Source organism: Paenibacillus sp. YN15, assembly GCF_003285005.1.
In the GTDB taxonomy this organism is placed as follows: Bacteria; Bacillota; Bacilli; order Paenibacillales; family NBRC-103111; genus Paenibacillus_AR.
The window spans coordinates 1-56,021 of record NZ_QMFA01000045.1 but is presented as its reverse complement, the minus strand read 5'-3'; the positions used below and the strand labels follow the sequence as shown (position 1 = coordinate 56,021).

The following is a 56,021-nucleotide window of genomic DNA, read 5'->3' as shown; positions in this document are numbered from 1 at the left end:
CTTTGCCGACACAGCCGGACATTGGGCGGAGAAAGCGGTGCGCCTCCTGGCCTCCCGCGGCATTCTCACCGGTTACCCGGACGGAAGCTTCCGGCCGGACCAGCCGCTGACCCGGGCGGAAACGGTTGTGCTCCTTAACCGTATGCTGGGCCGCAGCGGTGTGCCCGGTGAGGCGGCGGCTATGCAGGAAGCGGCATACAAGGATTTGCCCGCCGGACATTGGGCGTATGCGGAGATTATGTCGGCGGCGGCAATCCAATAAAGGCTATAATCAGCAGTTTTCCCAAAATCAAAAATTATTTTGTCGGATGGCTTGGAAAATCGGTAACATCAGTTACCGATTTTTTTATTTGAATTGATTATAATCTGCTTACCAATAGATATTGATCCAAAGAAGCTTGCCGGCAGGTATGTGAACAAATTCACGTTTTCTGAGCGCCGGTCTCATAATGCTTCGAGGAATGGAGAGGAGCCTGTCCATGACTACAAATTGCAGCCTTTGCAGAGAAAAGCTGGTGCTTATCGGCAACGGAATGGCCGGCATGAATGTTATTGAACAAATTCTCAAGCTTCAGCCGCACCAATACGAGATCACCGTTATTGGGGAAGAGCCCCATCCCAATTACAACCGGATTCAATTGTCCTATGTGCTGGAGGGCAGCAAGGCGCTGCCGGATATTGTGCTGAACCCGCTGGAATGGTATGCGGAAAACGGCATCCGCCTTCTTATCGGCACCAAGGCTGAGCGTATAGATACGGAAGAAAAATTGGTGCAGCTGGATAACGGCGATGCTGTAGAGTATGACAAGCTGATCATCGCTACAGGTTCCAAGCCGTTCATCCTTCCCGTTCCCGGCGCAGATAAAGAAGGGGTTGTGGGCTTCCGCAGCATTCAGGATTGTGAAACGATGATGGAGGCGGCTGCGGCATACCCCAAGGCGGCCGTAATCGGAGGCGGCTTGTTGGGGCTGGAGGCAGCCCGGGGACTGAAGGAGCTGGGCATGGAGGTAACCGTCATTCACCTGATGGACCGTTTAATGGAGCGCCAGCTTGACCCGGTTTCGGCGGGGATGCTGAAGGCGGAGATGGAGGCCCGGGGCCTGTCCTTCCTGATGCAGGCGCAAACGGCGGAGCTTCTGGGGGACAGCCGGGTGACAGGCATCCGGTTTGCCGACGGCCGTGTGCTGGAGACGGACTTCGTGGTGATGGCCGCAGGCATCAAGCCCAATGCGGAGCTGGCCCGGGCCAGCGGGATTCCCGTAAACCGCGGCATTCTTGTGGACGATTATATGCGCACCGAAATTGAAGGGATTTATGCAGTGGGCGAATGCAATGAGCACCGCGGCATGTGCTACGGACTGGTGGCCCCCCTCTATGAGCAGGGAGCCGTATTGGCCAAGCATCTCTGCGGCATTGATACAGCGCCCTATACCGGCTCCACTGTATCCACGAAGCTGAAGGTATCGGGCGTGGATGTCTTTTCCGCCGGAGAGTTCCTTGATGCTCCGGGTTTGACGGCATTGACGGTCCATGATCCGTGGAAAAAGATTTATAAGAAAATTCTGCTTCGGGGCAATGTCATTGTCGGCGGCGTACTCTTTGGCGATGTGGCGGAGTCTGTCCGTCTTGCCCGCTGGTCTGCGGAACAGGCGGAGATGACAGAGGACATCCACCAGGCGTTGATGGGCGGCGGAGGCTGCTGCGGAGGCGGCAAGTCCAATGCCGTGGAGGCCATGGCCGATGAGGATATTGTCTGCGGCTGCAACGGCGTTACCAAGGGCGCCATTCTGGCGGGTATTCGGAACGACGGATGGGCCAGCGTGGAGGAGATCAAGCAGCATACCGGCGCAACCCGTTCCTGCGGCGGCTGCAAGCCCATGGTGGAGGCATTGCTGGCTTCCGCCCTGGGGGCCGATTATGCGGCAGGCGCGCCTGCCAAAGCCGGTATCTGCGGCTGCACGGACAAGGGCCGGGATGAAATTGTAGCGGCTATCCGCGAAAAAGGTCTCCATTCCGTCCGCGAAGTGATGAATGTGCTGGAATGGCAGGAGCCGGAGGGCTGCTCCAAGTGCCGTCCTGCCCTGAACTATTACCTGGGCATGATCTGGCCGGAGGAATATGAGGATGAGCGGGAATCCCGTTTTGTCAACGAGCGGCTTCATGCCAATATCCAGAAGGACGGCACCTTCAGTGTGATCCCGCGGATGTACGGCGGCGTTACCAGCCCTTCCGAATTGAAGAAAATTGCCCAAGTAGCGGAGAAGTACGATGTGAAGATGGTCAAGGTGACCGGCGGCCAGCGCCTCGATCTTCTGGGCGTGAAGAAGGAGGATCTGCCCAAGGTATGGGAGGAGCTGGATATGCCTTCCGGCTATGGCTATGCCAAGTCCCTGCGCACGGTGAAAACCTGCGTGGGCAACCGCTTCTGCCGCTTCGGCACCCAGGATTCCATCGGCGTGGGCATTGAGCTGGAGAAGAAGTTTGAACGCCTGTGGATGCCGGCCAAGTTCAAAATGGCGGTAAACGGCTGCCCCCGCAACTGTGCGGAATCCGGCACCAAGGATTTCGGCGTGGTGGGCAATGACGGCGGCTGGGATATTTTTGTAGGCGGCAACGGGGGCATTAAATTGAGAGGGGCCGATCTTCTCTGCAAGGTCAAAACCGATGAAGAGCTGGTGGACATTTGCGGCGCATACATCCAGTTTTACCGGGAAACCGGCAGGTTCGGCGAGCGGACCAGCGAGTGGGTGGAACGGATGGGTCTGGAGGCCATCCGTGAGGCCGTTGTCGACAATCTGGAATCCCGCAAAGCTCTTGTGGAGCGGGTGGAGCTGGCCCTTGCCCAACTGGAGGACCCTTGGATGAAGGTGCGCAATGACAGCGGGCTGCAGCGTTCGCTTTATGAGAATGTGGCCGTGCGCCAGCTTTAAGACCGATTTGGAGCAAAGGGGAGAAGAGCAATGGCAGAGTTAACGTATGTGGAAATCGGCCCTGTGGAGCGGTTTCCCAGCCGGATCGGCGTCCGGGTGCAGCTGGGAGAAGAGGAAATTGTGGTGTTCCGTCTGACGGACGGGCGGATTGTCGCTTTGGAGAACCGCAATCCCCACCGCAAGGGCGGCATTATCAGTGAAGGTTTGGTCAGCGGGGAATATCTGTACGACCCGTTATATGACTGGAAAATCAGCCTGGTAACCGGGGAAGTCCAAGCCCCTGACAACGGCCAAGTGAAGGTGTATCCCGTACGGGTGGAAGCGGGGAAAGTCAGCATCGGCACGGACAGCCGGTAAGGGGGCAGGCGGATGTATCGTGAATCGATTGAAACCGTTGTGGATTCGGCCTTAAAGCGCAAAAAGCTGATGGATGAAAGCCTGCTCCGGTATCTGACCGCCGCGGGTTTGGCCGGGGCTTATGTAGGCCTGGGCATTGTGCTGATTTTTTCGGTAGGGGCTCCTTTGGCTGCCATCAAGTCTCCTGTTACCTCTTTGGTTATGGGCGCCAGCTTCGGCGTAGCCTTGACCCTGGTTATTTTCGCCGGAGCTGAGCTTTTTACCGGGAATAATATGATCTTTACCCTAAGCTCGCTGACAGGAGCCACCCGTTGGCGGGATGCCTGGAAGAATTGGTTCTGGTGCTTCCTGGGCAATTTGATCGGCGCCATGGTTTTGGTGCTGCTGGTAAAGGGCTCCGGCATCTTCAGCGGCATTAAAGCGGATCATCTGCTTATGGCATCGGCGGCCAAGAAGATGGCGATTCCCTTCTGGCAGGCCTTTTTCCGCGGCATTCTCTGCAACTGGTTTGTCTGTCTGGCCATCTGGACCTCCATGCGGGCCAAAAGCGATTCCGCCAAGCTGATCCTGATCTGGTGGATGCTCTTCGGCTTTATCGCCTCCGGCTACGAGCACAGCATCGCCAATATGACGGTGCTGGGGCTGGCTCTGGTGCTGCCTCACCCGGAAACCGTATCCCTGGCCGGCTGGTTTCATAACATGATTCCGGTGACATTGGGAAATATGGTGGGCGGCATCGTATTCCTGGCGATGATGTATTGGTTTATCACCCCCATCCGCTTGGGCGCCAAAAAGCTGGATACGTAAAACATGTGCTGCACAGCCTCATAAGCTCTTCCCATCGTTTGGTGGGAAGGGCTTATTTTTGGCTTTAAAGAAAACAGCGGTTTCCTTGACGGTGCATATTGGAAAGGATCATAATAGAGGAGAAAAAGAGGAGGGATAAAATGGAAGCGACTGTTGTAGCAAAGGATCAGTTGCAATTGGCGGTGCTTAGAGCCGAGGGGGCCCATGCGGATTTTCAGCTGGGCAAGGACGTGAGACGGGCGTGGCAGGAGCTTCAGGCCGCGCTGGCGGATAATAAATCCCTGATTGTAAACGATTCCATCGGCTATGTGATCTATCCCCAATGGGGGTTGGAAGGCCAGGGCAAGGGAGATAACCATACCCTTTGGGTGGGGATGCAGGTAAAAAGCTTCGACGGTCTGCCGGAGCAGGTGGAGCAGGTGGTCATTCCCTCCAGGCGTTACGTGGCAGCCCCGTGTGTTGGCGGCAAGGAGGAGATGTACCGGATGTACGGGGAGCTGCGGGAATGGGCGATCCGTCAGGGCTGTACCATCGATAATTCGGAGGGGGCATGGACTGTAGAAGCCAACCGCTTGAAGCCTGTAAATCCTTTTGAAATACCGGCGGAGGGGATCGAAGCCTTTGATTTTGATATTCTTTATGCCATTAAATAATATGGTTAATGGTGTTAAATGATTTTTGGAAGCGCTTGAATGTGAGCGGATTGTATGGTACGATAGCCTCACCAAAATAAATCGCATCGTGAAGCACACGTTGACTGTCCTTTCGGAAGAAAGGCGGTTGAGGTGTGCTTTTTTGTTGCGAAAGGAGAGTGAATAGCCATCGTTGATCATGACCGTTTATACAAGGAATTGCTGCAAACCTTTTTCCGTGAATTTATGGAGTTGTTTTTTGCCGAGGCGGCGGTGCAGCTGGACTTTTCCCGTGTGGAGTTTCTGTCGGAGGAATTGGTGACGGACATTACGGGAGGAAGCAAGCGGCGTCTGGATCTGCTGGTAAAAACGCGGCTTAGGGAGGAGGAGATTTTTCTGCTGGTCCATGTGGAGCCGCAGTCGTATTATGAGGAGCGATATCCCGAACGGATGTTTTTGTATGCTTCCCGGCTGTACGAGAAGTACCGTCTGCCGGTATTGCCCGTGGCCGTCATCAGCCACCGCAAAAAGCTGGACGAGCCGGATTTCTTCGGCTGGAGCCTGCCGTTTTTGCAGGTGATGCAATTCAAATATTTCCGGGTGCAGCTCCGCAAATACAATTGGCGGGATTTTATCCAGTCCGACAATCCGGTGGCTGCTGCATTGCTCAGCAGCATGGGTTATAATAAAAGTGAGAAAATCCAGATCAAATTGGAATTTGTGCGGATGATGACCCGGATGGAGCTGGACCCGGCAAGGATGGAATTATTAACGGTTTTCTTCGACAGCTATCTGATCTTGAAGAAGGAAGAGGAGCTTCTGGTCCAGGAAGAGCTGGAGCGTATTTTTGGAGATGAAGGAGGTCCTGCGATGAGATGGGAGACCAATAGGATGAGGCTGGCCCGGGAAGAGGGCGAGGAGGAAGGATTGAAGAAAGGAGTGGAAGGGGTTGCGGCAAAGCTCCTGGCAATGGGGCTGGACCCATCCGTAATCCTGAAGGCTACAGGCTTGTCGGAGACGGAGCTGGCTGCTCTGAAGGAGTCTGATTCGGTGCAAGTGCAGGAATAACCGGGCCTGCAACATAACGGCATAAAAGCCTGCCTGCCTTGACGGCAGAACAGGCTTTTTCCGCTTCCGCAGAGCTAAACAAACGCAAATATTTCCTAGCCAGCCAGCTATCCGGACTGACATTCCGCTATTGTTCAAAAATATGCGCTTTAGAGGATTTCGCGGACACACGATTCCTTATTTGCTCTTCTGACCGCCTAAATCGGCTGTTTGGGACATGTTAACGGATCATCTGTCCGCGTGGAAAGCAAAAGGCCGGTTTTTTCGCGAATAACGGAACCTGTGTCCATATTCCATATCTCCAAGGGGGGAAACAGGCCCCTCCCCTCGAAAAATCTTAGTTGGCCCCCAGTATGCCCTCGATTTTCTCCAGAACCTCCGGCGCCAGGGTGATGCCCGAGGCTGCCGCATTCTCCACCACCTGCTGCGGGCGGCTTGCGCCCACCAAGGCGCTGGCCACGTTGGGCTGCCGCAGAATCCAGGCCAGCGCCAGCTGCGCTACAGTGATGCCCAGCTCCTTGGCAACGGCATTCAGCTGAATAACCTTGGCGATTTTCTCCTCAGTCAGGCCCTTGCGCATGTTCTCCAGTTTGGCGGCCCGGCTGTCGGCGGGGATATCCGACAAGGAGGTGTATTTGCCGCTTAACAGGCCTTGCGCCAACGGCGAGAAGACCACTTGGCCGATTCCCTTTTCCTGGCCGAGGGGGATGATGTCCTTTTCAATATAACGGTTAAACATGTTGTACACCGGCTGGTTGACCACAATGCGGTCCAGCAGGTACTTGTCCGCCACGGACAGCGCCTCCGCCATTTGGACGGCGGTCCATTCGCTGACGCCTGCATACAGAATCTTGCCTTGGGTCACCAGGTCGTCGATGGTGCGCAGGGTTTCCTCCACCGGGGTTTCCGGATCGAAGCGGTGGCAGTAATAAATATCCACATAATCCGTGCCCAGCCGCCGGAGGCTGGCATGGAGCTGCTCAAAAACATGCTTGCGGGACAAGCCGCGGTCATTGGGGCCTTCCCCCATGGGCCAAAACACCTTGGTGGCCAGAACATAGCTATCCCGTTTATATTCGCGGAGCGCTTCGCCGACAACCTTTTCCGCTTCTCCCCGCTCATACACATTGGCCGTATCGAAAAAATTAATCCCCAGCTCGTACGCTTTATGGATGGACTGCACCGCATTTTCCTTTTCCACATAGCCGCCGTAGGTCAGCCAGCTGCCAAGGCTGATTTCACTCACCTTTAATCCGGTTTTGCCCAATTTGCGGTATTGCACGGAACATTCCTCCTTCAGGTTTATCGGAACACTATTTCATCCTAGCCCACTTGGCCGTTTTTTAAAAGTACTGAAATGATTATTACTAGGTTACGTTGAGGTAAGTGTCCCTCCATAGAGTGGAAGTGGGCTGGGGGATAGTGCTAAAATGGGCAAGAGGTGAAACTTGTCCAAATGGCACAGGATGAATATTTTGATATTTTTGATGAACATATGAACAGGCTTGGAACGGCAACCCGCCGGGAGGCCCATGCCCAAGGACTGTGGCACCGGACCTTCCACTGCTGGATTCTCCGCAAGGGAAGCCGCGGCTGGGAAATATTGCTGCAGCTGCGCCACCGGGACAAGGATACCTTTCCCGGTTTGCTGGATGTGTCCTGCGCCGGACATTTGCTGGCTGGAGAACAAGTGGAGAATGGCTTGCGGGAGCTGCAGGAGGAGTTGGGCATCACCGCCTCTTACCCGGAGCTGCTTTTCGCCGGCGTGTCCGCAGACGAATATATTTTTCCACACGGTCTAATCGACCGGGAGTTCTCCCACATCCATCTGTATGCTTGCGCCTTGCCTTTGGAGGAGTACAAGCTTCAGGCTGAGGAGGTATCCGGTCTTTTGGCCGTACCGGTTGGCGAATGGGAAGCGCTGGTCCGGGGGAGGGCGGAAGCCGCATCCGCCAGGGGCGTCATTTACGATGACTGGGGCAATTCTCCGCAGATAATAGAGCGGCGGATTACGCTGGAGGAGATCACCCCCAATTCAGAAAGCTATTACGATAAGCTGCTTACGGGGATCGGGCAGTTGACCAGCGGGAGGAACATATGAAGCTTATCTATGGAACGGGGAATCCCGCCAAGCTGAAAACCATGAAGGAAATGCTCCGGGATATGCCCGTGGAGCTGGCCGGATTGAGGGAAGCCGCAGCGGCCGCAGGCGCGGTGCTTCCGGAGGTGGACGAAAGCGGCAAGGAGCCGCTGGAGAATGCCCGGATCAAGGCGCTGGCGTATTACCATGCCTTGGGACAGCCTGTTTTTTCCTGCGACTCCGGTTTATATATCGATGGGTTGACCAAGGAAGAGCAGCCGGGTGTGCATGTCCGCCGGGTAAACGGCCGGGTGCTGACAGACGAGGAAATGATCCGGCATTATACGGAGTTGGCAAAAGCCCACGGCGGAGCCGTTAAGGCGCGCTACCGGAATGCCATTTGTCTGGTGCTGGATGAAGGGCATGTGGTCGAATACGACGGGGATGAGCTGGCCGGCTCCGCCTTTCTGCTGGTGGACACGCCCCATCCCGCCCGGGACGAGGGATTTCCGCTGGATTCCATCTCGGTGGAGATCGCCAGCGGAAACTATTACATGGACATGCAAGACGAGCACAACAGTGTATTTGAAGAGGAGATCAGCGCGGCTTTCCGGCAATTTTTCGCCAACAGTCTTTCCGGTCTGCAGAATATTCCAAGAAAACTTGAACAAGCCGGAAAATGAAGCCTTCTCCCGAATATAGTAAGAGTGTAAGGAGAAGGGGGAATCATCATGCAATTTTTTGCTGAGCGTTATCAATTATCCGAACCCTGGAGCAAAGCCGCCGACGGCTGGCTGGCTGCCGCCCGGGACCCGAAGCTGAACCGCGAGGTGCTTTTGTGGCGGACAGTTGTATTAAGCGATGTCGAGAAGGAGGAGCTGCTGCGCCGGTTGGGGGCGGCGGCCCGTTTTTCCCATAACCGGTTCATGCATATTCTTGATGTTTCGGTAACCGGAACCGAGGTCTATGCCGTCCTGGCCAAAAAAGAAGGCTTCCGGCTGTCCGACAGGATTCATACCCTGGGCTGGAGCGGCCGGGTCATTCTGGAGCAGCTGAAGGAGCTGATTCCCGCCATCCGCGAGGCCAAGCGGGAGCGGCTGCCGGATTTTGCGATTACGGCGGAGAATCTGTGGCTGGATCATGCCGGAAGGCTCCAGATCATTCAATATTGGCTGGCTGCACCGGAAAAAGAGCGGGATGTGTTTGGTTTTGCCACGCTTTTGTACCAGCTGTGCACGGACGGCACCGCCGGACCGGCATCCATGCGGGAATTTCAACAGGCCGTCGGCCGCCGTCTGGACGGGTTGCCCGGAGGCGGACCGCAGGAGGCAGCGGATTGGGCAAGCTCCGCTTTTTTGCCGTCCTGCACCCTGCGCCGGATGGAGGAGGGCATAGCGGGGCTGCTGAACCCCCGACCCCAAGTTCCGGAAGCCCCGGAGCAAGCTGAAGTTGGCGCGATGGCCAGAAGAAGCCGGAAAAAGCAGGAGGAAGCCTCCGCCAAACCCGCTAAAGAGCCAGTCCGGCAGTATGCCGACCCGGTTCCTCCCCCGGAGGAAGACGAAGAGGAGGAGACTGCCGCTTCATCCCGGCTGCGGCCGTGGCTCTGGTTCAGCGCCATTGTGATGCTCATCGGATTTCTTGGCGTTGTGGGCATTTGGTATGTGACCCGGCCGCCCTCTGCGGAGCCGCCTGCCGCCTCAGCGGTATCGGGGACGGCAAACTCCGCAGAAGCTTCAGCCGCCGCCGGCGGTTCTCCCGCCAAAGGAGCTGCCGCATCGGCAAAGCCGCAGGCAGGCACAGCCTCTCCCACACCGGCTTCTTCGCCGCGGGTTTCGCCTTCCCCCGGTGCGCCGTCTGCCAGCAAGCCGGCAGCAGAAGCGGGTCAAACCGAACAAACTACGGTCCCCGCCTTAACGGGGAAAACTCTGGAGGAAGCCTCCCAAGCTGCATTGAAGGCAGGCTTGAGATACGAATATGTGCTGGAGACCGGGGAGGCCGCGAAAAACACCGTGTTCCGGCAGGAACCGGCAGCCGGGACAGCGGCGGTAAAAGGGGATAAAGTAAAGTTTTGGGTAAGCAAGGGAAAATCGTGATATAAAGTAACATAATAAGTATTATGTTAACTAAATGAAGTGACACCACAGGAGGGAAGACCGTGAACGATACCATTCAAATCCTTTTGCAGCATCGCTCCATCCGCGAATTCAAAGAAAGGCCGCTTACGCGGGAGGAGCTGCAGACCATTATCCAAAGCGCCCAAGCGGCGCCCTCCTCCAGCTTTGTCCAGGCGTATTCCATTATCGGCATCCGCGATCCGCAGAAGAAGGAACAGCTTGCCGAGCTGGCCGGCAACCAGCCTTATGTAGCCCAAAACGGCCATTTGCTGGTGTTTTGCCTGGATCTGCACCGGTTGTCACTTGCAGCGGAGCTGGAAGGGGTCTCCGTGGAGAAGACACTAACCGCACTCCAATCCGTGGAAACCTTCATGGTCGGGGTAATCGATGCCGCTCTTGCTGCCCAAAATGCGGTGGTCGCCGCTGAATCCCAGGGGCTGGGGACCGTCTATATCGGGGGGCTGCGCAACCGGCTTCCCGAAGTTGTGGAGCTGCTCAAAACGCCGGAACGGGTGATCCCGCTGTTTGCCCTCTGCATCGGCGAACCGGCCCAGCCCTCCGCGGTGAAACCCAGGCTGCCCATGGCCGCGGTTTACCATGAGGAGGAGTATACGGAAGATCAGGCCCATACGGAGCTTCTTCAAGCCTATAACGCTCAAATGTCCCGTTATTATGCCGAGCGGACGGAGGGCAAACGGGCGGAAGGATGGACGGCGGGAATCGCCAAGCAGCTAAAAAACCCGAAGCGGCTTTACATGAAGGAATTTCTGGGGAGCCGGAAGCTGCCGTTGGAGTAATAACCCCAAGGGGTCTGTCCGATGAAAGAAAAACGCGAATAAATATTCATGATGGAATGACTGGGAGGGAAAGGAGTGACTTGAGGGCGAGTTTTTTTGGCGGCATTGACACCTTAAACATTCAATAAAATCAAGGCCGACAAAACTGTTTGAGCTTCCAAGGCACTCCTTTCCCGGTAAGGAATGAAATCGGATGAATATTGATTCGCTTAAGCAACTCCGTCGGACAGACCCCAAGGCACTCACCCTTGCCGCAGGCGGCTGGGTGAGCTTCCGTGGAATTGCCGGAACACCCGGTTGAAGGTGCGCACATTGCTGAAGCCGCATTCCAGGGCAATGTCCAGCATGGTCCGGTTGGTGCTGCGGATCAATTCCTCCGCCCGGCTGACGCGGATGGAATTGAGATAAGCGGGGAAGCTCATACCCGTCATCCCGCGGAAAAACCGGGAGAAGTAGAAGGGGCTCATCTGCGCCGCCTGGGCGGCCTGCTCCATAGTAATCTCTCCGGTATACGCCTCTTCCAGAAAATCCAGCACCCGCTGCATCACCTTCATATTGGCCAAACGCCGTTTGGCATTGCCCTCATCCGCCGGTTCCAGCTCCATATGCCGCTCCGCATAACCGCACATTTCGTGGAGGAGACCGGTAATGATTCGTTCGTAGCAAGGGCCAGCCTGCTGCCATTCCTCATGGGCGCGCTCCATTAGCCCGGCCATGAGGTTAGCCAGCACTCCGTATTCCTCCGCGGAGCGGGCGCCGGAGGTTTTCGTCAAAAACGGCGAGAGCAGCCGCACATCCTGGGGCCAGCCTCCCGGCAAGCCTGCCAGTCCGGGATGAAAAATCTGGATCAGCAGCGCAGAAGACTCTTCCTTGCTGTCATAAAAATGGATATCCCCGCTGGCGCAAAAGGCAAAGTCCCCTTGCACAAGCCTGCGCACCTCCCGATTCACCCCCATCCAGACAGCGCCTTCCTTCACATAAACCAATTCCACCTCCTGATGCCAATGGGCCAGGAAATGGATGTTGCGCGTCAAAAAGGATTGAAAGCGGAGGTTCGTCCGGTAACGTCTGTTCTCGTGAAAGGCCTTCATCCTCATACCCCCTTGCGAAGTGTTTCTGTTAACAATCTCAGTGGGATAAATATAGCAAAAAATGTCCATATCCTCAATGAAAATGGCGAGAAACCATCCCGGCTCAGGCGTACAATAAAGGCGAATCAACTGATCTGCGCAAAGCAGAAAGGATGGCGAAGCAAAATGGCAAACGCAAAGCGGCAGGCCCTGATTGTCAAAGGGGGCTGGGAGGGGCATGAGCCCACCCAGGTATCCCGCGTTTTCACGGATATTCTGGAGCAGGAAGGATTTCAGGTGGAGATTTCCGATACCTTGGACAGCTTCCTGGATCAGGACAAGCTAATGGCTTTACATCTGATCGTTCCCGTATGGACCATGGGAGAGATCAAGAAGGAGCAGCTGCATCCCGTGCTGAAGGCAGTGGAGTCCGGCGTTGGGCTGGCAGGCTGCCACGGGGGGATGTGCGACGCCTTCCGGAACAGTACGGAATGGCAATTTATGACCGGGTCCCAGTGGGTGGCCCATCCCTTGAACGACGGAGTGGAATACCGGGTGAACATGGTGGCCTCCTCGTCCAGCCCGATTGTGGAGGGCATCCGGGATTTTACGGTGGTATCCGAGCAGTATTACCTCCACGTGGACCCTGCTGTCCAGGTGCTGGCCACCACCACCTTTCCCGTATCTGACGGGCCTCACTCCGCCAATGGAAGCATCGTCATGCCCGTAGTGTATACCAAACGCTGGGGGCAAGGGCGGGTGTTCTACAACGCCTTGGGTCATCATGCGGATGTGTTTGATATTCCCGAAGCCAAGGAATTAATGCGCCGGGGATTTCTGTGGGCAGCCGGTCGCGGGGAGGGGGAATAGCCATGGACAAAATAAACATTGGCATTATCGGCTGCGGCAATATCAGCGGAATTTACCTGACGAATCTGACCAAAACCTTTGCCAACACCCGGGTGATGGCCTGCGCCGATCTGGATATGGACAGGGCTGCCGCCGCGGCGGAGCAGCACGGCATTCCCCATGCCCTCTCCACAGGCGAGCTGCTGGAGCGCGGCGATATCCAAATCGTGGTCAATCTGACCACGCCGAAGCATCACTATGAGGTATCCCGGCAAGCGCTTCTTGCGGGCAAGCATGTCTACGTGGAAAAGCCGCTTACCCTCTCCCTGGAGGAGGGAACGGCCCTGGTGCAGCTGGTCCGGGAAAAAGGGCTGATGCTGGGCTGCGCTCCCGACACCTTTCTTGGAGCCGGGCTGCAGCTATGCCGCAAGCTCATTGATGACGGCTATATCGGCAAGCCTGTGGCGGCAACCGCCTTTATGGCCTGCCATGGCCATGAAGGCTGGCATCCCGCTCCGGAGTTTTATTACCAGGCCGGGGGCGGGCCCATGTTCGATATGGGGCCGTATTATCTGACGGCGCTGGCCTCGCTTCTGGGACCGGCCGAGACGGTATGCGGCATGACCTCCGCCGCTTATGCGGAAAGAATCATCACCAGCGCCCCCAAGTTCGGGCAAAAGATTCCGGTGGAGGTTCCCACCCATGTGGCCGGAACGATCCGCTACCGCAATGGCGCCGTCGCCACCATGATCACCAGCTTTGACATCTGGAGCAGCAAGCTGCCCCGGATCGAGATATACGGAACAGGCGGAACTCTGTCCGTGCCCGACCCCAACACCTTCGGCGGTCCTGTTCTGCTGCAGCCTGCCGGGCGCAAGGAAGCGCTGGAAATCCCGCTGATCCACGCCTACGATGAGAACAGCAGAGGCATCGGGGTGGCAGATATGGCGCGCTCCCTTGTTGCCGGCGGAACCCACCGGGCCAACGGCGAAATGGCGCTGCATGTGCTGGAGATCATGCACGCCTTTCACACCAGCTCCGGCAGCGCACAATATGTGCAGTTGAAAACCTCCTGCGAACGCCCGGCGCCTCTTCCGCCGGGGCTGGTCAAGGGTTATCTGGACCCGGCATAAATGGTGATGAATGCCTCTTGACTTTTGGCTACGGGCGCTGGTAATATGAGTTCAATTCATACAGCACAGCGCTTGACCAAAGACATGACCGCCATTTACGGGCCGTTCAGAGAGAGAAGCCACCGGCTGAAAGCTTCTCCGGCAACGGATGCGCAGGTTACCCCTTTGGAGCAGTACCGGTGAACCCTGCGCCTCTGTGGCCGCGGCAGTATCCGGTACCGGCCGGTCTTCCGTTAACGGACTCCTTCAAGGACCTGAATCCTGCTCCGGCTTCCCTGTATGGAAGCGGACTTGGGCCAGGTTGAACCAGGGTGGAACCACGAGCCGAACGCACTCGTCCCTTTTTGGGGACGATGCGTTTTTTTGTTTTTTATTCACCTGAATGCAGAGAATGGAGGAGTCAAGTATGGAAAAGGAAAAACGCCTGCTGCAGGCCATTCGCCAAACTGCCGCCCATGTGCTGGCCCAGGCCGTCAAGCAGCTGTACGGGGCGGAACAGGTCAAACTGGGGGCAAGCGCCGTCACAGAGGATGGGTTTTATTATGATTTCGACGTAGCGAAGCCCTTCACTTCGGAGGATCTGGACGCCATAGAGAAAGAAATGGAGCAGATCATTCGCGAGGACCGGCCCATTGCAAGCCGGTTGGTGAGCCGGGAAGACGCGGCGCTGCTGCTCCGCCTGGAGCCGTATAAGCTGGAGCTGCTTTCCGGGCAGCCTGAGCAGGCAGACGGAAAAATAGCCTTGTATGCACAGGGGAATTTTCTGGATCTGCAGGAAGGAGCGCCGCTTTCGTCCACTGGAGCAATCAAGGCCATGAAGCTGCTTCATGCGGCCGGGGCCTATTGGCAGGCGGATGCGTCCAAGCGGATGCTGCAGCGGGTGTACGGCACAGCTTTTGCCAAAAAGGCGCAGCTCAAGGAGCATCTTCTCCTGCTGGAGGAGGCGCAAAAGCGGGATCACCGGAAGCTGGGCAGGGAGCTGGAGCTGTTTATGTTCTCCGAGGAAGCGCCGGGTATGCCCTTTTATCTGCCCAACGGCCTGGTGGTCCGTTCGGAGCTGGAGAGCTTTCTGCGGGAGGCGCAGAACCGCCAGGGCTACCGGGAGGGGCGCTCTCCCCTGATGATGAACAGGCGGTTATGGGAGCATTCCGGCCATTGGGATCACTACAAGGACAATATGTATTTCACTCAGGTGGATGAGGATGCGTATGCCCTGAAGCCGATGAACTGCCCCGGGCATATGCTGGTTTTCAAAAACAGCCTCCATTCCTACCGGGAGCTGCCCATCCGGCTGGCGGAGTTCGGTCAGGTGCACCGCCATGAATTTTCCGGGGCCTTAAACGGCATGATGCGGGTGCGCACTTTTTGCCAGGATGATGCCCATTTGTTTGTGCGGCCGGAGCAGATTGAGGAGGAAATCGCCCAAGTCATTTCCCTCATCAGTCAGGTATATGGCGTGTTCGGCTTCTCATACAGCGTCGAGCTGTCCACAAGGCCGGAGGATTCCATGGGTTCGGCGGAGCTGTGGGAAACTGCGGAGAAGGCGCTCTCTAACGTTCTGGAAAAAGAAGGGATTCCCTACCGAATTAATGAAGGGGACGGCGCCTTTTACGGGCCGAAAATCGACTTCCATATCCGGGATGCGCTGAAACGGAGCTGGCAATGCGGCACGATCCAGCTGGATTTCCAGATGCCTCAGAAGTTCGGGCTGACTTATGTGGGAGAGGACGGCGGCAAACATTGTCCGGTGGTGATTCACCGGGCAGTGTACGGCTCCATTGACCGGTTTATGGGGATGCTGACTGAGCATTATGCCGGAGCCTTCCCGGTTTGGCTGGCGCCGGTGCAGGTTAAGGTGCTGGCGGTTTCGGAAGCCCATGCGGACTACGCGCTGGCTGTGCGGGAAGCTCTGTGGCAGGAAGGAATCCGGGCGGAGGCGGATTTGCGCCGGGAGAAGCTGGGCTACAAAATCCGCCAGGCGCAAATGGAAAAAATCCCGTACATGCTGGTAGTGGGGGATGCCGAAGCGGCAGGAAGGTTTGTTTCGGCGCGCAAGCGGGAGGTCGGGGATTTGGGCAGCATGAGTCCCGATGAGATGATCCGGCTGGTCCGGCAGGATATCGCCGCCCGGAAATAAGCGGCAGCCGCATATTCAGCACAAAAGCAGTCCCTTTCCGTTGGATGGAGGGGGACTGCTTTTTTTCCGCTGTCCTATTTTATCGCCTTTTCCGTCAGGCTCTTATACTGCTCATCCGTCAGCGGCTTGCTGTGGTAGAACAGGGTATAGAAGCGGCTGACCTCCTGCTTCATGTCATACTGGAAGGAATCCGGGTACAACAGCTCGGAGAGCCAGATCATCCCCATATACCGGTTGATGGAAGGAGGCGAGCCCAGCCAGTTGAAGGGATTGGCCGGAACCTCGTAGTAGCTGTTGCCGGAAATAGCCTTCATGGTTTTCCAGGCAGGGTCGGCGGCAGCCTTGCCGTACATGCTGCCTGGGGCGAATAGGATGACATCGGGCTTCCATTGGACAATCTGCTCCAGAGAAACTTCATTTCCTGTGCCTTTGCTGGAGGGATTATCCACCACGGCCACATTGTCCGCCATCAGGTCCAGCACCTCGGCATGGAAGGAGCCCTTGGCGATCACATTGGTTCCCGTATCTCCAAGACTGTACAGCACCTTGGCTTTTTTGTCGCCGATTGTTTTCATGGTATCGGTGGTGGTGGTGTAGATCTCCTTGGTGTAATCGGAGAGGACCTTGGCTTCCTCCGGCATCCCCAGAATTTGCCCCAGGGTATCATAAGCGGCAGACATGGAGGACAGTGTGGCCTCCACGAAGACAGTGGGAATGCCCAACTGCTTTTGCACCCCGTCCATATCCTCCGCAATGCTGCTTTTCTTTTCGCCGATGTCGATAATCAGCTGGGGCTTGGCGGCAGCCAATGCTTCCTTGTTCAGATTGGCGGAGCCGTAGAACTGGCCGAATACCGGCAGCTTCAGATACTTCTCGTCCATGAAGGCGCCCGCTTCGCCGCTCCATTTGTTGGACAGGCCCACCAGCTTGTCCGGGGCTAGGGCAAACAGGACCATCTGGGCCAGCTGCCCTGAAGGGGCGATCCGGTCAATCCCGGCGGGAAGCTCCACCTTGCGTCCCGCCGAATCGGTGAAGGTTACCGAAGCCGGAGCGGATGGGAAGGGGGAAGGGGAGGAACTGGCGGCCGCCGAAACAGAGGCAGCAGGAGAAGCCGTTGAAGCGGCTCCCGGGGTTTCCTTGCCGGAGGAGCCGCAGGCGGAAAGCCAAGCAGTCAGTAATACGGCTGAAAGTCCACATTTTGCAAAGCGTAATCCCAATCGTTTCATCTGATTCACTCTCCATTTTATATTGTCAAATTAATGCCTCAGCCGGAACCGCAAACTTGGGGATGCAGACGGAAACCGCTCCGCCGTACAGCCTTTCCAATGAAATGTCCACGCCGTACAGCTCCTTCAGCAGGCTTTCATTCATAACCTCGCCGGGAGAGCCCCATGCAAACACCCGCCCCTCCTTCATAGCCAGCACCTGGTCGGCAAAAAGCAAGGCCTGATCCGGATTATGGGTGGATTGAATAACCGTATAGCCGGAATGGGTCAGCTCCTTCACACGCTGCAGCACCCTTAGCTGGTTGCCGTAGTCCAGGTTGGCCGTCGGTTCGTCCATGAGGAGAATCCGCGCCTGTTGGGCCAATGCCCGGGCGATGAGCACCAATTGGCGTTCGCCGCCGCTTAATTCCAGGAAGCTGCGCTCCCGCAAGAGAAGAATCCCCAGCCTGTCCATGGCTTCGTCAGCCAGTTGGCGCTCCTTTCTGCCGGGGGAGGACATCAGGGAAAAATGGGAGGCGGTGCCCATCAGCACCATATCCTGCACCGAAAAGCTGAAGGCCGGGGAGTGGGATTGGGGCACATACGCCACCAATTGGGCCAGTTGGGCGGGATTGAGCTTGCGGATATCCTGTCCCGCCGCCGTAATCTCCCCGGTATATCCGTTAAGCAAACCCAGCATACACCGGAACAAGGTGCTTTTTCCCACCCCGTTGGGACCCAGAAGGCACAGGAGCGACGGCTGGTCCAGACGGAAGGTAATGTCATGCAGCACCTGCTGCTTGCTGCGGTAAGAGAACCGAAGCCGGCTCACCTGAATGCTCATCCGCTGCTTCCTCCATTTTTCAGAATCAAGCCCAGAAAGAACGGAGCCCCGATAAACGCCGTTAAAATACCGATAGGAATCTCGCTCACCCATACATTCCGGGAGACATTGTCCACTGTGAGAAGAAAAATCGCTCCTGTCAGCATGGAGGCCGGAAGCAGACGGCTGTAATTGGGACCGGCCAGCTTCCGGGCCAGATGGGGGATCACCAGGCCCACCCAGCCGATCATGCCGCTGACGGCTACGCTTGAGGCGGTGATCAGGGTGGCCGAGAAGATCACCGCCATCCGGATGGCGCCCGTATGCACCCCCATGGCCCGCGCCTCCTCCTCGCCCAGGGTCAGCACATTGATCCGCCAACGGAGCAGATAAAGCGGGATCATCCCCAAGGCCATGGGAATCAGAATAAACCGCACATCCGCAGGCTGTGCGCCGGCCAGGCTGCCCATCAGCCAATAGGTAATGGCCGGCAGCTGGTCATTGGGGTCCGCCGCCAGCTTCACAAACGAGGTGCAGGCGGAGAAGAGGGAGCCGATCATAATGCCCGAGAGAATCAGGGTCAGGATTTGCCTGCCCTTGCCCCGCCGGCCGATGAACAGCACGAGCCCTACCGCCGCCAGACTGAACAGGAAGGCACTGGCGGTAATATCCCGCTTCGACCCTTCCAGGAGAATGGCCAGGGCTGCGCCAAAGGCCGCCCCCGCCGAAGCCCCCAGCACATCGGGAGCCGCCATTGGATTATGGAAGATCCCTTGGTAAGCCGCACCGGCGGCGGACAGGCAGCAGCCCACCAGACAGGCCAGAAAAATCCGGGGGAGGCGCACTTGAAAGAAAATGGCCTTCATTTGCTCATCCGTTCCGGGAAGCCCCCAGTCCTTGCCGATGCCCGGCGCAAGCATGTGAAGCACCTGACCGGGGGATATGGGATAACGGCCCATATTTAACGAAAGGACGACCATGGCGAGGAGAAGCAAGATAAGTGCGGACAAAAGCGGAATAGCCTTGCGACCGTACAACCGCATCCCTCCCTATTTTTTCGACAATTGTAGCAGGATGGGAAAAGCTCTGTCAATAACTATGTTATATTTAGACATAGATTAATATATTTAATTTGTGAAGAAGTAAAGTTTTTGTTGATTTTTTTGAGGAATATAGGTAGATTATGACTAATTAATATATTTGGTTATATTTAGTTTTGAAAAAGAGGTGGGAGCATGAAGCTTGTTACAGTAGCCGGCCCTCCGTCATCCGGCAAAACCTCGGTCATCCTGCAGCTGGCAGAATCCCTGAAGGAGAAAAACTGGAAGCTGGGGGTGGTCAAATTCGACTGCCTCACGTCCTTTGACCAGCACCGGTACCGGGAAGCGGGCATCGATGTGCAGGTGGGGTACTCGGGGAAGGTATGCCCCGATCATTTCTATGTCAGCAATATAGAGGATGCGGTGGATTGGGGCCGCAAAGCGGGACTGGATCTCCTGATTACCGAAAGCGCCGGGCTTTGCAACCGGTGCTCCCCCCATATCCGCGGTATTCTGGCCATTTGTGTCATCGACAGCTTGTCCGGCATCCACACTCCCCGGAAAATCGGGCCCATGCTCAAGCTGGCCGATTTGGCGGTGATCACCAAAGGGGATATTGTCTCCCAGGCGGAGCGGGAGGTGTTCCGGTTCAATGTCCGGCAGGTGAACAGCCGTGCCTCCATCCTTCACGTTAACGGCATAACCGGCCAAGGGGCATTTATGCTGGGCAAGCATGTGGCCGCGGCGCCGGATACCTTTACTCTGCGGGACATGCGGTTGCGCTTCACCACGCCTGCCTCCGTATGCTCCTACTGCACCGGGGAAACCCGGATCGGAGAGAGCTACCAGATGGGGATGCTGAAAAAAATGGATTTCGGGTATGCGCCATGACCTATGCCGAGCTGATCCACACCCGCACCATTGCCGAGCTGGAGCGGCAATATCCTGTTGTCCGGGATTTTTTCCTGAATCTGAACCTGGAATTGCTGCCCGTGCATCTTCCGCTGCCTGAGGCGCTGGCATATGCCAACGCGGAGCGGTTGGCCGAGTTCGGATGTACTCCCGGCGAGGTGCTGGCCCAGCTGGAGGAGTTCATGGACTCGGTTCTGGCCAATCCTTCGTTTCTGCAGGAGATTGGCTCCTTGACCATTCTCGGCGGCCGGGACAAAAGCGGTGAGCCGGAGGACGCGCAGCTTACCATCCGCAAAGGGGAGATTATCAGCATTGTCGGTCCTACCGGCTCCGGCAAAAGCAGGCTTCTTGGGGATATCGAGTGCATCGCCCAGGGAGATACGCCTACGGGGCGGCGGATTCTTATCAACGGCGACGCGGTGGATGACGACTTCCGTTTTTCTATGGAGGGCAAGCTGGTGGCCCAGCTGTCCCAGAACATGAATTTTGTGGTGGATCTGAGCGTGGCGGAGTTTCTGGAGATGCACGCGCAAAGCCGGCTTTGCGAGGATACGGAGAGCGTGATCCGGCGATGCTTTGCCTGCGCCAATGAACTGGCCGGGGAGAAGTTCACCATGAATACCAAGGTGACGCAGCTGTCCGGCGGCCAATCCCGGGCTCTGATGATCGCGGATACGGCCTATATGAGCGCATCGCCCATTGTGCTCATCGACGAGATTGAAAATGCGGGCATCGACCGCCGGGAGGCCGTCCGCCTGTTGGCCGGACAGGACAAGATGGTGCTGATGTCCACCCATGACCCGGTGTTGGCGCTAAGCGCAGGGAAGCGGATTGTCATCCGCAACGGCGGCATTGCCGGCATTCTGGAGGCTTCCGCGGAAGAACGGGAGAGCCTGGCCGTTATCCAAGCTTTGGACAGCCGGATGCTGGAGGTGCGCCACCGGCTGCGCCGGGGGGAGCGGATCGGCCCGGATGCGGTGAGAGGCGGAGAATGACAGGAAGCCTGTGCTGCGGGCCCGTTATGGGCGGGGTGAAAAAGCTTGACAGGGAGGGAGCGGGGAGAATGTGGGCCTTATATGACGCTATGATCGACGGTATTCCGGAGGATTGTCTGGTGAAGGATCTGGTCTGCGGCCATGGCCGGGTGCTGGTGGAAAGTGAGCTGGGGTTCGGCTTCAGCGGCATTGTAGCCGGGCGGACCAGACCGGTGGGGATGCTGTCCAAACCTCCGGGCATGAAGCTGAAGGACTTGGCCGCTTGTGTCAAATCATGGAATCTGGAGGAGGCCAGCGTAGGCCAGGCTGCTATCAACGCCTATTACAATGCGCTGCCGGTGGCGGTGAACAACGGGGTGCCGGTGTCCCATGTCCGGTTCGCGGAGGACCGGGTTCACGACCCCTTTATTTCCTATCAGAATGCCATCCGGGGTAAAAAGGTGGCGGTGGTGGGGCATTTCCATTACCTGGACCAGCTGTTCCGGCCGGTATGCGATTTGTCCGTGCTGGAATTTGCTCCCCAGGAGGGGGATTATCCGGAATGGGCGGCGGAAGCCTTGCTGCCGGAGGCTGAATTTGTGGTCATCACAGCGGTGGCGCTGATCAACAAGTCCCTGCCGCGGCTTTTGTCCCTGGCCAAGGGGGCAAAGGTGGTTGTGGTGGGGCCGTCCACCCCCATGGCGCCGATGCTTCGGGAATTCGGCGTTTCGGACTTATCCGGGATTGTCATCAAGGACGGGGAAAAGGCAAGGCGGATCTGCTCCGGCCAGGAGAATCTGAAGATTTACACCTCCGGCCAGAAGGTCAGTCTGCGGTTTGGATGAAGGAGGGAGGAGAAGCAGGATGCATTTCTCATGGAATGAGGAAACCATTGCCTGGTTCAAGGCGGCCAGCGCCTATACGGGTTTTCACCGGAAGCTGGCGGAGCGGCTGCTTGCGACAGTCGGCGGGGCGGAGGTGCTGTACGACATCGGCTGCGGATTGGGGCTCTTGTCCCAGGAGCTTGCCCCAAGGGTCGGCAAAATTGTCTGCGTGGATATTAATCAGGAGGCGCTGGCCTCCCTGGAGCGGGATGCCGCGGCCAAAGGAATCGGCAACATCTCTACTCTGCTGGGGGATTGCTACCGGACGGAGCCCGCCTGCGACGTAGTGCTCATGTCTTACTTCGGCAGCAGCTCGCTGGATTATTTCCTGCCCTATTGCCGAAGATTAATCTCCATTGTTGATCTGGATGAACGGAGCAGCCTGGGCGGCAGCAGCCTCTCCGGCGCCAGGCGGAGCCGGCAAACGGCGGACAAGCTGGAGCGGCGGCTGATGGAGGCCGGAAGAAGCTACACCATGGAGCCCATTTCCCTGGAGTTCGGCCAGCCCTTCACCTCCAGGGCGGATGCCGTCCGTTTCCTGCAGGTCTATTACCGGTGCAGCCCGGAGGAAGCGGAGGCCTTCATCACCGGACGGCTGGTGAAAGCAGAGCAGGCTGCCTATGAATATTATTTACCCTACACCAAAACTATGGGGGTATTCCGCATAGAAGGGGGAATGTCTTCATGCATGTGTTCCTGACCGGCGGGATTCAGATCGGCAAAAGCACGGTGATCCGCAAGGCGGTGCAAGGCCTGGGCATCTGTCCCGGCGGGTTCGTAACGGGCTTCCGGCAGTCGAGGGCCAACCCCAGCCGGCGCCTGTACCTGAATCCGGCATGGGAGGAGCCTGCCTATGACGAGGCGCATGCTGTAGCCAGATTCGGCGAAGGACTGCCGCCGTCGCCCGACTCCATTGCCTTCGACCAATTGGGCTGCGGCTATTTGGCCGCGTGCCGGTCCTGGGCAAAGCTGCTGCTGATGGATGAGCTGGGCTCGCTGGAGCGGGATGCGCTTCATTTCCAGAAGGCTGTCCTACAAGCGCTGGACGGCAATGTGCCAATTCTGGGGGTATTGAAGCAAGCCGGCCATCCTTGGATGGAGGGGATTATCCGCCACCCTGCGGTGACAGTGATCGAGGTGACCGAAGCCAACCGGGACAGCCTTCCGGAGCAGCTCATAACCGGATTTTCAGACCAAGCTCATTCCGGGTAATAAATCACCATACTCAGCCTGACCATATCTTTCCCCGAATTGTGATAAGAATGGGACCTGTCCGCCTTGAAGCGGATGGCGTCCCCTTTTTTGACGGTATATTCCTCCTGGTTGACCCGGATGGTCAGCTCTCCCTCGAATATGGTTACCGATTCCTCCGTACCTTCCCTGTGAGGCTCCGAGCTCAAATATCCGCCTTGATCCATCTCAATGCTGTACATCTCAAAGCGCCTTTGCTCGTCAAAGGGAAAATAGGCGTAATAGCGGCATTTCCCTTTATCCTCCACCAGCACCTGAACCTGTTCGGCGGAAATGACCGCCGCATCCGGCACCGGCTCGTTGATGAGGGAGGTAAAGCTGGTTTTTAGGCCGTTGGCGATTTTCCACACCGTATTAATGGTGGGATTGGATTCGCCGCGCTCAATTTGCCCCAGCATGGTTTTGCTGACCCCGGTCAGCTCAGCCACCTTGTCCAGGCTCAACCGCAGCCGGTCGCGCAGATTTTTCAGATTTTTCGCCAACACCATATTAACCTCATCCATCTTGTCGTCCCCCTATTGTGCTTTATAGCGTCCATAATATATAATATAACGCATACGGACGTTATTGCGTTCATTTCGTTTATTATAACATATCAATGAGGTGAGATGAGATGTTTACATCCGGCTTTTTTATGTATGTTTTCGTATCTTCCTTTACTCCCGGACCCAACAATATTATGAGCATGAACAATGCCAGCAAATTCGGCTTTGCCAACACCGTCCGGTTCGTGCTGGGGGCGGCCTCCGGATTTTTTCTGATTGCATTGTTATGCGGGCTGTTCAATGTGCTGCTCCTGGAATATATTCCGGCGGCAGGCGGGGTAATGAACGGGCTTGGCTGTTTGTATATGCTGTTTTTGGCGTATGCCATTGCAACGAGCAAGCCTGGCAAGGAGGGAGAAGCACGGGAGCTGAACAGCTTCCGCGCCGGCGTAATCCTTCAGTTTTTGAACGCCAAGGGCATTCTTTACGCGCTGTCGGCTTTTTCCGCCTTTGTTTTGCCCTTCGACGATTCATGGGGGACCTTATTCCTTACCGCCTTCATTCTTGGAGGAACAGCGGTTCTGTCGGCAGGATCATGGGCGCTGTTCGGCGGCGTCTTCAACCGTTTTTTGAACAGGCACCGGCGTTCCTTCCAGGCAGTAATGGCGCTGATGCTGGTTTACGGGGCGGTATCGGTTTACTTATAGCCTCTGGACAGCCGGACAAGGCGCTCCGGGTCCAGTATCTTGATGGTCCTGTGACGCATACTGATGATGCCTGCCTGCACCCACTGGGCCAGCTTCCGGCTGAGGGTCTCCGGGGAGGTGCCCAGCATGGCGGACAGATCCTTTTTGGCGGCGGGCAGAACCACATCGGTGGAGAGGCATGTTCCGGGTTTATCCTGGCAATGGACCAGAAGCTTGGCCAGCCGCTGCTCCACATCCAGCACATTCAACGCGTCAGCCCATTCGTCCGCCTGCTGCAGCTGCCGGGCAGCAGCCAAGAGGAAGCGGTAGGAAAGCCGGGAATTGCCCTCCAGAAGAGGCAGAATGGACTCCCCGGAAATCCGGCATACGACAGCCGGGGACACCGCTTCGGCAGAGGCATAATACTGCTTCTCCTGAAGAAGAGCGAACTGGCCGAAAGCGTCACCCGGATACAGGAATCTCAGAATATGCTCCTTGCCCGCATTGGAGATCCGGCTGAATTTCACCGCGCCGTCCGCAAGAATAAACAGGGCGTCCGCTTGGCCGCCTTGCCGGAATACGGCTTCGCCCTTGTCCAAGAAGCGGAAGTTGGCGTCCGATGAAAGCAGCCGAAGCTCCTCTTGGTCCAAGGACTGGAACAAGGGCACATGGTGCAAAAAGCTGGTCAGACATTTACTGCAGCGGTCACATTGTTGCAAGATCGGCCCCTCCCGGCAATGGGTTTATTTTCTTAAGGCTACACCCACTGCCATAGGTCCATTGTGACGGGTGTCACATTTTTAAGGCATGAACTTGATTTGGATCAAGGCGCATTTCAGAAAACTGTGGCATGATGGGACTGTAGACAGACAGGCAAGGGGAGGGATGAAATATGAAGTCATTTACATTTGCCGATATGAGCTCCATCACCAGAACCCAGCTGGGGGACCAGGTGCCGCTGGAGCTGTTCCGCACCATCCGGCTGATTGGGCTTTATCAGGGATTGCCCATGGGCGGCAAAGGCACTACCTTGACAGTTGGGCGGAAAATCGGGGACAGTCTGCCCGTTAACAGCCTGGAGGAGCTGCTTCAGCTGATCCAGGATTTGAAGATCGGCATCCCCCGCATCCTCTCCCGGGAAGAGGGGATCGTGCGGGTTGCCATGGACGACTGCTTCTGCAAGGGGCTGCCGGTGATGGACGAGAAGATGGTCTGCGACCTGGAGGGCGCCATTATGGAAGGGGCGTTAAGCCGTATTTGGGGCAAACGGGTCAATGTCCGGGAAACCAAATGCAACGTAAGCGGACATGAGCATTGCGAATACGAGATCAGGTTCTGATCAGGCTCTGAAAATATAGATAAAAAGTATTGACGGATAACATGGGAAATGCTAGTATACGGATAACCGATTAAACTTATCGGAATAGATAAAGAAGTTGACCGGACTACCGGAAACACAGCTGACGCCTCTGCGGTATCATACGCGGATGCTCCTGTGTTTTTTCTTTTTTCCGGACTATCTGTTGAAACGGCTGGAGAAAAGAACATGCAGGGGAGGCGGAGGACGCCTTTTTTTAAGGCATAATCCTTTAACGTTAAATTAATGAACACTGAAGGAATGATGTTAAAGAAATGCGAGGTTAGGCCGGATGGAGGATACACGCAAAGCATCAATGGAAGAAGCGGATTGGCTGTTCCGCAGGATGGTTCGCAAATTCGTTAAGGAACGGGACAAGATTCTGGTGGAAGGAGTAACCCTGCCGGGGATGATGATCATCCGCAAGCTGGCGGAGCAGGGAGAGCAGAGACTAGGTGAGCTGGCCGGCGAGATGGACTTAACATCCGGGGCCATCACCGCTTTATGCGACAGGCTGGAGGAGCTGGGATATGCCGTCCGGACACGGCCCAAGGAAGACAGGCGGGCTGTGGTGCTGTCCATTACGGAGAAGGGCAGAGAAATGTTCCAGCGCAACTGGAATATCGGGGAACGGTGCATCAGTGTCCTGTTCGACAGCTTCACGGAGGAGGAATTGCGGCAGCAGACGGAATTTTACCGGACCATCTACGCGAAGCTGGAGCATTTCTCCCAGTCCATTCTCCAATTGGCGGAGGCCAATGCAGCCGGGCATGATAAAGTTCCCCAGTCGGGGAGGGAGAAGCCGGCTGCGGACAGGAATGCGGACCATTATCCGAAGAAAAATAATTATTTAAGCTATTAAACATTAATATCATGAATGATTATAAGGAGGCAGAACGATGGGACATCCAACCATTTATCCCACAGGAACAACCGCATATGCGCCGGAGAAAGCGTGGAGCGGCTATACCCTTTATCAGGCCGCCGATGTAGGGGCGCTGCTGATCGATATGAGCGGCAGGGAAGTGCATCTCTGGAAAGGGCTGCGGGGCTTTCCCAACAAGCTGCTGCCCGGCGGTTATGTCTTCGGCAGCACAGGCCTGCGCGACCCCAATTTCGGCTTTCAGGATGAGGTGGACGTAGTGCAGGTGGATTGGGAGGGCAATGTGGTCTGGAGGTTCGACCGCTATCAATGGATTGAGGACCCGGGCCATGAGCCCCGCTGGATGGCCAGAGCCCATCATGATTTCCAGCGGGAGGGAAATCCCGTGGGGTATTACGCTCCCGGCCTGAAGCCCCAGGTCCACGGCGGACGCACCCTGATTCTGGCTCATAAGGACGTCCATAATCCATTAATTTCGGATAAACCGCTCCTGGACGACGTGATCCTGGAAGTGGATTGGGAGGGCCGGATTCTCTGGGAATGGGCCTGCAATGAGCATTTCGCCGAGCTGGGCTTCGACGAAAGCGCCCGGAATGTGCTGTTCCGCGATCCCAACGGCAGAGCCTTCGGCAACAGCGGAGGCGGCGACTGGATGCATATTAATTCCGTCTCCTATGTGGGCCCGAACAAATTTTATGACCAGGGGGACCAGCGCTTCCATCCGGACAATATTATCTGGGACGGGCGGGAAACCAACATTATTGCCATCATCGACCGACAAACAGGCGGGATCGTCTGGCGGCTGGGACCGGATTATTCCTCCCCGGAGCTCCGGGAAATCGGCTGGATCATCGGCCAGCATCATGCCCATATTATCCCCAAGGGATTGCCGGGGGAGGGCAATCTGCTCGTATTCGATAACGGCGGCTGGGCCGGGTACGGCCTTCCCAATCCGTCCTCGCCGTACGGGCAGAAGAATGCGCTGCGCGACCATTCCCGGATTCTGGAGATCAACCCGGTGACGCTGGCGGTCGAATGGCAATATACGCCTGCGGAGGCCGGATTCCAGGCTCCGCTGGACTCCTACCGCTTCTACAGCCCGTATATCAGCTCCGCCCAACGCTTGCCCAACGGCAACACCCTGATTACGGAAGGGGCGGACGGCCGGATATTCGAGGTGACGCGGGAGCATGAGCTGGTATGGGAATACATTTCCCCTTACAAAAACAAGCGCAATTCCAATATGGTGTACCGCGCTTACCGGGTTCCCTACGACTGGGTGCCCCAATTGGAGAAGCCGGAGGAAGTTGCCATTCTTCCGCTGGACCCGGCGGACTTCCGGGTGCCGGGAGCTGCTCCCAAGGGAGCCGTCTCTGTAGCCGAGGTGAGTGTGTCGGCTTCTTACGGAGAAGGGGCATTATGCGTAGCCCGGAGCGATGAAGCATCGGATCGGCAGCAACAGAATTAAGAACCTAAACCATTCCAGGAGGACAAGAGCATGAATAAACCATATTCATCCCTTCGATTGATCCGTACGGCAACAGCCGGTTTGCTTGTTTTTTCTCTAGCCGCATTGGCTTCAGCTTGCGGCGCTGCCGCAGATAAAGCTGCTTCGGGCAGTCCATCCGCCTCTGCCGGAGGAGCTCCGGCCCAGACCACGGAGGCGGCAGGCAAATCCGTTAAAATCCGCTTTGGTCTGGATACCGCTGCAGGCGGCTCCCTGCAATTCCGCCAGGCCCAGGAGCAGGGCTTCTTCAAGAAGCATGGCGTGGAGGCGGAAATCAGCAATTTTGCCTATGGCATCGACACCATCAATGCCCTGCTGGTGCAGCGGACGGATACCGCCATGGCTGCAGATTACGCACTGCTCAACTCCCTGGGCAAGGGGGATATGAAGATTGTCAGCACCCTCACCCGGGCCACGGAGGCCTCCTCCAAAACAACGGTGCTGCTGGTTAAGGGCAACATCGCCAAGCCGGAGGAGCTGAAGGGCAAGAAGCTGGGGGTTGCCCGGGGAACGGTTTATGAATATGTGTGGGCGAAATTTCTGGAGAAGCTGAAAATCGATGAAAAAGACGTGAAGATGGTCTATTACAGCACCCCCGACGAGGCCATTGTAGCCCTGACCAAAGGAGAGATGGACGCAGTCTGGAGCGGCGGGGCCCTGTTGGAGAAGTTTCTCAAGGTGGACGGCATCAAAAATCTGGGGGACATGAACCAGACGGATGTGAAAATCAGCTCCTTCCAGGTGGTGGATGCCGGATACCTGAAGAACAATGCCCAAACCGTCACCAATTATTTGAAGGCGGTGAAGGAGGGGATAGACTACATACCGTCCCATAAGGAGCAAACGGCCGAGCTGGCCTTCCGGGATATCAAGCTGCCCAAGGAAGGGGTTCTGAAGGATCTGGACACCCAGAATTATGTTCTGGGCTTCACCAAGGAGGATTATGAGCACCTGGAGAGCATGAAAACCTGGCTGGAGCAAAAAGGTATCCTCAAGGACAAATACGAGCTGAAGGATAAAATCGATGTGGAGGCCCTAAAAGCCGCCTTTCCCGAATTGGTGACCTATACCAAATAAAATCCGGCAGGAGGGAGCGCCATGTCTCTGGTGGCAAAATCCAATACCATTTTCATTGAGCGTTTGCGTAAAACCTTCTCGGCCACTACGGCCGCAGAGCCCCACTACATCATTAAAGATGTGGATCTGGTGGTCAAAGGAGGCGAATTCTTTATCCTCCTGGGCCCCAGCGGCTGCGGCAAATCCACTCTCCTGAGCATGATTGCCGGTTTTGTCGGCAAAACGGAAGGACGGCTCTCCGTGGACGGGGAGGAAATCCGGAAGCCGGGCAGAGACAGGGCCATGGTCTTCCAGCAGGCGGACGCCTCCTTGTTTCCCTGGCTGACAGTCCGGGAAAATGTGGAGTTCGGGCTGAGAATGAAGCATGTTCCCAAAAAGGAGCGCAGAGAAAGCTCGGACCGGTTCATCCGGCTGGTAGGGCTGGAGGGTCATGAGGACAAATTCCCCGATGCCCTCTCCGGAGGCATGAAGCAGCGGGTGCAGCTGGCCCGGGTGCTGGCCAATGATCCGGCGATTCTGCTCATGGATGAGCCCTTCGGCGCCCTGGATGCCATGACCCGGAGAACCATGCAGAACGAGTTGATCTCGATTTGGCAGGAAACGGGGAAAACAGTTATTTTTGTAACCCATGATATTCAGGAGGCTATTCTGCTGGGCCAGCGGGTGGGAATCATGTCCGTCGGTCCCGCCTCCCGGATCACGGATATCTACGAGGTGCCGCTGTCGTATCCCCGGACGATTACCGATTCTTCCTTTAATGCCCATTACAGCTCCATCCAAAAGCATTTCGAAGAATGAGAAAAAACGTTTTGGAGGTTGCCATTATGCTGCGGATTCTGCGCAAAAGCTATCAGGCGGGCGTGTTTACCTGGATCATCGGACTCCTGATCTGGCAAGCCGCCGCCTCTGTTTCCAATCCGGATTTTCTGCCCGGTCCGTACCGGACATTGAAGGGGGCCCTGGAGCTGTCCCAGGACGGGTCCTTGTTCCGCTACATCGGCATCAGCTTCCTGCGGGTGCTGACGGGATGGGTTCTGGGCAGCGCCCTCGCCATTCCGCTGGGCATTATTATGGGGCGCTTCAAGTCCGTCCGGGCGGTAACGGAGCCGTTTCTCAATTTTATCCGGTTTATCCCGCCGTTGGCCTTTATCACCTTATTTATGCTCTGGTTCGGTATCGGCGAGAAGTCCAAGATTATGCTGATCCTGTATTCCACCTTGTTCATCGTTCTCCTGAATACCATGAGCGGCGCCCAAGCGGTAGAGGAGGACAAGGTCCGTTCGGCCCGGAGCATGGGCGCATCGGAATGGCAGATTCTGCTCCATGTCATCGTACCCGCCACCGTCCCATATATGTTCACCGGCATCCGGCTGGCGATGGGCTCCTCCTTTATGGCGATTATCGGGGCGGAGATGGTGGCGGCCAACAGCGGCGTGGGTTTTATGATCTGGAATTCCCGCCTGTATTTCAAAACCGACTGGATTTTCGTGGGGCTTCTGTCCCTGGGCATCATGGGTTTTGCAGCCGACCGGGCGCTGGGCTTGCTGGGAGGGCTGACCCTGCGGCGTTACGGCATAGCGGGAAAAGGCAGGGCTGTGCAGGGAAGAGGAAAATGAGAAAAAGCCGGAGAGCCGGCTTTTTCGGTTTACAGGGCTCCGCCCCACTTTGGGTCAAAAACCAAAAGGGGCGGGGCTTTTTTGTATTGGGCTGCCAGTTGGCGTCAGTAGGCGGTAACGCCCAGCTTGTTGATGATTTCCTCAATAAAGAACGGTTCATCCTCCGGCGTCCGGGAGGTGATCAGATTGCCGTCCACCTTTACCGGCTTGTCCAGATAGCTGCCTCCCGCGGCGATTACCTCCTGGGCAATGCCGGGATAGGAGGTCAATACTTTTCCCTTCAGCAGTCCGGCCTCGGCCAGCAGCTGGGGACCATGGCAAATAGCGGCAATGGTGATGCCCGCCTTGTCGGCCTCCTGGATAAACTTGATCATATACGGATCATGCTTCAGCTTCTCCGGGGATTTGCCGCCGGGAATGATGACGGCTTCGTAATCGGCAGCGTTGGCCTCTTTGGCGGACAGGTGGGAGGTATAAGCGATGGTCCCTTTTTTGCCATGGAGCTCTTCATTTGCGTTCGAGCTGATAATGACGGCGTCATTGCCGTTTTTGGCAATGGCCTCATACGGATTCTTCATCTCGGAATCCTCGAATCCGTCCGCCAGCAGAAATGCAACCTTCTTGGTCATTTGCTTCATCGTGCACAGCTCCTTTCAGGATGGATGGCGAGAGACTTCATGCTATAGTATTACCCTGTATTGCCGCTTGGATAAACAAGAAGCTCCATTTTAACCGCCTCCGCGGGCAAACGGCTGCAAAAGGACATATGTCCTAACTGCCGTTTCATCCGGTATCGTTTAATGAAGGAAGAAGAACCCGCGGCAAGGAGAGGAACATGATGAAGGGACTTGTTTACGCCTTTACGGGCGGAGCTTTGATTACTTTGCAGGGAGTGGCCAATTCCCGGATCGGCAGCGATATGGGAACCTGGCAGGCGGCTGCTCTTACCCAACTGACCGGTTTTTTGGCTGCGCTGCTGCTGATGCTGGCTTTGACGGGGAAACCCGATTTTGCCCCGCTCCGGCAGGTGAAGCCGCTGTATTTGGGCGGGGGCGCATTGGCGTCGGTGATTATTTTTAGCAATATTACAGCAATTCATCACGTCGGAGCCACACTTTCCGTATCCGCCGTGCTTATCGCCCAATTGGGAATAACGTTTCTTGTGGATGGCAGAGGCTGGTTCGGGATTGGGAAAAAACAGATGCATCTTCCCCAATTTCTCGCGGTGTGATCATTCTTGGCTTATGATGGGCATGATGATATCCAGGGAACCATAACGGGAAACGGGGTACGGGAAATATGAAGGAATGGAAGGACAGCGGGTTTTTGAACCGGGTGTTGGCAGAGCATGGTCTGGAGGAAGTGCTTCATCCGCCGCTCCGGCCCTATATGAGCATCTGCTCCTTTGAGGAAGGGGAGCTGGTATGCTCCCAGGGAGACCCCGGCCATACCCTATATGTTCTGATTGCCGGCAAGCTGAAAATTTTCACCACCTCCGAAGAGGGCAAAACTCTGATTCTCAGCTTCAAAAACCCGCTGGAGCTGATCGGGGATATCGAATACATCCGGGAAACCGACATTATGAACACGGTGGAGGCCATGACGCCTGTCACCATGCTGGCTATTCCGTACCGTGTTCTGCGCCAGTACGGGGATCATGCGCCGCTGCTGCAATTTCTGCTGAAGATGATTACCGACAAGTTTTTCATAAAATCCGCTTCCCTCAGCTTTAATCTCCTGTATCCGGTGGAGGTGCGGCTGGCCAGCTACTTGTTGTCCATATCCGGCGGGAATGGGGAGGGAGGGGAGCACTCCCCTTCGAAACGGCCTGTCAATCTGACGGATGCCGCCCATCTGATCGGGACCAGCTACCGCCATGTCAACCGGGTGATCCGGCAGTTTTGCCGGGACGGGCTGGTGGAACGGAGCCGGAAGGGCATTACCGTGGCCGACCGAAATAAGCTTCAGGCGCTGGCCAAGCATAATATCTACGAAAAGGAGCAATGACCGCCATGGCAATCGGCATTTTGATGGCCGCCCTTGCAGGCGGGCTTGTGGGCCTGCAGAATATTTTCAACAACCGGGTCCATGTGAAAGCAGGCTTATGGGTGACGACTACACTGGTATTGGGAATGGGCTTTTTGCCCTCCTTCGTCATCGGCCTTGCCTCTGAAGGAACCGGTATGTTCCGTCCGGGGCATGTGGAGCCGTGGTATTTTTTCAGCGGTCTGATTGGGGTTGGGGTAGTGACCTGCATGGTGCGGGGAACCCATTTGCTGGGTCCCACCTATGCCGCGGCAGTGGCTATGGTTTCGCAGCTGGGCTTTGCAGTGGTCTGGGACACTCTAGGCTGGTTTGGGCTGGAGAAGGTGCCCTTTACGGGAACGCAGCTGTTGGGGGTATTGGTAATCGCAGCAGGTATTGTGGTGTTTAAGCTGGGCGGCCGGAAGCCGCAGGAGGCCCGAAGCGGCAGCCGCCGGAAGGCGGCCCCGGCTTACGATAGCATAGAGTGTTAAGCATGACAGGGATGCCGCTATTGCTGCTTCGGCGCTTCGGCTAAGGGCGGCCCCGTTGCAGCGGAGCTCAGCGTCTCTTAAACGCTGCAAATTTTCCTGCTACAAGTGTCCCAGTCTACGGTATATAATGAAAACGGGCAGCTTTCGTCCCTGGACAAAGCTCCCATTTCCATAAATTTCCGATGGACGATAAAAGGGGTGTTCAGACAAAATGGCATCAACCCGAAGTACAACCTCTCCTCTCTGGGGGGAGGCAGGCGAATTGTGGAGGGCGGACGGACGGCTGCCCGATTTTTCCTTTGCCGGATACGGCTGCGGAAGCCGGGAGCTGCCTCAGCCGCCGGTGACTGCTAACGTGCGGGATTTCGGCGCTGCCGGAGACGGGGAGCAGGATGACACCGCCGCTTTCCAGGCGGCGATAGACCGGATGGAGGAGGGCGCGCTGTGGATTCCTCCGGGGCGCTACAAGCTGACCGGACAGCTCCGGCTGGCGAGAAGCCGGGTGGTGCTCAGAGGCGCGGGAGCAGGGGAAACGGTGCTGAGCTTCACCCGCCACCTGACGGATATCAGCCCGGATTGGGGAGCGACCACCACAGGGGAACGGACCTCCAATTACTCCTGGTCCGGCGGGCTTATCGCCATAACCGGGGACTTCCGCACGGCTCCTCTTGGCTCCATAGTGCGGAATGCGTCTTACGGAGAACGGACAATCCATGTGGATTCCACAGCCGGGTTGACCCCGGGACAGCGAATCGAGGTGTTCCAGGAGGATACGGCGGACAATTCCCTTGCCGTCCATTTGTATACCGGCGATCCGGGAGATACGGACAAGCTCCTGGGAAGCACCACAGCCAGTCTGGTGGCGGAAATCGTGAGTGTCGGCGAAGGAAGCATTACGCTTGACCGGGCGCTGCGCTTTGATGTCAGGGCGGAATGGCAGCCGGTCATCCGGCAATTCCGGCCGACGGTGGAAGAGGCGGGCATCGAAGGGCTGACCCTGGAGTTCCCGGATGTCCCTTATGCCGGGCATTTCAGGGAGTTGGGCTATAACGGCATTGCCATTACCAATGCCTCCCATTGCTGGGTGAACGGAGTCACCATCCGCAATTCGGACTGCGGCATCATTCTGAAGGGAAAATTCTGCACCATCCGGAATCTGGTGATGGAAGCCTTCCGGGAGGCGGATGCCTTCGACGAATGTACGGGTCATCATGGCATCTACATATATGGAGACGACAATCTGCTGGAGGATTTCGACTACCGCTGCACATTCATTCACGATATATCCGTCAGCAAATGCGCAGGCAATGTCATCGCCGGAGGCCGGGGGCTGGACATGTGCTTCGATCACCACAAACGGGCTCCGTATGCCAATTTGTTTACAGACATCGATGCGGGAGCCGGAAGCCGGCTGTGGAGGAGCGGGGGAGGAGCAGCCTTGGGCAGGCACTGCGCCGCGCGGGGCACCTTCTGGAATATCTATGCCCGGAAGTCCCAGTCCTATCCGGCGGGCTTTGCTCCGGCATCCCTGAATCTGGTGGGATATCCCACGGAGGAAGCCCCGGTATGCCAGCCGGAGGGGCGCTGGATGGAGCCATTGCCCGCAGGAGGCGGCATCATGCCGGCGAATCTGTACAAAGCCCAATTGCAGCATAGGCTGTCCCGATAAACGGACAAACCGGCCATGGCGGCTTCCACTCGGGGCAAACCAGGACGGCTCATAAAACGGCGCAACACCAGGGACATAGTGTCCTTGGTGTTGTTTTTGCTTTCAATGGCTTTCCGTTAAAATTATGCTTCACAAGCCGCGGATTTCGTGTTACGTTTTATATGTTTTGTAGCACCATACATAAATAATTCCAGTACATGATGCGGGGGTTGATCCAGTGTCGGAAAAATCGGAAAAAGAATCCTCCCTGGTCCGGTTTGGGGTATCCATGCCGGAGGAGCTGATGGGCCGGTTCGACAAGCTTATCGGCAAACAAGGTTATGAAAACCGTTCGGAGGCCATCCGGGATCTGGTGCGCAAGGCGATTCTCGATTCGGATCATACCAGTCCGAACCAATCGGCTGCCGGCACCATTGTGATGGTGTACGACCATCATGTGAATGATCTGGCCATTACCTTAACGGGACTGCAGCACCAGTACCATCACGACATTATCTCCACCATGCATATCCATCTTAATCATGACCAGTGTCTGGAGGTCATTGTGGTGCGGGGGCAGGTAAATCGGCTGCGGGAGCTGACCAACCGGATTAAGGTGCAAAAAGGGGTATTTTATGCCGAGCTGTCCGTAACCTTCATTGATTCGGCCGGTGAGGAGACCGATCATCATCATGATGGCAGCCATGTACATACGCATTCCCATCCGGGCACAGAAAGGAAGGACTGAGAATGAAAAAACAGTGTTTTACCGTTTTTTTGATGCTGATGACCCTGATTATATTTGTGAGCGCATGCAAGGCGGACAAGCCCAAGCCAACTGCCGACACCGCCGGTGCGGCCAAGAAGGAACTGATCCTGGCTATTGGCGGGGAACCGGAAACCGGCTTTGATCCCACAACAGGCTGGGGCCGGTACGGCTCGCCGCTTTTCCAAAGCACCTTGCTGAAGCGGGACAGCAAGCTGAACATTGTGCCGGATTTGGCCGACAGCTGGCAGGTCAGTACAGACGGCCTGATTTGGACCGTCAAGCTGAAAAGCGGCGTAAAGTTCAGCGACGGCCAACCCTTGACGGCTGCGGATGTGCAATATACGTATGAAACCGCCGCCAAAAGCGGCTCCTCCATCGATCTCAGCAATATGGGCAGGGTGGAGGCCGACGGAGAGCTGACCGTCAGGTTTACGCTGAAGGAACCTCAATCCACCTTTGCGCAAATGCTGGTTTCTACCGGGATTGTTCCCAAACACGCCCACGGGAAGGACTATGCGTTGAAGCCGGTTGGGTCGGGGCCGTTTAAGCTGGTGCAATGGGACAAGGGACAGCAGCTGATTGTCGAGGCCAATCCGGAATATTACGGCACCACGCCGTTTTTTCAACGGATCACCTTCCTGTTTCTGAATGAGGACGCTGCCTTTGCCGCTGCCAAAGCCGGAACGGTGGATATGGCCGCCATCCCGGCGGCATTCAGCAAACAAACCGTCCCTGGAATGGAGCTGGCGGCCCTGCCTACGGCAGATAACCGGGGCATTATGTTCCCTTATGTGAAGGCTGGCGGCAAAACAGCCGAGGGTTATCCTATCGGCAACGATGTGACCGCGGACCCGGCCATCCGCAAAGCCATCAATATGGCTCTGGACCGGAAAGCCTTGGTTCAAGGGATTCTCGAAGGACATGGCACCCCGGCCTATACCCTGAACGACGGACTGCCCTGGTTCAACCCGGAGGCGGTGATTAAGGATGCGGACATGGACGGGGCCAAAAAGCTGCTGGCCGAAAGCGGCTGGCTGGACGCGGACAAGGATGGCATTTTGGAAAAGGGGGCGCTTAAGGCCCAATTCAATCTGCTGTACCCATCCAATGACGTAAGCCGCCAATCCCTTGCCATTGCAGCGGCGGATATGCTGAAGCCGTTGGGGATTCAGGTGAAGGTGGAGGGGAAAAGCTGGGACGAGATCGAAAAGCAGATGCACGCCAACGCGGTGCTTCTGGGCTGGGGCAGCCAAGACCCGCTGGAAATGTACAATGTGTACAGCGCCAAATTCGGCGGGGTGGAGTATTACAATCCCGGTTTCTACAACAATCCGACGGTGGAAGGGTACATGACAAAGGCCCTTCATTCCACCAATGAGAAGGAAGCCTGGGACTATTGGAAAAAAGCGCAATGGGACGGCACAACCGGCTTAAGCGCCAGAGGGGACGCCCCATGGGCCTGGCTGGTGAATCTGGATCATCTCTACCTGGTCAAGTCGGGTCTGGATATCGGGCAGCAGAAGGTTCATCCCCACGGGCATGGCTGGCCGGTCACCGACAATATTGAGGAGTGGCGATGGAAACCATAAAGCGTGATTATTCAGGGGCAACGGGCAGGGGAAAAGCAGTGCTTTCCTTTTTGGGGCGCAAAGGCTTAAGGCTCTTGCTCCTTCTCCTGGCCGTCAGCGCCGTCTCGTTTATCCTGGTGCATTATTCCCCCATCGATCCCATTCAAGCATACGTGGGGGCGGATATGATGAAGGTCAGCCCGGAGCAGCGGCAGGCCATTGTGGAGTATTGGGGCTTGAATGATCCAGCGCCAACCCGCTATTGGAACTGGATCACCGCCTTGGCCAGCGGCGACTGGGGGACCTCCATGATCTACAGGCGTCCCGTGCTGGAGGTGATCGGCGAACGCTTCGCCGCCTCCCTGGCGCTGATGGGAGCCGCTTGGGCGCTGTCGGGGGTCATCGGCTTTGTTTGCGGCATTGTGGCGGCCATGAAACGGAATTCATGGGTGGACCGGCTGGTGCGCTGGTATTGCTATATCCTGTCGTCCACCCCCACCTTTTGGGTGGGCTTGCTGCTGATGCTGGTGTTTGCCGTCTGGCTGGGCTGGCTTCCGGTGGGACTGGCGGTTCCCGCAGGGGTTACGGCGGATCAGGTTCAGCTGGCCGACCGCCTCCGGCACATGCTGCTGCCTGTCCTGACGCTGAGTGTAACGGGGATTGCCTCCATTGCCCTGCACACCCGGGAAAAGCTGCTGGATGTGATGGATTCGGAATATTGGCTGTTTGCCAAGGCAAGAGGGGAGCAAGGCTTTACGATTTTCCGGAGGCATGGACTGCGCAATGTGGCCTTGCCTGCCATCACCCTGCAGTTTGCCTCCTTCAGCGAGCTGTTCGGCGGCGCTGTTCTGGCGGAGCAGGTCTTTTCTTACCCCGGCCTGGGCCAGGCGGCAGTGGAGGCGGGGCTCCGCGGCGATGTGCCGCTCCTTCTGGGAGTCGTGCTGTGCAGCGCGGTGTTTGTGTTTACAGGCAATGCATTGGCGGATATCAGCTACCGTCTGATCGATCCCAGAGTGAAGGCGGGGAGCCGGCCATGAGAACCTTCTTTCATTACCGCCGCCAATTGTGGATCACCTCTGCCGCGGCGCTTTTGCTTCTGCTGTTATTGTATGTGACCGCCCATTGGATGGACCCCGCAGGGCTGGCGGCCAATCTCGGACAGCGCAACCTTGGCCCGTCGCTGGCGCATCCCTTTGGGACGGATTGGCTGGGCCGGGATATGCTGACCCGCACCGTCAAGGGACTGGCGCTTAGCCTTCAGGTGGGACTTGCCGCCGGGGCGTCCAGCGTGGTGATTGCCGGCATCCTTGGATTGGCCGCCGCCGGTATGGGGAATGCGGTGGACCGGGTGGTGGCCTGGCTCACCGACCTGTTCTTGAGCGTCCCGCATCTGGTGACGCTGCTCCTGATCGCCTTCGTGCTGGGCGGCGGGGCCAAGGGGATTATTATCGGGGTGGCCTTGACTCACTGGCCCAGCCTGTCCAGAGTGATCCGGGCCGAGGTGCTGCAGATCAGGACTGCTCCTTACGTGGCTATGTCCCGGAATTTCGGCAAATCCCGCTGGTGGATTGCAGCCAAGCATATTACCCCCCACCTGCTTCCGCAGCTTCTGGTAGGGCTTATCCTGGTGGTGCCTCATGCCATTCTGCATGAAGCCTCCATCACCTTCATCGGCATGGGGTTATCCCCCCATGAACCGGCCATTGGCATTATTTTATCCGAATCCATGCGCTATCTGTCCTCCGGGCTGTGGTGGCTGGCTTTGTTTCCGGGGATATGCCTGTTGGCATTAGTCCGCACCTTTGCCGTGCTGGGGGAAAATTTGAAGCAATGGGTAGACCCAAGGCATGCCCATGAGGAATAGTCGTTCGTTACCTGGAGGAGGTGTGCAAAATGCTGGACATCCATGATCTTTCCATCCGGTTCAGCCGGTTTCAACGGGGCTTGAAGCAGGTGCAGACGCAGGTGCTGCATCATCTGCAGCTGTCCATCCAGGCGGGGGAGATTGTCGCCGTGGTCGGGTCCAGCGGCTCCGGCAAAAGCTTGCTGGCCCACGCGATTCTGGGCATTCTCCCCGGCAACGCCCAGGTTGGCGGACGGATGGAGTTTCAAGGCGAAAGCCTGACGCCGGAGCGGCAGAAGCGGCTGCGCGGCAGGGAAATTGCGCTGATTCCGCAGTCCGTCCAGTATCTCGACCCGCTTATGCGGGTTGGCCGGCAGGTGCAGCAGGCTGTCCGTCAAGGCGATCCGGCGGAGAAGCAGCAGGGGGCCTTCCGCAGATTTCATCTGGCCCAGCAAGTGGCGCGGTTTTTTCCGTTCCAGCTGTCCGGAGGGATGGCCCGGAAAATTCTCATTTCCACCGCTACCGTAAGCGGAGCGCGGCTGTTTATCGCCGATGAGCCCACCCCTGGCCTGGATGCCCCCGCCATGCAGGAGACCCTGGGCCGCTTCCGGTTGCTGGCGGAGGAGGGGGGAGCGGTGATGCTGATCACCCATGATATCGAAGCCGCCCTTACGGTTGCCGACCGGATCGCCGTCCTTTACGCCGGAACAGTGGTGGAAATTGCCCACCGCAGCGACTTTGCGGCTGACGGAGCCGGGCTGCGGCATCCGTATACCAAAGCCCTGTGGCGGGCCTTGCCCTCCCGGCAGTTTACTCCGATTGCCGGCTCCCAACCCTTGCCCGGAGAGCATTCCGGAGGCTGCGCCTTCGCCTCCCGCTGCGGCGCGGCCACTCAGGAGTGCAAGCTTCAGTTTCCCGAGCTGCGCGGGGTAAGAAACGGAAAAGCGAGGTGTCTTCATGCCACTTGAGGGAAAAGGCTTAGGCTACCGGTACAATAAGCAGGATTGGATATTCCGGGATGTGCATATCCGCATCGAACCGGGAGAGGTGGTAGGACTGGTTGGGCCCAGCGGCTGCGGCAAGTCCACACTGGGCAAGCTGCTGGCAGGCCATCTGGCGCCCCGGCAGGGCGGCATTAGCGTAAATGGCGCGCCCGCCACGGCTCCCAAAGGAGAGCGCAATCCGGTGCAGCTGGTGCTGCAGCATCCGGAGCAGGCGGTAAATCCCAAGTGGAAGCTGCGCCGGACCTTGGCGGAGGCCGGGATGACAGACATGGAATGGCTGAAGGAGCTTGCCGTCGAGGAGGAATGGCTGGACCGCTACCCCAATGAGCTGTCCGGGGGAGAGCTGCAGCGGATTTGCGTAGCCAGAGCGTTGGGAGCGGGAACCCGCTACCTCATTGCCGATGAAATGACCACCATGCTGGACGCTATTACCCAGGCGCTGTTATGGCATACCGTCCTGCAATGGGCTGAACGCAGCCGCAGCGGAATTCTCGCCGTTACCCATGACGCGGCCCTGGCCAAGCGGTTATGCGGCAGAATCCTCTATTGGAGCGATCTGGCGGAATAAACGGCGGAACAGGAGGGCGAGCAGACATGTTTGCAGGCAAAAGGATCATCATATTTGATTTGGACGGCACTCTGGTGGATTCAGTAGGGGTCTGGAATGAGGTAGACCGGCTGGTCATCAAGGCCATCGGCGGCGGGGCGGAACCCTCTGAGACAGAAATTCAGAAGCAGCGGGACGCGGTGATGCGGCTTTCCAGCAAGGCGGATCACCCCTATCTGGAATACTGCAAATATTTGCGGGGAACGTACCGCGCAGACTGCACCGGGGAGGATATATTGAAGCTCCGGTATGAGATTGCCGACGATTACCTGGCGAATACCATCGACTACAAACCCGGCGCCGACAAGGTGCTGCACCGGCTGAAGGCCCATGGGTTCGTGCTGGCGATGGCAACCACAACCAGAAGAAAAAACCTGGACATTTATCTGACTGCCAACCGGAATATGATGGGGAAGGCCAGGCTGGACGAATGCTTCTCCATTCTTTATGCCCGGGAGGATACGAAGGAAATTAAGCCCAATCCGGAGGTTTATCTGAGAATTATGCGGGAACAGAACGCCGCTCCTGCGGAATGCCTGATTTTTGAGGATTCCCTGATCGGCATCGAGGCGGCCCGCAATGCGGGAATTGAAGCGGTGGCCATGTACGATAAATATTCCGACGGCGAACGGGAAGCTATCCAGGCCTTGGCAGATTACCAGTTTGCAAATTACGATGAGGTATTGGCTGCGATAGAAGCGGAGCTGCTGATTTGAACTTTGGTCAAACTGACACCAATCTTCCGTGATTTGTTATTGCTTGATCAGGTGCTTATGCATTATACTAATCCCTGTCCATGTGTTCATCATAGATAGCCTCATCATACCAAAGGTGAGGTAGAGGTCGCGGATATGAAGAGTACCTAAGGGGAGACGCTAAAGAGCCGTCTGTGATCCTTATGGAAAGGCATACCCGCCGAAGCCCGTGCAGCTGCTCTTTGTTAGCCGCGCGGACTGGGGCCGTTTCCGAAAGGGACGGAACTGTCACGGTGCAAGGTTTGTCGCCGCAAGGCTTCAGACCTCCGCCCGTGTTGCGCTATCTTGACAGGGAGTATGATGCGGCAGCCATAGATTTGCTTATGGAACCGCAGCAGTTGTCTGCGGTTTTTTTGCGCTTCCGGAAGTCCGGCGCACCGCATAGGCCTCCCGTTCATGAACAATCCATGACAACCCATACGAAGGAGTGTCCCTATTCATGCTCAAGCAGCAAGAGAATCAAACAGTGCCGTCCGGCGGCAACAACGGCGGCCAGACATTGCGCAAAAGCTTTAAAGCCAGGCATCTGACCATGATTGCCCTTGGCGGCTCCATCGGCACCGGGCTGTTCCTGGCCAGCGGCGGAGCAATTGCCTCCTCGGGTCCAGGCGGCGCGCTGCTGGCATATCTGGCAGTAGGCATCATGGTTTATTTCCTGATGACCAGTCTGGGCGAGATGGCCACCTATATGCCCGATTCCGGCTCCTTCAGCACCTACGGCACCCGGTTTATCAGCCCGGCCTTCGGTTTCGCCGTGGGCTGGAATTTCTGGTACAACTGGGCGGTCACCATTGCCGCAGAGCTGGCGGCTGCTACGGTGATCATTAAATACTGGTTCCCGGAAAGCCACTCGGCGCTGTGGAGCCTGCTGTTCCTGCTGTTGATGTTCGGGCTGAACGTGCTGTCCTCACGCGGCTACGGAGAGTCGGAATACTGGTTCGCCATTATCAAGATTACCACTGTTATTATTTTCCTGGCTGTCGGCGTCCTGATGATCTTCGGCATCCTGGGCGGCGAAGCCGTTGGCTTCAGCAATTTCCAGCTTGGCGGAAGCTCCTTCCACGGCGGCTTCTTTGCCTTCCTGGGCGTATTCATGGCAGCCGGCTTCTCCTTTCAGGGGACGGAGCTGGTGGGAGTGGCGGCAGGCGAAAGCGAAAACCCGCGCCAAAATGTGCCGAAGGCCATCCGCCAAGTGTTCTGGCGCATTCTGATTTTTTACATTTTCGCCATTCTGGTGATCGGCCTGCTGATTCCGTACACCAACCCGAATCTGCTGCGGGGCGGAATTGACGACATCGGCGTGAGCCCCTTTACCATTATCTTTGAAAAAGCCGGTTTGGCCTTTGCCGCATCGGTGATGAACGCCGTTATTCTAAGCTCCGTGCTGTCCGCAGGCAACTCGGGGATGTATGCCGCCACACGGGTGCTGTTCTCCATGGCCAAGGACGGGATGGCTCCCCGGGCTCTTGCCAAGCTGAACAGCCGTGGTGTTCCCGTCGGCGCGCTGCTGGTTACCACCGCTGTCGGCATGCTTGCTTTCCTGGCCTCCTTCTTCGGCGACGGCATTGTGTACAACTGGCTGTTGAACGCCTCGGGCATGTGCGGGTTTATCAACTGGCTGGGCATCGCCGTCTGCCATTACCGCTTCCGCCGCGCCTTCGTAAAGCAGGGCCATTCCCTGGACGAGCTGCCGTACCGGGCCAGATGGTTTCCGTTTGGGCCGCTGTTCGCCTTCGCAATCTGCCTGGTTGCCATCCTCGGCCAGAACATGGGCGCCTTCACCGGGGAATCCATCGACTGGTACGGCGTGCTTGTCTCTTACGTCAGCCTGCCGCTGTTCCTGCTGATTTGGCTGGGCTACGGATTTTTCCGAAAGAGCAAGCTTGTGCCGCTGGAAGAATGCGATTTGACCACACACGAAGGGTAGACAAAAAAGCCTCTTGCTTGCAGGGAATTGTCCTGTGGGCGAGAGGCTTTGCCGGTATTTGGAGGACCGGAATGATCGGCAGCCCGGTTTTTCGTATTTACTTTGCTTCCGCCGTGGCTTATAATAAGACGGGTCAAACCAACTGAATAATTTGCGATCAAACCACTTTATTGTTTTTTGGATTCCAAAACAATAGGGTGGTTTTATATTTTTAAAGGAGGGCAACAAGAAATTGACGCAGGTGTGGAAGAACTCACTGTATGTATTTTTGGGCGCATGCTCATTTGGCATTTTGTCCACGATTGTGAAAACAGCCTATAGCGAAGGCTTTACGATTCAGGAGGTAATGGGCGGGCAATACGGCTTCGGCTGGCTCCTGATGTTAGTTCTGATGCTTATTTTCTCAAGGAAAAAAGTGACCCTCAGGCAGTTTATCCGGTTGGCGGGAGTTGGGGCGTGTACCTGCTTAACGGGTGTGTTCTATTATATGTCCTTGCAGACGCTCCCGGCGTCCATTGCTATTGTGCTGCTGTTTCAATTCACCTGGATGGGTGTTGGGCTTGAAGCTGCTCTTTCTCGGAAATGGCCTTCCGGAGCCACCTTGGTCTCCGTGCTGATTTTGTTTGCAGGAACCATTCTGGCCGGAGGTCTTTTGGGCGGCGGCGATTTTCAGCTTAGCTTGTCCGGTATCCTTTATGGATTGGGATCAGCCTTGATGATGGCGCTGTTCATTTATTGCAGCGGAAGGGTAGAGACGCGGCTTCCCCTTATTACCCGCAGCTTCTGCATCTCAACCGGCAGCTTGCTGATGCTGCTGATCATTTTCACCCCCAAGGTCATTCCGAATGTAGCGCAAACAACTGAGTTATGGCCGTATGGCTTGGCATTAGGCGCTTTCGGAGCCGTTATCCCCGTTCTGCTGTTCGGTCTCGGCGCGCCGAAAATTAATCCCGGCCTGGCCAGTATTCTGAGCGCGGGCGAGTTCCCGGTTGCCGTCACCGCCTCGGTGCTGGTGCTTCATGAGCAGGTCGGCGGGCTGCAATGGTTGGGGATTGCGGTTATTTTGTTGGGCATTGCCTATCCCCAGCTGATGGGCGGCAGGTCCGCCTCCTCCAAGCAGCGGATTTCCTCCAAAGCCGCTTAGGTACGGAAGAATCTCTTGAAGGTTGAAGACTCCTGCGGTATATTGGTAAATAAATGGTATTGATCTTCCGGATTATCCTTTAGGAGGATGGAGCATGTTTGATTGGCTTAAGCCATATAGCTTGATTGAATTTCGGGAGGAGGAACGCCGCACCTTCCCTCCGAGCCGTTTCCGGTTCGGGAAAAAAGAGATTGCAAATAAAACAGCGGATATTATGACGGCGCTTGGGCAATATTTTACCGCGGCGGCTATGGCTATGGGACTGTCCGAGCAGGAGTATGAGCATATGGTGGTTGACCTTTCTGCGCCGGACGAGGATACCAAGCGCCTTATTTTGGCCGAAATCGCCCCTCACTTCACGCGGGTGCAACAGAATATGGAAGACGATGACACGACAGTTATCCAGATGCAAGGTTTGCGGCAGGAGTCGAAGGCGCTGTTTGCCCGAACAGTGACGGAGGCTCTGCCGATTATCAAGGACTTGTACAGGCATCCGGGCAGGCAAGAGCGGCAGTATAAAGAGAGAAGGACCATTCTGCACTATCCCGTCGACACCGGCAGATTGAAGCCTTATGAGCCGGAGCAACCGGAGGAGCTGGAGGGCTTAAAAAAATTGCTCACCAAAGCGTTTATAGAATCCGGCAAGGAGTTCAACATTATTCCGTCGGGGTGGAGCTTTGATGCAGAGCTGTGCGAATCTCCTGCTTTGCGGTTTTTTGGCAGCTTCGTTCCGGCAATCGGTTTGTATGTGGATGATGATACCCTTGAGGTTGTAATGCTGCAGCTAACCGGCCAGGATATGAAGCATCCGGTTATTCTCCGCAAGGAAAAGCCGGGACAAACGCGGATCGTGGATTCTTTCTTGTATTTTTATCTATCCGAGGGTCTGGTGTACGTCATTGATTTGCGGGGCCAGGCTCCGATTGAACAGTGGAAGGATCTGAAATCATGCCTGCTGTTCCAGCTTGACCCGGATACGCGGTTTTCCGAATTTGACCATACTTCCGGCGTTCAGGTGAGGGAGGGGATCAGCTTGCTCTTTAAACAAGATACAATCCGCGGAATGATGGAGACCGTAAACCGTTACATTCAACCGGACTGGAGACCTGATAGATGAGATTCCATACAGAACCCAAGGGACGCGCTTATGAGCAGATCATTGATTACGCTATCCGGCATTCGCCCCGTTTTGTGCTAAGCGACAATAACGTGACCCCCGGCAATTCGGATCGGCGCAGCAGCTATACGGACGCACTGAAGGCGCTGGAGCCCTTTCTTGAGGAAACCTTGGTGGTTGGAGGCAGCCAAGATTTGGAGGAGGTTATGCACTACAGCCAGCTCTACCGCAGTAATGCCTTTTATAGCAGGGGAACCTATTATTTTTACAAATGCTGTGAAGAAAGCGGGGACCTGTTGAAGCGGACGGCGGCCTGCCTGTCGGATTGGAATTTTCCCCACCTGCCGGAGGATCTGTGCTTTTTGAAGGAGGGGGGCGGAGACCTCCTTTGCTCCATTGCGCATGAAAGCATGTACGGGTTGAATGTATCCGAGGAAGAGGCCGTTGCCCTGATGAATGAGATTACAGGGCTGTTCCTGGAGCTGCAATCCCACAAGAAGCTGGATTGTTTGCTGGAGGACGCCATTAAGCACCAAACCGATAAGCTGTACATTAGCGGGCATAGCCTGAAGGAGCTTCCCGACCGGATACGGGAGCTTACGGAGCTGCGGGAGCTGGAGATTTTTGAACGGGATTTGTTCCGGCTGCCTGAGGGATTGTTCGAGTTAAGCAAGCTGGAGAGCTTGCAGATTCTTACCTCTTTAACGGCCTCCATACATTTATTCTTTGTACCCTAGTTAATTCAAGTCCACATAATCACTGACATCCCGCTCTTTTTTCAACTGGCGGCTCAGGTAATTTTCCTTGGTTATTTTGGTGGAGGAGTGGCCTACCGTTTCCGAAATCCAGTCCAGCGGCGCTCCATTGGCATAGGAGGTCTGGGCGAAATAATGCCTCATGAAGTGGGGCGTGACCCGGTTTCCGTGAACCGTGGTAAGTCCCGCGGCCGCCATCTGCTCCGACAAATAAGTGGACAGGCTGGTTAAATTATACCGCTTGCCCAGACGGTTGGGATAGAAGGGGGAATCATCCCCGCTGTTCAGCCCGATGCCAAGCCCGACTCTCTTTCTGTATTCCTTCAGAACATCAAGGGCGTAGTCCTTGATATGGACATGCCGGATTTTATCCGCCTTGGTCCGCGTAATAAGGTAATGCCGCTTCCGGTGCCGGTCGTAGTAGAGGTCGCCCCAGCGCGGTATAATCACCTCGTTCAGCCGCATTCCGCTGGTGGCCAGAATAAGAAGGAGGGACTGCACCTTCGGATTCTCCTTATGGAACTCAATGGCCAACCTCAGATCAGATTCCTCAATGTCCCGCTCCGGAATTTCCTCCTTGATTTTCTTCACCTGCCGCAATCCCCGCCCGATGTTTTTCTGAAGATAACCTTCCTCAAAGCACCAGGTCAGGAAGGAGTGGATGATCACGATTTTTTTGGCCCGGGTGTTGGATTTCGGGTAGCGCTGCTCCAGTTGGGCTTGGAAACCTCCATATCAAAACGGGACAAGTCCCGGATATCCCGCTTACCGGCTTTTACCGTATCCTGCAGAAAAGCGGTCAATGTCCGCACATAATCCGCTTTGGTCTTATCCTTCCTCTTTTTCTCCCGGTTGTGAACATACAAATACACCATCCCGATATTGGAAACCTGGGAGTAATCGTAATTGCCGTCCTCATCCTCATAAGCAGATATCCGTTCACGAAGGTGAAGATAGTGTTGGCTGTCCATTAACGCATGAATCAGGCTGACAGCTGTTTCATCATCTATCTGTTGATCGGAGGAAAACAATAGAGGTTGCTCTTGTTGGATCATGTTGTTCAAAAGCTTGCACCGCCTGATTATAATTTTATATTTCCATTATAGCAAACATTGCCTTTAATTGAATCATTACTATGGAAATGTGTCATTTGCATATTCAACCTAAAATAACGGTACATTCTTTAAGCTCAAACATAACTATTGCATTCCATATAAATACGGAAGATAAATGCGTCTTTTACGTTCAAATTATTGAACTGATTGAAACATAGAACAATTTTAAGTATAGTAAGGAAATGACCTATTATGCTTGTTATCCATCCATCAACTTTGATCAGGTGAGGAATCATTATGGAAACCTATATGAGTTTGACGCAGGCGGCCAATGAAATTGGAATCACGGCCACCTCGCTTTACAAGATTATCAATCACGAAAATCCGGAGAAGCGTCTGGAGCCTGTAAATCGGACCACCCACCGGGGAGATGGGGCTACCGCTTCCGGGCGTCGGATGTGGAGGCGTTTAAGAGGAGCTATGTGAAACAGGATCTGACCTCGGTGGAGGCGGGACGGCGGCTGGGAAGGTCGGCTACATTCATACATAAGCTGATCCGCGATGGAGTTCTGGATTATTATGAGGAGGAGTACCGCGGCAAACGGACTTTCTTCATTAAAGAGGAGGAGCTGGAGCGTTACCGGCGGGAGCATCCCGACTCCGGGAAATCCGAGGTTCTATACGATAAACGGACCGGAGTTTTTTTATTCCAGCCTTTTGGGAAGGACGGTTCTGTGGCGAGGGTGATGGAACTAAAGCGGGTGAACAACAAAAGGGTCGAAGCGAAGCTGAGGACAGGAGATAATGAAATCCTCAGCTACGATGAAGCCAAACGCCAAGGCTGGGTTCCCCTGATTTCCATTGACGAACGCAAGCCGGTTAACGGGTACGGCTATGCCCGGTTTGAATTTCCGCTGCCCAAGTTCCAGGACTCTATCATCTTCACGATTATAGAAGAATTCTTCAAGCAGGCCGGTCCGGCCAATATGAAAATAACCCAGGGAGACGAGCAAATCATCCTGGAGGTGCGTAAATCCGTTCTGCTGGGAGTGATGCCGGCCACACATCCCGATCTTATCGATAAGCTGAAGCTGTTCATCAGGTCAGGAGAGGTTATATCCAAATATGACGGCACGCTCATCGACACCGGGCTGTTGCCGGTTACTTTTTTTGTATCGGAAGCGCAGAAGAAAGAACTGGCCCAGCGGGCAGAGGAGGCAGGGCTATCGTTGCAGGACTGGATTGTGAAATGTCTGGGGCAAGCTTAGATGATTAAAGCTTCAAAGTATCCGTCCCACGGATCACCCCATCCATAAAGCATGGGGCGCTGAAAAGCGTAGATTGATTAACAATGCGCCAGTTATTCAAGCCGGGAGGCTGAATGCTGGCGTTTTGCTTTTAAAATTGCATACAAATGAACCAGAAATCAAAAGCCTGTCATCTATCGGAAAATTCCGATTGTCAGTATATTGAAGCTGTTTCGTAAACTTCCGGATGAAGGGGGAGGAGAAAACGTAAAAAATGCAAGCGCTTCAAAAATCATAAAGGAGGAGTAATCCATGTCCAAAAAGGTTAAGCGGTTGGGGGGCGTCATTATGTTGACGCTCTTGTTGCTTATGTCGGCCAACCCGGTGTTCGTGAACCAAGCTTCAGCAGCTGATGAATTTGATACCTTGAGGAGCAAGTGGAAGGTGATGCTGACCGGCGGGACGAGCTATAATACATCCGACCCGAATATTGCTGCGGCAATCAGCAGAATTACTAATACCGCCCAAACCAATTGGGACAGTATGAATAAATCTTCGGGCAGGACATATCTTTGGAGTGATCTATCCGGTGCTGCGGACTCCAAGGCGCTTACCGCCACCTATGGCAGGGTGAAGACCATGGCGGTGGCCTATAGCACGTACGGTTCCCCGCTTCAGAACAACAGCGCTTTATTGAATGACGTCATTGACGGGTTAGACTGGTTGTACACAAACCGCTACAACGAGAACAAAACCGAAGATACCACTTATTGGTGGGACTGGGAAATCGGCATACCGATGGCTCTCAACGATATTACCGTCCTACTTTATAACAATCTGAGCTCGGCCCAAAGATCCAACTATATGACGGCGGTGAATAAATTTACTCCTAAGGTTAGCATGACAGGAGCGAACAGGGTTTGGAAGGCTTCAGTTGTGGGGGTACGGGGAATTATTGTAAAGGATAGCGCAAAAGTAAGTGCCAGCAGGGACGGATTAAGTGCCGTTTTTAATTACGTGACCAACGGTGACGGCTTTTATACCGACGGTTCCTTTATTCAGCATAGCAAGTTTCCTTACAATGGCGGCTATGGATCGGCGCTTCTTTCCGATGTGGCCAAACTGATGTATCTTTTAAGCGGATCAACCTACGAGGTAACGGATGCGGATCATCAAAATGTCTATGCCTGGGTGTATGAGGCCTTTGAGCCGCTTGTTTATAAAGGCGCCATGATGGACATGGTCAGGGGGAGGAATATCTCCAGATATTATTCGGATGACCATATTGGAGGCCATGCGGTAATCAGGGCCATTATCCGGCTGTCTCAAGTTGCCCCGCCGGCAGATGCCGCTAAATACAGAAGCATGGTGAAATATTGGCTTCAGACGGATACCTACAATAATTTTGTAACGGATGCACCTATAGACATGATCGTATTGGCCAATGCAATCTTGAATAATTCCGGAATAGCCTCCCGCGGAGAACTAATAGAGCATAAGCAGTATCCCAACATGGACCGGGCTGTCCATCTTAGGCCGGGGTTTGGCTTTGGCATCAGCATGTTTTCCTCCAGAATATACAACTACGAAAGAGGCAACGGTGAAAATATCAGGGGCTGGCACACTTCCGACGGTATGACCTTCCTTTACAACAATGATCTTTCTCAATTCAGCGACGGTTTCTGGCCTACGGTAAACAGCTTCAGGCTGCCGGGCACAACGGTACTTCAGAATAAAACGGTTTCCCCGCGCAATGTCAGCGATAAAAGCTGGGTGGGAGGGACGGAGCTTCTGAATACGTATGGAGTGAGCGGCATGTATCTTCACACACCCGGGACAGACCTAAAAGCAAGAAAATCCTGGTTTATGTTTGACGATGAAATTGTGGCCCTGGGTTCGGATATTGACAGTACCGACGGCATTCCCGTTGAAACTGTAGTGGAAAACAGGAAGCTCACCAGCAGCGGCAATAATGCTCTGACTGTAAACGGTACGGCCAAGCCCACCTCCTTGGGATGGTCCGAAACTATGGCGGGAACGAATTGGATTCATCTGGCAGGAAATGTGCCTGGTTCGGATATCGGTTATTACTTCCCGGGCTCTGCAACCGTTAAAGGCACCCGCGAAGCACGGACAGGCAGTTGGAGTCAGATTGACACAAGGCCGAGAACTCCGACTGACCCAATCACTCACAACTATATGAATTTATGGCTGGATCACGGCTCAAATCCTACCAATGGCCGTTATGCCTATGTGCTGCTGCCCAATAAATCCAGCTCACAGGTAAGCAGCTACGCTGCGAATCCCAATATTACCATACTGGAAAATACTATAAATGTTCATGCGGTGAAGGAAGAGAAATTGAACATCATAGGCGCTAATTTCTGGAATGGCGGCTATACGGCGGGGATTATTTCCAGTGATTCCAAAGCGGCTGTTATGACCAAGGAAAACACAGGAAGTGATATTGAAGTATCCGTATCTGACCCGACACAGTTGAACACGGGCAGCATTAATATAGAGATAAATAAGCGCGCATATGGCACGGTCTCGGCAGATGCGGGAATAACAGTGACCCAGCTTAGCCCGACTATTAAATTTTCTGTAAATGTCAATGGAGCAAGCGGCAAGGCATTCAAAATAAAATTCAATCTGTCGCGGACCATGTATGAGGCGGAAAATCTTCCAACAACAGCTTCAGGTGCGTCAGAGGCTGATTTTACGGATTCGATGAGCTCCAACGGAGCAGGAAACAAGCTGGATGCCGATGGGATCAACGACTATGTGGAGTATACGTTAGATATCCCGTCAAGCGGAACGTATAACATTAAATTGGGAGTAAAAAAATTAAATTCAAGAGGCAAATTCAAGCTTTACCTGCCCCAAGCAAATGCCTATGTAGGTCTTGAGCAAGACCAGTATGCACCGGCAATTCAGTATGAGGAGTTGGATTTTGGCAATTTCACCTTTAACTCTGCCGGAACCAAGGTCTTCAGGTTCGTTGTTACAGGTAAAAATGCGGGAAGTACAGGCTACACCCTGGCGAATGACTATATCAAACTGACGCCTCAGTAAAGAAACAAGGACCGTTGCCCCGGCGGTCCTTGTTTTTTGGCGCAAATCACTATACGATTGTAGCAGAAACCCAAAGAATGAACCTTCGATTAGGCGGCAGGAGCATCTACAATGTTGATATGAGGCTTGATTAATAAAGGGGTGTCATTTTTATATGAAAAAGGTACTTTTATTGGGCGATTCTATCCGCATGGGGTATGACGAGTACGTGAAGGATATGTTGAAGGGGAAATGCGAGGTTTATTATGATGATGCCGACAACGGCCGTTTTGCAGCGTATACGCTCTGGCAGGCAAACCAGTTATTCCGCAAGCATGGAAAGTTTGATGTGGTTCACTGGAATAACGGGTACTGGGATATGAATATAGAAGCGCCCATGACAGAAGCGATACACCCGATAGATGAATATGTTCATTTTCTCAAGAGAATTATTGCAGAGATCCGCCGGAATGGGGCAGACATCATTTTTGCAACAACCACCCCAGTCCTAACCAGCGGGTCCTCAATGGATAACACGGGAACAGGAGTGAACATAAAGTATAACAATGATTGGGTAATACAATATAATGATGCCGCAAAAAGGGTGGCGGCTGAAGAGAAAATCACGATAAATGATTTATATACCCTTATGCTCCAGGATAAAAACTGCTATAAGTGCGAAGACAGGCTCCATCTCACAGAAGAGGGCTATAGGCTATGCGCTGAGCAAGCAGTGAGACTTATTTTGGAAAAGTTATGAATGCAATGAGCAGGTGTGCGCCAGGCCATTTCCCGGTGAACCATCGGCTATCATGAACATTTTGATCATGAGACATATCCAACGGTAACAAGTCAATTAATGCTAACCCTAAAATATCGCCATATAGACTATTGTATAAAATACGAATTTTGTGTAAAAGTATTGGCGGCAAGAGTCCGGAACCGATGCCTAATCTGGATTTATCGGATTTGCCGAATTTATCAATTATCAATTCACCGCGGCTCGGCCTGCATCATTCACACAACCATTCATCGAATCAAATTTAATTTTCGGCTTTAATTATGGCTCTAACCATAAATCAGTGTTTGACCGCGCCTCTGCCTATTTGTCTGTTCATGGGCAGTTTAGCGCAGAACATGCCCCGATTTCTAACGGCGGTGAGAGCCTCTATTTGCTCCAAAACGGGGGGCTGCCAAATCTAACGGAAGCAGGAGCCCTTATTGGGCTAAAAAAGGGCTTGCAGCGGAGCAATCGGTCCCAATAGCGGCTGTTGCCGCCGTTAGATTTTCTGAAACGGTGTTTTTGCAGAAATAAGAGCTCCCACTGCCGTTAGCGTCAGACCATGGCATGGTCTCACATCCATCAGTCCGTGGCGTCGAGCACTGATTTTGGCATTGCAGCTTATGATTCGATCAGCAGCCTTCCAAGCATATATCCGGCCACAACCATCTGAACGGCCAATATAATCGGAATGCCTACAAAAAAAGTCGCATGTTTGGTCTTGTGCCGGTACATCTGCATGCCTGCCAAAATGCCCACCGATCCGCCCAGAATCGCCGTGAGGAATAAGCGCTGTTCGGGAATGCGGTATTTCTTTTGTTTGGCACGCAATTTATCCGTGCGCATAAATCCGAAGCCTACCAGATTAATGACCAGCAAATAGGCGCCTACAACGATTCCCACTCTGCTCCCTCCTTCCTACTTCCTACTCAAAAATATTCAATACCCGGCCAGCTTCAGCAGTTCTTCCACATCTTCATAAAACAATGCCCGGGCCAGCGAGGGAATCGCTTCCTTCGCCGGTACCCGGTCATCCTGTATAATGGATTGGATCAGCGAATAGCTGATGCCGCTTTTTTCCGCCAGCTTGCGCAAGGTCATATTCCGCTGCGTGCGCAGCAGCTCGATTTTTTGGCCGAATGTCATTGCCGTTTCCTCTTTCTTCTCCCTGGAATTCATGATGGCTGCAATCCCTGGCGCTCCGGGAGTAAATATATTGATTCTTAATGTACTACGATCCTTCCCTTCCCACAACACATTTTTTTCCTGCGGCGTCTCCTTTTGGGGAAACCGCCAGAATGGCGAAGCCGACAGCTACCAGCGTTGCCAACGCCCATGTTCCGGCCAAAAGGGAGATGCCTGTGGCCATTCCTCCGATAAGGATGTTGCTGACGGGACCGCCGATATGGCCCAGTGTCTGAGAGGCGCCGGTTATGGAAGCCAGCTGCCCCCGTTCCACATTCCGGGCAAACATGGCTCCGTATTTGGGTGACAGCAAACCTACGCAAGCGCAAGCCAGAGTGTACATGCCGATGGACAGCCAGGGCGAATGCAGCAGCAAGCCTGCGCAAAGCCCGAGCACCGAGCCGTAATTCCAGCCAATGATGGTGTTTAGGGTGGTTCGGCGGAACCCATATACGGCAGCCGCATTTCCCAGAATAACGCCAAGGGAGCCTGCCGAAGAAAATAAGGCTACCGTAAAGGGAAAGCTGCGCACCACAAAAGCCTCGCTGGCCGCTGCATACATGGAGAACAAGGCGGACAAGGGAAACAGCGCCGCATTGACCAGTGTGACCTGAACCACTGAAGGAAAAACCTGCCGGTTGGCAACCAGTGACCGGATCGAGCCCTTCATTTGTTTGAAAAATGAAGCCGATACAGGCCGTCTCTCCTCTCTGTTTATGGCGGTTTTCTCCACTTGGATAAGCCTCTTCAGAACCATGCCCAGGATCAATCCGCCTGCCGCAAAGGTAGCCCCGTTCAACCATGCCAAAGTCCGGTAGCTGAACAAAAGCACCAGGAAGCTTCCGGCCAGCTGGGACAGCACTCCCATTACCCGCTGAACGGCAGAGTTCCAGCCGCTGGCTTGCTCCAGTTGCCCGTCCTTTACCACCTGCACCATAAAGGGAAACTGAAGACTGGCTGCGTACTTCCCCACCAGATCGGAACCGAAATTGAAGACGGCAACAGCAGCAAGTATGGGCCACGAGGCATCCAGACCCATCAGCAGGCCAATCACCAGACATAAGACTCCCCTCAGCCAAAAGGTTGCATACAGCTGACGCGCCTTATCCGCCGCCCGGTCTGACAGCACCCCCAGGAATAGAGACAGGACTCCGGGGATGGTCTCCGACAGGGAAATCAACAGGATGGCCCGGGACGGATGGGGAAAGCCGCCGGCATAGGTCAACAGCGCAATATAATAGATGGAATCGCCCAGAGCCGACACGGCTCCCGAGGATAATAAGCTGCGGTACAGCGGGTTTTGACGGAATAGCTGCATAGGAGCCCCTCCTTCTTCCGGATGATCGTCTTCCGGTTCCCAGTATAAAGGATGGGGATTTGCAGATTTCAGAAGGTATAGTATAGTGGACCAAAAGGAGAGATCCAGATGAGCCATCCCGGACAAACCGCACGCAGCATCCGGCTGTCGAAGGGCTTTTCCCAGAAGGAAATCTATACGGGGATTGTGTCCAAAAGCTACGCCATTTCCTTCGAGCAGGGAAAAGCCGTGCTGAGCTACCATGACCTGATGCAGGTGCTGGAGCGGCTTTGCGTCACCCTGCAGGAATTTGAGTTTATCCGTGCCGGGTACCGGAATCCGGAATCGGTTTCCTTGTGGCGCAGCTTCGCCCTTGCCGCCAACAGCAAGAAGCGGGAGCAGCTGGAGGAGCTGTACCTTCTGCACCGGAACGATAAATCCGACTACAATAAGGTGATTGCCTATTTGTCCCGGGCCATGTTATATTCCTTTTCCTCCGGAACCTCCCGGCCCCCCGCTCCCATTCCGACAAACGAGCAGCGGTTCCTGGCGGATTACCTGCTGAAGAAGGAATCCTGGATGCTGGAGGAAATCAACCTGTTTTCCTCCTATTATTATCTGTTCGATGCCGATACTCAGCGGTTGTTTATGCAAAGCTGCTATGATAGCCTCCGGCGTTATGAGGACTATCCCCATTATGAGGAAAGAATGTACAATTTGCTGACTAACTATATTACCCATTGCTACCGCCGCCTCCGGCGGGAGGAAGGCGACCAGTGGCTCCTGAAGCTCCGCGCCTTGCCTAAGAATAAGGCCTATCTGCATCAGCTGATACTTGCCAAAAGAAGCGAAGCCCTTCATCTGGCCGCTCATGGCCACACCGCTGCGGGAAGAGCCCTTGCGGCTGAAAGTGCAGCCATATTCCGCAGCTTGGGGTTTGCGGCGGAGGCGGAGGATACGCTGCAGGATTTCGAAGCAACGGCGCAAGCCTATCAAACCGCAGAGCAAACCACCCGTCAAACGGGTGGTTTGCTCTGCGGCTATAAGCCTTTGTCACCGGCTAGCGTCTAAAGGC

At 55.3% G+C, this 56,021-nt stretch carries 59 protein-coding genes and 1 riboswitch; of the genes, 46 read left to right on the top strand and 13 right to left on the bottom strand.

The genetic code is table 11. The features are described 5' to 3' along the window. The 6 genes from DQG13_RS25820 to DQG13_RS25795 all read left to right on the top strand — a co-directional run. The coding region (locus DQG13_RS25820) for an S-layer homology domain-containing protein (protein WP_146767205.1) at positions 1-262 on the top strand (262 nt) is incomplete at its 5' end. Between the two features lie 217 nt (positions 263-479). Further along, positions 480-2,930, top strand: a complete 2,451-nt coding sequence (gene nirB / locus DQG13_RS25815; RefSeq protein WP_113023065.1) for a nitrite reductase large subunit NirB — start codon at positions 480-482, stop codon at positions 2,928-2,930. Between the two features lie 30 nt (positions 2,931-2,960). After that, positions 2,961-3,287, top strand: coding sequence for a nitrite reductase small subunit NirD (nirD, locus tag DQG13_RS25810; protein WP_113023064.1), 327 nt, complete (start codon positions 2,961-2,963; stop codon positions 3,285-3,287). Between the two features lie 12 nt (positions 3,288-3,299). Further along, complete coding sequence (locus DQG13_RS25805; protein WP_113023063.1) at positions 3,300-4,094, top strand: formate/nitrite transporter family protein; 795 nt, start codon at positions 3,300-3,302, stop codon at positions 4,092-4,094. 140 nt (positions 4,095-4,234) lie between these two features. Next, on the top strand, positions 4,235-4,747 hold the full coding sequence (locus DQG13_RS25800; protein WP_113023062.1) for a GyrI-like domain-containing protein: 513 nt from the start codon (positions 4,235-4,237) through the stop codon (positions 4,745-4,747). Positions 4,748-4,972: 225 nt separating this feature from the next. After that, the gene (locus DQG13_RS25795; protein WP_258525864.1) at positions 4,973-5,794 is read left to right on the top strand and encodes an RpnC/YadD family protein; all 822 of its coding nucleotides are present in this window, start codon (positions 4,973-4,975) and stop codon (positions 5,792-5,794) included. Between the two features lie 337 nt (positions 5,795-6,131). Here the strand turns inward: DQG13_RS25795 and DQG13_RS25790 are convergent, their stop codons facing one another. Further along, positions 6,132-7,076 (bottom strand): aldo/keto reductase family protein, encoded by a 945-nt coding sequence (locus DQG13_RS25790; protein WP_113023060.1) that lies wholly within the window; start codon positions 7,074-7,076, stop codon positions 6,132-6,134. A gap of 174 nt (positions 7,077-7,250) precedes the next feature. Here DQG13_RS25790 and DQG13_RS25785 point away from each other — a divergent pair, with 174 nt between their 5' ends. The 4 genes from DQG13_RS25785 to nfsA all read left to right on the top strand — a co-directional run bounded on the left by DQG13_RS25785 (position 7,251) and on the right by nfsA (position 10,785). Beyond that, positions 7,251-7,895 carry an NUDIX hydrolase gene (locus DQG13_RS25785; RefSeq protein ID WP_113023059.1) on the top strand — a complete coding sequence of 215 codons (645 nt, stop codon included), beginning with the start codon at positions 7,251-7,253 and terminating at the stop codon, positions 7,893-7,895. After that, entirely contained in the window at positions 7,892-8,557 is a 666-nt protein-coding gene (locus DQG13_RS25780) for a non-canonical purine NTP pyrophosphatase (RefSeq protein ID WP_113023058.1), read from the top strand. The genes DQG13_RS25785 and DQG13_RS25780 overlap by 4 nt, the downstream gene beginning before the upstream one ends. A gap of 48 nt (positions 8,558-8,605) precedes the next feature. Then, on the top strand, positions 8,606-9,967 hold the full coding sequence (locus DQG13_RS25775; RefSeq protein ID WP_113023057.1) for a PASTA domain-containing protein: 1,362 nt from the start codon (positions 8,606-8,608) through the stop codon (positions 9,965-9,967). Positions 9,968-10,029: 62 nt separating this feature from the next. After that, positions 10,030-10,785, top strand: coding sequence for an oxygen-insensitive NADPH nitroreductase (gene nfsA / locus DQG13_RS25770; RefSeq protein WP_113023056.1), 756 nt, complete (start codon positions 10,030-10,032; stop codon positions 10,783-10,785). A 242-nt stretch (positions 10,786-11,027) separates the two neighbouring features. On the opposite strand, the gene DQG13_RS25765 is transcribed toward nfsA, so the two are convergent. Beyond that, positions 11,028-11,876 (bottom strand): AraC family transcriptional regulator, encoded by an 849-nt coding sequence (locus DQG13_RS25765; RefSeq protein WP_181592999.1) that lies wholly within the window; start codon positions 11,874-11,876, stop codon positions 11,028-11,030. Positions 11,877-12,041: 165 nt separating this feature from the next. On the opposite strand from DQG13_RS25765, the gene DQG13_RS25760 reads away from it, so the two are divergent. From DQG13_RS25760 to thrS, 4 genes are all read left to right on the top strand, one after another. Next, positions 12,042-12,725 (top strand): ThuA domain-containing protein, encoded by a 684-nt coding sequence (locus tag DQG13_RS25760; RefSeq protein ID WP_113023069.1) that lies wholly within the window; start codon positions 12,042-12,044, stop codon positions 12,723-12,725. A 2-nt stretch (positions 12,726-12,727) separates the two neighbouring features. Then, positions 12,728-13,837 (top strand): Gfo/Idh/MocA family protein, encoded by a 1,110-nt coding sequence (locus DQG13_RS25755; protein ID WP_113023054.1) that lies wholly within the window; start codon positions 12,728-12,730, stop codon positions 13,835-13,837. 45 nt (positions 13,838-13,882) lie between these two features. Further along, positions 13,883-14,020: a hypothetical protein gene (locus DQG13_RS30990; protein ID WP_181592998.1), complete on the top strand. Its 138-nt coding sequence runs from the start codon at positions 13,883-13,885 to the stop codon at positions 14,018-14,020. 223 nt (positions 14,021-14,243) lie between these two features. Next, positions 14,244-15,974: a threonine--tRNA ligase gene (gene thrS, locus DQG13_RS25750; protein WP_258525863.1), complete on the top strand. Its 1,731-nt coding sequence runs from the start codon at positions 14,244-14,246 to the stop codon at positions 15,972-15,974. A gap of 74 nt (positions 15,975-16,048) precedes the next feature. Here thrS and DQG13_RS25745 read toward each other — a convergent pair whose 3' ends face one another. From DQG13_RS25745 to DQG13_RS25735, 3 genes are read right to left on the bottom strand one after another with little or no spacing between them, the layout of a single operon-like run. Next, on the bottom strand, positions 16,049-17,200 hold the full coding sequence (locus DQG13_RS25745; protein ID WP_113023052.1) for an ABC transporter substrate-binding protein: 1,152 nt from the start codon (positions 17,198-17,200) through the stop codon (positions 16,049-16,051). A 25-nt stretch (positions 17,201-17,225) separates the two neighbouring features. Then, positions 17,226-18,023 (bottom strand): ABC transporter ATP-binding protein, encoded by a 798-nt coding sequence (locus tag DQG13_RS25740; protein ID WP_113023051.1) that lies wholly within the window; start codon positions 18,021-18,023, stop codon positions 17,226-17,228. Next, the gene (locus DQG13_RS25735; RefSeq protein WP_220094446.1) at positions 18,020-19,039 is read right to left on the bottom strand and encodes a FecCD family ABC transporter permease; all 1,020 of its coding nucleotides are present in this window, start codon (positions 19,037-19,039) and stop codon (positions 18,020-18,022) included. Before DQG13_RS25735 ends, DQG13_RS25740 begins: the two co-directional genes overlap by 4 nt. A 198-nt stretch (positions 19,040-19,237) precedes the next feature. Between DQG13_RS25735 and DQG13_RS25730 the strand changes: the two genes are divergently transcribed. From DQG13_RS25730 to DQG13_RS25710, 5 genes are all read left to right on the top strand, one after another. After that, positions 19,238-19,933: a GTP-binding protein gene (locus DQG13_RS25730; protein WP_113023049.1), complete on the top strand. Its 696-nt coding sequence runs from the start codon at positions 19,238-19,240 to the stop codon at positions 19,931-19,933. Further along, the gene (locus DQG13_RS25725) at positions 19,930-20,949 is read left to right on the top strand and encodes an ATP-binding cassette domain-containing protein (RefSeq protein ID WP_113023048.1); all 1,020 of its coding nucleotides are present in this window, start codon (positions 19,930-19,932) and stop codon (positions 20,947-20,949) included. The genes DQG13_RS25730 and DQG13_RS25725 overlap by 4 nt, the downstream gene beginning before the upstream one ends. A 68-nt stretch (positions 20,950-21,017) precedes the next feature. Then, a complete protein-coding gene (locus DQG13_RS25720) occupies positions 21,018-21,773 on the top strand; it encodes a Rossmann-like domain-containing protein (protein ID WP_113023068.1) in 756 nt (251 codons plus the stop codon). Positions 21,774-21,792: 19 nt separating this feature from the next. After that, complete coding sequence (locus tag DQG13_RS25715; RefSeq protein WP_113023047.1) at positions 21,793-22,512, top strand: class I SAM-dependent methyltransferase; 720 nt, start codon at positions 21,793-21,795, stop codon at positions 22,510-22,512. Then, on the top strand, positions 22,497-23,024 hold the full coding sequence (locus tag DQG13_RS25710) for a nucleoside-triphosphatase (RefSeq protein WP_113023046.1): 528 nt from the start codon (positions 22,497-22,499) through the stop codon (positions 23,022-23,024). The genes DQG13_RS25715 and DQG13_RS25710 overlap by 16 nt, the downstream gene beginning before the upstream one ends. Here DQG13_RS25710 and DQG13_RS25705 read toward each other — a convergent pair. Continuing rightward, complete coding sequence (locus DQG13_RS25705) at positions 23,012-23,566, bottom strand: helix-turn-helix domain-containing protein (RefSeq protein WP_113023045.1); 555 nt, start codon at positions 23,564-23,566, stop codon at positions 23,012-23,014. The genes DQG13_RS25710 and DQG13_RS25705 overlap by 13 nt on opposite strands. A gap of 110 nt (positions 23,567-23,676) precedes the next feature. Here DQG13_RS25705 and DQG13_RS25700 point away from each other — a divergent pair, with 110 nt between their 5' ends. Beyond that, positions 23,677-24,255 (top strand): LysE family transporter, encoded by a 579-nt coding sequence (locus tag DQG13_RS25700; protein WP_113023044.1) that lies wholly within the window; start codon positions 23,677-23,679, stop codon positions 24,253-24,255. On the opposite strand, the gene DQG13_RS25695 is transcribed toward DQG13_RS25700, so the two are convergent. Beyond that, positions 24,246-24,953, bottom strand: a complete 708-nt coding sequence (locus DQG13_RS25695; protein WP_113023043.1) for a Crp/Fnr family transcriptional regulator — start codon at positions 24,951-24,953, stop codon at positions 24,246-24,248. The genes DQG13_RS25700 and DQG13_RS25695 overlap by 10 nt on opposite strands. A gap of 173 nt (positions 24,954-25,126) precedes the next feature. On the opposite strand from DQG13_RS25695, the gene DQG13_RS25690 reads away from it, so the two are divergent. The 6 genes from DQG13_RS25690 (at position 25,127) to DQG13_RS25665 (ending at position 30,674) form a co-directional block, all read left to right on the top strand. Next, positions 25,127-25,573 carry a V4R domain-containing protein gene (locus DQG13_RS25690; protein ID WP_113023042.1) on the top strand — a complete coding sequence of 149 codons (447 nt, stop codon included), beginning with the start codon at positions 25,127-25,129 and terminating at the stop codon, positions 25,571-25,573. A gap of 310 nt (positions 25,574-25,883) precedes the next feature. Continuing rightward, a complete protein-coding gene (locus DQG13_RS25685; protein ID WP_113023041.1) occupies positions 25,884-26,453 on the top strand; it encodes a MarR family winged helix-turn-helix transcriptional regulator in 570 nt (189 codons plus the stop codon). A 37-nt stretch (positions 26,454-26,490) separates the two neighbouring features. Next, positions 26,491-27,942: an aryl-sulfate sulfotransferase gene (locus tag DQG13_RS25680; protein WP_113023040.1), complete on the top strand. Its 1,452-nt coding sequence runs from the start codon at positions 26,491-26,493 to the stop codon at positions 27,940-27,942. Between the two features lie 30 nt (positions 27,943-27,972). Then, positions 27,973-29,058: an ABC transporter substrate-binding protein gene (locus DQG13_RS25675; protein WP_113023039.1), complete on the top strand. Its 1,086-nt coding sequence runs from the start codon at positions 27,973-27,975 to the stop codon at positions 29,056-29,058. Positions 29,059-29,079: 21 nt separating this feature from the next. Continuing rightward, positions 29,080-29,856, top strand: coding sequence for an ABC transporter ATP-binding protein (locus tag DQG13_RS25670; RefSeq protein WP_113023038.1), 777 nt, complete (start codon positions 29,080-29,082; stop codon positions 29,854-29,856). A gap of 26 nt (positions 29,857-29,882) precedes the next feature. After that, entirely contained in the window at positions 29,883-30,674 is a 792-nt protein-coding gene (locus DQG13_RS25665; RefSeq protein ID WP_113023037.1) for an ABC transporter permease, read from the top strand. A gap of 104 nt (positions 30,675-30,778) precedes the next feature. Here DQG13_RS25665 and DQG13_RS25660 read toward each other — a convergent pair whose 3' ends face one another. After that, positions 30,779-31,312: a type 1 glutamine amidotransferase domain-containing protein gene (locus DQG13_RS25660; RefSeq protein WP_113023036.1), complete on the bottom strand. Its 534-nt coding sequence runs from the start codon at positions 31,310-31,312 to the stop codon at positions 30,779-30,781. 200 nt (positions 31,313-31,512) lie between these two features. On the opposite strand from DQG13_RS25660, the gene DQG13_RS25655 reads away from it, so the two are divergent. The 15 genes from DQG13_RS25655 to DQG13_RS25585 all read left to right on the top strand — a co-directional run bounded on the left by DQG13_RS25655 (position 31,513) and on the right by DQG13_RS25585 (position 46,309). Continuing rightward, on the top strand, positions 31,513-31,905 hold the full coding sequence (locus tag DQG13_RS25655; protein ID WP_113023035.1) for a DMT family transporter: 393 nt from the start codon (positions 31,513-31,515) through the stop codon (positions 31,903-31,905). A 68-nt stretch (positions 31,906-31,973) separates the two neighbouring features. Then, on the top strand, positions 31,974-32,681 hold the full coding sequence (locus tag DQG13_RS25650) for a Crp/Fnr family transcriptional regulator (RefSeq protein ID WP_113023034.1): 708 nt from the start codon (positions 31,974-31,976) through the stop codon (positions 32,679-32,681). Between the two features lie 5 nt (positions 32,682-32,686). Then, positions 32,687-33,190: a DMT family transporter gene (locus DQG13_RS25645; protein WP_113023033.1), complete on the top strand. Its 504-nt coding sequence runs from the start codon at positions 32,687-32,689 to the stop codon at positions 33,188-33,190. 211 nt (positions 33,191-33,401) lie between these two features. Then, complete coding sequence (locus DQG13_RS25640) at positions 33,402-34,859, top strand: glycosyl hydrolase family 28-related protein (RefSeq protein ID WP_113023032.1); 1,458 nt, start codon at positions 33,402-33,404, stop codon at positions 34,857-34,859. A 217-nt stretch (positions 34,860-35,076) separates the two neighbouring features. Continuing rightward, positions 35,077-35,586: a nickel-responsive transcriptional regulator NikR gene (nikR, locus tag DQG13_RS25635; RefSeq protein ID WP_113023031.1), complete on the top strand. Its 510-nt coding sequence runs from the start codon at positions 35,077-35,079 to the stop codon at positions 35,584-35,586. A gap of 2 nt (positions 35,587-35,588) precedes the next feature. Then, complete coding sequence (locus DQG13_RS25630) at positions 35,589-37,196, top strand: ABC transporter substrate-binding protein (RefSeq protein WP_258525862.1); 1,608 nt, start codon at positions 35,589-35,591, stop codon at positions 37,194-37,196. Next, complete coding sequence (locus tag DQG13_RS25625; RefSeq protein ID WP_113023030.1) at positions 37,184-38,212, top strand: ABC transporter permease; 1,029 nt, start codon at positions 37,184-37,186, stop codon at positions 38,210-38,212. The genes DQG13_RS25630 and DQG13_RS25625 overlap by 13 nt, the downstream gene beginning before the upstream one ends. Next, complete coding sequence (locus DQG13_RS25620) at positions 38,209-39,039, top strand: ABC transporter permease (RefSeq protein ID WP_113023029.1); 831 nt, start codon at positions 38,209-38,211, stop codon at positions 39,037-39,039. The genes DQG13_RS25625 and DQG13_RS25620 overlap by 4 nt, the downstream gene beginning before the upstream one ends. 29 nt (positions 39,040-39,068) lie before the next feature. Next, the gene (locus DQG13_RS25615) at positions 39,069-39,986 is read left to right on the top strand and encodes an oligopeptide/dipeptide ABC transporter ATP-binding protein (protein WP_181592997.1); all 918 of its coding nucleotides are present in this window, start codon (positions 39,069-39,071) and stop codon (positions 39,984-39,986) included. Further along, positions 39,976-40,590, top strand: a complete 615-nt coding sequence (locus tag DQG13_RS25610) for an ABC transporter ATP-binding protein (protein ID WP_113023027.1) — start codon at positions 39,976-39,978, stop codon at positions 40,588-40,590. Before DQG13_RS25615 ends, DQG13_RS25610 begins: the two co-directional genes overlap by 11 nt. A 26-nt stretch (positions 40,591-40,616) precedes the next feature. Further along, positions 40,617-41,345: an HAD family hydrolase gene (locus DQG13_RS25605; protein WP_113023026.1), complete on the top strand. Its 729-nt coding sequence runs from the start codon at positions 40,617-40,619 to the stop codon at positions 41,343-41,345. Between the two features lie 113 nt (positions 41,346-41,458). After that, positions 41,459-41,675, top strand: a riboswitch (Lysine riboswitch). A 148-nt stretch (positions 41,676-41,823) separates the two neighbouring features. Next, entirely contained in the window at positions 41,824-43,311 is a 1,488-nt protein-coding gene (locus DQG13_RS25600; protein WP_113023025.1) for an amino acid permease, read from the top strand. A 241-nt stretch (positions 43,312-43,552) separates the two neighbouring features. Beyond that, positions 43,553-44,455 (top strand): EamA family transporter, encoded by a 903-nt coding sequence (locus DQG13_RS25595; RefSeq protein ID WP_258525865.1) that lies wholly within the window; start codon positions 43,553-43,555, stop codon positions 44,453-44,455. A gap of 94 nt (positions 44,456-44,549) precedes the next feature. Further along, positions 44,550-45,572: a hypothetical protein gene (locus tag DQG13_RS25590; RefSeq protein ID WP_113023023.1), complete on the top strand. Its 1,023-nt coding sequence runs from the start codon at positions 44,550-44,552 to the stop codon at positions 45,570-45,572. Beyond that, positions 45,569-46,309: a hypothetical protein gene (locus DQG13_RS25585; RefSeq protein WP_113023022.1), complete on the top strand. Its 741-nt coding sequence runs from the start codon at positions 45,569-45,571 to the stop codon at positions 46,307-46,309. Before DQG13_RS25590 ends, DQG13_RS25585 begins: the two co-directional genes overlap by 4 nt. Here the strand turns inward: DQG13_RS25585 and DQG13_RS25580 are convergent, their stop codons facing one another. Both DQG13_RS25580 and DQG13_RS25575 read right to left on the bottom strand, forming a co-directional pair. Next, positions 46,310-46,918, bottom strand: coding sequence for a tyrosine-type recombinase/integrase (locus DQG13_RS25580; protein WP_146767204.1), 609 nt, complete (start codon positions 46,916-46,918; stop codon positions 46,310-46,312). A 74-nt stretch (positions 46,919-46,992) separates the two neighbouring features. Beyond that, a complete protein-coding gene (locus tag DQG13_RS25575) occupies positions 46,993-47,391 on the bottom strand; it encodes a hypothetical protein (protein WP_113023020.1) in 399 nt (132 codons plus the stop codon). A 288-nt stretch (positions 47,392-47,679) separates the two neighbouring features. Here DQG13_RS25575 and DQG13_RS25570 point away from each other — a divergent pair, with 288 nt between their 5' ends. The 4 genes from DQG13_RS25570 (at position 47,680) to DQG13_RS25555 (ending at position 52,443) form a co-directional block, all read left to right on the top strand. Continuing rightward, a complete protein-coding gene (locus DQG13_RS25570) occupies positions 47,680-47,868 on the top strand; it encodes a hypothetical protein (protein ID WP_113023019.1) in 189 nt (62 codons plus the stop codon). After that, positions 47,865-48,650 (top strand): hypothetical protein, encoded by a 786-nt coding sequence (locus tag DQG13_RS25565; protein ID WP_113023018.1) that lies wholly within the window; start codon positions 47,865-47,867, stop codon positions 48,648-48,650. Before DQG13_RS25570 ends, DQG13_RS25565 begins: the two co-directional genes overlap by 4 nt. Before the next feature lie 291 nt (positions 48,651-48,941). Next, positions 48,942-51,704: a polysaccharide lyase family 8 super-sandwich domain-containing protein gene (locus DQG13_RS25560; protein WP_113023017.1), complete on the top strand. Its 2,763-nt coding sequence runs from the start codon at positions 48,942-48,944 to the stop codon at positions 51,702-51,704. Between the two features lie 154 nt (positions 51,705-51,858). Then, a complete protein-coding gene (locus DQG13_RS25555) occupies positions 51,859-52,443 on the top strand; it encodes an SGNH/GDSL hydrolase family protein (RefSeq protein ID WP_113023016.1) in 585 nt (194 codons plus the stop codon). 642 nt (positions 52,444-53,085) lie between these two features. Here the strand turns inward: DQG13_RS25555 and DQG13_RS25550 are convergent. From DQG13_RS25550 to DQG13_RS25540, 3 genes are all read right to left on the bottom strand, one after another. Further along, entirely contained in the window at positions 53,086-53,367 is a 282-nt protein-coding gene (locus DQG13_RS25550) for a DUF1294 domain-containing protein (protein WP_113023015.1), read from the bottom strand. A 36-nt stretch (positions 53,368-53,403) separates the two neighbouring features. After that, complete coding sequence (locus DQG13_RS25545; protein ID WP_181592996.1) at positions 53,404-53,610, bottom strand: helix-turn-helix domain-containing protein; 207 nt, start codon at positions 53,608-53,610, stop codon at positions 53,404-53,406. Positions 53,611-53,695: 85 nt separating this feature from the next. Further along, complete coding sequence (locus DQG13_RS25540) at positions 53,696-54,967, bottom strand: MFS transporter (protein WP_181592995.1); 1,272 nt, start codon at positions 54,965-54,967, stop codon at positions 53,696-53,698. 108 nt (positions 54,968-55,075) lie between these two features. On the opposite strand from DQG13_RS25540, the gene DQG13_RS25535 reads away from it, so the two are divergent. Continuing rightward, complete coding sequence (locus DQG13_RS25535; protein ID WP_113023066.1) at positions 55,076-56,017, top strand: Rgg family transcriptional regulator; 942 nt, start codon at positions 55,076-55,078, stop codon at positions 56,015-56,017. Positions 56,018-56,021: the final 4 nt, after the last annotated feature.

What these genes read in the sequence shown, in the direction of transcription:
- nirB (WP_113023065.1), top strand. Translation starts at nt 480, where the DNA reads ATGACTACAAATTGCAGCCTTTGCAGAGAAAAGCTGGTGCTTATCGGC.
- nirD (WP_113023064.1), top strand. Translation starts at nt 2,961, where the DNA reads ATGGCAGAGTTAACGTATGTGGAAATCGGCCCTGTGGAGCGGTTTCCC.
- DQG13_RS25805 (WP_113023063.1), top strand. Translation starts at nt 3,300, where the DNA reads ATGTATCGTGAATCGATTGAAACCGTTGTGGATTCGGCCTTAAAGCGC.
- DQG13_RS25800 (WP_113023062.1), top strand. Translation starts at nt 4,235, where the DNA reads ATGGAAGCGACTGTTGTAGCAAAGGATCAGTTGCAATTGGCGGTGCTT.
- DQG13_RS25795 (WP_258525864.1), top strand. Translation starts at nt 4,973, where the DNA reads ATGGAGTTGTTTTTTGCCGAGGCGGCGGTGCAGCTGGACTTTTCCCGT.
- DQG13_RS25785 (WP_113023059.1), top strand. Translation starts at nt 7,251, where the DNA reads ATGGCACAGGATGAATATTTTGATATTTTTGATGAACATATGAACAGG.
- DQG13_RS25780 (WP_113023058.1), top strand. Translation starts at nt 7,892, where the DNA reads ATGAAGCTTATCTATGGAACGGGGAATCCCGCCAAGCTGAAAACCATG.
- DQG13_RS25775 (WP_113023057.1), top strand. Translation starts at nt 8,606, where the DNA reads ATGCAATTTTTTGCTGAGCGTTATCAATTATCCGAACCCTGGAGCAAA.
- DQG13_RS25765 (WP_181592999.1), bottom strand. Translation starts at nt 11,876, where the DNA reads ATGAAGGCCTTTCACGAGAACAGACGTTACCGGACGAACCTCCGCTTT.
- DQG13_RS25760 (WP_113023069.1), top strand. Translation starts at nt 12,042, where the DNA reads ATGGCAAACGCAAAGCGGCAGGCCCTGATTGTCAAAGGGGGCTGGGAG.
- DQG13_RS25755 (WP_113023054.1), top strand. Translation starts at nt 12,728, where the DNA reads ATGGACAAAATAAACATTGGCATTATCGGCTGCGGCAATATCAGCGGA.
- DQG13_RS30990 (WP_181592998.1), top strand. Translation starts at nt 13,883, where the DNA reads ATGAGTTCAATTCATACAGCACAGCGCTTGACCAAAGACATGACCGCC.
- thrS (WP_258525863.1), top strand. Translation starts at nt 14,244, where the DNA reads ATGGAAAAGGAAAAACGCCTGCTGCAGGCCATTCGCCAAACTGCCGCC.
- DQG13_RS25745 (WP_113023052.1), bottom strand. Translation starts at nt 17,200, where the DNA reads ATGAAACGATTGGGATTACGCTTTGCAAAATGTGGACTTTCAGCCGTA.
- DQG13_RS25740 (WP_113023051.1), bottom strand. Translation starts at nt 18,023, where the DNA reads ATGAGCATTCAGGTGAGCCGGCTTCGGTTCTCTTACCGCAGCAAGCAG.
- DQG13_RS25730 (WP_113023049.1), top strand. Translation starts at nt 19,238, where the DNA reads ATGAAGCTTGTTACAGTAGCCGGCCCTCCGTCATCCGGCAAAACCTCG.
- DQG13_RS25725 (WP_113023048.1), top strand. Translation starts at nt 19,930, where the DNA reads ATGACCTATGCCGAGCTGATCCACACCCGCACCATTGCCGAGCTGGAG.
- DQG13_RS25720 (WP_113023068.1), top strand. Translation starts at nt 21,018, where the DNA reads ATGTGGGCCTTATATGACGCTATGATCGACGGTATTCCGGAGGATTGT.
- DQG13_RS25715 (WP_113023047.1), top strand. Translation starts at nt 21,793, where the DNA reads ATGCATTTCTCATGGAATGAGGAAACCATTGCCTGGTTCAAGGCGGCC.
- DQG13_RS25710 (WP_113023046.1), top strand. Translation starts at nt 22,497, where the DNA reads ATGCATGTGTTCCTGACCGGCGGGATTCAGATCGGCAAAAGCACGGTG.
- DQG13_RS25705 (WP_113023045.1), bottom strand. Translation starts at nt 23,566, where the DNA reads ATGGATGAGGTTAATATGGTGTTGGCGAAAAATCTGAAAAATCTGCGC.
- DQG13_RS25700 (WP_113023044.1), top strand. Translation starts at nt 23,677, where the DNA reads ATGTTTACATCCGGCTTTTTTATGTATGTTTTCGTATCTTCCTTTACT.
- DQG13_RS25690 (WP_113023042.1), top strand. Translation starts at nt 25,127, where the DNA reads ATGAAGTCATTTACATTTGCCGATATGAGCTCCATCACCAGAACCCAG.
- DQG13_RS25685 (WP_113023041.1), top strand. Translation starts at nt 25,884, where the DNA reads ATGGAGGATACACGCAAAGCATCAATGGAAGAAGCGGATTGGCTGTTC.
- DQG13_RS25680 (WP_113023040.1), top strand. Translation starts at nt 26,491, where the DNA reads ATGGGACATCCAACCATTTATCCCACAGGAACAACCGCATATGCGCCG.
- DQG13_RS25675 (WP_113023039.1), top strand. Translation starts at nt 27,973, where the DNA reads ATGAATAAACCATATTCATCCCTTCGATTGATCCGTACGGCAACAGCC.
- DQG13_RS25670 (WP_113023038.1), top strand. Translation starts at nt 29,080, where the DNA reads ATGTCTCTGGTGGCAAAATCCAATACCATTTTCATTGAGCGTTTGCGT.
- DQG13_RS25665 (WP_113023037.1), top strand. Translation starts at nt 29,883, where the DNA reads ATGCTGCGGATTCTGCGCAAAAGCTATCAGGCGGGCGTGTTTACCTGG.
- DQG13_RS25660 (WP_113023036.1), bottom strand. Translation starts at nt 31,312, where the DNA reads ATGAAGCAAATGACCAAGAAGGTTGCATTTCTGCTGGCGGACGGATTC.
- DQG13_RS25655 (WP_113023035.1), top strand. Translation starts at nt 31,513, where the DNA reads ATGAAGGGACTTGTTTACGCCTTTACGGGCGGAGCTTTGATTACTTTG.
- DQG13_RS25650 (WP_113023034.1), top strand. Translation starts at nt 31,974, where the DNA reads ATGAAGGAATGGAAGGACAGCGGGTTTTTGAACCGGGTGTTGGCAGAG.
- DQG13_RS25645 (WP_113023033.1), top strand. Translation starts at nt 32,687, where the DNA reads ATGGCAATCGGCATTTTGATGGCCGCCCTTGCAGGCGGGCTTGTGGGC.
- DQG13_RS25640 (WP_113023032.1), top strand. Translation starts at nt 33,402, where the DNA reads ATGGCATCAACCCGAAGTACAACCTCTCCTCTCTGGGGGGAGGCAGGC.
- DQG13_RS25630 (WP_258525862.1), top strand. Translation starts at nt 35,589, where the DNA reads ATGAAAAAACAGTGTTTTACCGTTTTTTTGATGCTGATGACCCTGATT.
- DQG13_RS25625 (WP_113023030.1), top strand. Translation starts at nt 37,184, where the DNA reads ATGGAAACCATAAAGCGTGATTATTCAGGGGCAACGGGCAGGGGAAAA.
- DQG13_RS25620 (WP_113023029.1), top strand. Translation starts at nt 38,209, where the DNA reads ATGAGAACCTTCTTTCATTACCGCCGCCAATTGTGGATCACCTCTGCC.
- DQG13_RS25615 (WP_181592997.1), top strand. Translation starts at nt 39,069, where the DNA reads ATGCTGGACATCCATGATCTTTCCATCCGGTTCAGCCGGTTTCAACGG.
- DQG13_RS25610 (WP_113023027.1), top strand. Translation starts at nt 39,976, where the DNA reads ATGCCACTTGAGGGAAAAGGCTTAGGCTACCGGTACAATAAGCAGGAT.
- DQG13_RS25605 (WP_113023026.1), top strand. Translation starts at nt 40,617, where the DNA reads ATGTTTGCAGGCAAAAGGATCATCATATTTGATTTGGACGGCACTCTG.
- DQG13_RS25600 (WP_113023025.1), top strand. Translation starts at nt 41,824, where the DNA reads ATGCTCAAGCAGCAAGAGAATCAAACAGTGCCGTCCGGCGGCAACAAC.
- DQG13_RS25590 (WP_113023023.1), top strand. Translation starts at nt 44,550, where the DNA reads ATGTTTGATTGGCTTAAGCCATATAGCTTGATTGAATTTCGGGAGGAG.
- DQG13_RS25585 (WP_113023022.1), top strand. Translation starts at nt 45,569, where the DNA reads ATGAGATTCCATACAGAACCCAAGGGACGCGCTTATGAGCAGATCATT.
- DQG13_RS25570 (WP_113023019.1), top strand. Translation starts at nt 47,680, where the DNA reads ATGGAAACCTATATGAGTTTGACGCAGGCGGCCAATGAAATTGGAATC.
- DQG13_RS25560 (WP_113023017.1), top strand. Translation starts at nt 48,942, where the DNA reads ATGTCCAAAAAGGTTAAGCGGTTGGGGGGCGTCATTATGTTGACGCTC.
- DQG13_RS25555 (WP_113023016.1), top strand. Translation starts at nt 51,859, where the DNA reads ATGAAAAAGGTACTTTTATTGGGCGATTCTATCCGCATGGGGTATGAC.
- DQG13_RS25545 (WP_181592996.1), bottom strand. Translation starts at nt 53,610, where the DNA reads ATGACATTCGGCCAAAAAATCGAGCTGCTGCGCACGCAGCGGAATATG.
- DQG13_RS25540 (WP_181592995.1), bottom strand. Translation starts at nt 54,967, where the DNA reads ATGCAGCTATTCCGTCAAAACCCGCTGTACCGCAGCTTATTATCCTCG.
- DQG13_RS25535 (WP_113023066.1), top strand. Translation starts at nt 55,076, where the DNA reads ATGAGCCATCCCGGACAAACCGCACGCAGCATCCGGCTGTCGAAGGGC.